At 42.2% G+C, this 57671-nt stretch carries 38 protein-coding genes (1 of these 38 only partly in view); 35 read left to right on the plus strand and 3 right to left on the minus strand.

Annotated elements, in window-relative coordinates; genetic code table 11:
• The 7 genes from DXA87_RS03565 to DXA87_RS03595 all read left to right on the plus strand — a co-directional run.
• Nucleotides 1-709, plus strand: partial view of an LPD1 domain-containing protein gene (locus DXA87_RS03565; protein WP_117503275.1) — the final stretch only. 944 nt of this gene lie to the left of the window's left edge; 709 of the gene's 1653 nt are visible here — the last part of the coding sequence; the start codon falls outside the window, past its left edge; it ends in the stop codon at nt 707-709.
• Nucleotides 706-1683: a hypothetical protein gene (locus tag DXA87_RS03570; protein ID WP_117503276.1), complete on the plus strand. Its 978-nt coding sequence runs from the start codon at nt 706-708 to the stop codon at nt 1681-1683. The genes DXA87_RS03565 and DXA87_RS03570 overlap by 4 nt, the downstream gene beginning before the upstream one ends.
• 100 nt (nt 1684-1783) lie before the next feature.
• Nucleotides 1784-2512, plus strand: coding sequence for a hypothetical protein (locus tag DXA87_RS03575; protein WP_117503277.1), 729 nt, complete (start codon nt 1784-1786; stop codon nt 2510-2512).
• Between the two features lie 150 nt (nt 2513-2662).
• Nucleotides 2663-2998, plus strand: a complete 336-nt coding sequence (locus DXA87_RS03580; RefSeq protein WP_117503278.1) for a helix-turn-helix transcriptional regulator — start codon at nt 2663-2665, stop codon at nt 2996-2998.
• A gap of 8 nt (nt 2999-3006) precedes the next feature.
• The gene (locus tag DXA87_RS03585) at nt 3007-3411 is read left to right on the plus strand and encodes a hypothetical protein (protein WP_147326511.1); all 405 of its coding nucleotides are present in this window, start codon (nt 3007-3009) and stop codon (nt 3409-3411) included.
• A gap of 205 nt (nt 3412-3616) precedes the next feature.
• Complete coding sequence (locus tag DXA87_RS03590; RefSeq protein WP_117503280.1) at nt 3617-3859, plus strand: hypothetical protein; 243 nt, start codon at nt 3617-3619, stop codon at nt 3857-3859.
• A gap of 27 nt (nt 3860-3886) precedes the next feature.
• Complete coding sequence (locus DXA87_RS03595) at nt 3887-5515, plus strand: DUF4942 domain-containing protein (protein WP_117503281.1); 1629 nt, start codon at nt 3887-3889, stop codon at nt 5513-5515.
• Nucleotides 5516-6926: 1411 nt separating this feature from the next.
• Here DXA87_RS03595 and DXA87_RS03600 read toward each other — a convergent pair.
• Both DXA87_RS03600 and DXA87_RS03605 read right to left on the minus strand, forming a co-directional pair.
• The gene (locus DXA87_RS03600; RefSeq protein WP_117503282.1) at nt 6927-7487 is read right to left on the minus strand and encodes a hypothetical protein; all 561 of its coding nucleotides are present in this window, start codon (nt 7485-7487) and stop codon (nt 6927-6929) included.
• A 19-nt stretch (nt 7488-7506) separates the two neighbouring features.
• Entirely contained in the window at nt 7507-8733 is a 1227-nt protein-coding gene (locus tag DXA87_RS03605; protein ID WP_015553977.1) for an N-acetylmuramoyl-L-alanine amidase family protein, read from the minus strand.
• A 490-nt stretch (nt 8734-9223) separates the two neighbouring features.
• On the opposite strand from DXA87_RS03605, the gene DXA87_RS03610 reads away from it, so the two are divergent.
• The 12 genes from DXA87_RS03610 to DXA87_RS03665 all read left to right on the plus strand — a co-directional run bounded on the left by DXA87_RS03610 (nt 9224) and on the right by DXA87_RS03665 (nt 24465).
• Nucleotides 9224-10849: an IS1182 family transposase gene (locus DXA87_RS03610; RefSeq protein WP_117503283.1), complete on the plus strand. Its 1626-nt coding sequence runs from the start codon at nt 9224-9226 to the stop codon at nt 10847-10849.
• Nucleotides 10850-11151: 302 nt separating this feature from the next.
• Nucleotides 11152-14838 carry a SpaA isopeptide-forming pilin-related protein gene (locus DXA87_RS03615; protein WP_117503284.1) on the plus strand — a complete coding sequence of 1229 codons (3687 nt, stop codon included), beginning with the start codon at nt 11152-11154 and terminating at the stop codon, nt 14836-14838.
• 973 nt (nt 14839-15811) lie between these two features.
• Complete coding sequence (locus DXA87_RS03620) at nt 15812-16573, plus strand: replication initiation protein (RefSeq protein WP_117503285.1); 762 nt, start codon at nt 15812-15814, stop codon at nt 16571-16573.
• A gap of 112 nt (nt 16574-16685) precedes the next feature.
• Nucleotides 16686-17003 carry a hypothetical protein gene (locus DXA87_RS03625; RefSeq protein ID WP_117503286.1) on the plus strand — a complete coding sequence of 106 codons (318 nt, stop codon included), beginning with the start codon at nt 16686-16688 and terminating at the stop codon, nt 17001-17003.
• A gap of 541 nt (nt 17004-17544) precedes the next feature.
• Nucleotides 17545-19488 carry a hypothetical protein gene (locus DXA87_RS03635; protein ID WP_117503288.1) on the plus strand — a complete coding sequence of 648 codons (1944 nt, stop codon included), beginning with the start codon at nt 17545-17547 and terminating at the stop codon, nt 19486-19488.
• Nucleotides 19489-19591: 103 nt separating this feature from the next.
• Nucleotides 19592-19960 (plus strand): helix-turn-helix domain-containing protein, encoded by a 369-nt coding sequence (locus DXA87_RS03640; RefSeq protein WP_117503289.1) that lies wholly within the window; start codon nt 19592-19594, stop codon nt 19958-19960.
• A 73-nt stretch (nt 19961-20033) separates the two neighbouring features.
• A complete protein-coding gene (locus tag DXA87_RS03645; RefSeq protein ID WP_117503290.1) occupies nt 20034-20687 on the plus strand; it encodes a zinc-finger-containing protein in 654 nt (217 codons plus the stop codon).
• A gap of 34 nt (nt 20688-20721) precedes the next feature.
• A complete protein-coding gene (locus DXA87_RS03650; protein ID WP_147326512.1) occupies nt 20722-21594 on the plus strand; it encodes a hypothetical protein in 873 nt (290 codons plus the stop codon).
• A gap of 24 nt (nt 21595-21618) precedes the next feature.
• Nucleotides 21619-21843 (plus strand): hypothetical protein, encoded by a 225-nt coding sequence (locus tag DXA87_RS03655; RefSeq protein ID WP_117503292.1) that lies wholly within the window; start codon nt 21619-21621, stop codon nt 21841-21843.
• A gap of 178 nt (nt 21844-22021) precedes the next feature.
• The gene (locus tag DXA87_RS17780; protein ID WP_147326513.1) at nt 22022-22219 is read left to right on the plus strand and encodes a hypothetical protein; all 198 of its coding nucleotides are present in this window, start codon (nt 22022-22024) and stop codon (nt 22217-22219) included.
• Between the two features lie 617 nt (nt 22220-22836).
• On the plus strand, nt 22837-24126 hold the full coding sequence (locus DXA87_RS03660) for a hypothetical protein (RefSeq protein WP_117503293.1): 1290 nt from the start codon (nt 22837-22839) through the stop codon (nt 24124-24126).
• 45 nt (nt 24127-24171) lie between these two features.
• Complete coding sequence (locus DXA87_RS03665; RefSeq protein WP_158553010.1) at nt 24172-24465, plus strand: HNH endonuclease signature motif containing protein; 294 nt, start codon at nt 24172-24174, stop codon at nt 24463-24465.
• A gap of 594 nt (nt 24466-25059) precedes the next feature.
• On the opposite strand, the gene DXA87_RS03670 is transcribed toward DXA87_RS03665, so the two are convergent.
• Complete coding sequence (locus DXA87_RS03670) at nt 25060-25341, minus strand: hypothetical protein (RefSeq protein WP_117503295.1); 282 nt, start codon at nt 25339-25341, stop codon at nt 25060-25062.
• Between the two features lie 199 nt (nt 25342-25540).
• Here DXA87_RS03670 and DXA87_RS03675 point away from each other — a divergent pair, with 199 nt between their 5' ends.
• The 16 genes from DXA87_RS03675 to DXA87_RS18685 all read left to right on the plus strand — a co-directional run bounded on the left by DXA87_RS03675 (nt 25541) and on the right by DXA87_RS18685 (nt 57364).
• The gene (locus DXA87_RS03675; protein WP_117503296.1) at nt 25541-26041 is read left to right on the plus strand and encodes a Uma2 family endonuclease; all 501 of its coding nucleotides are present in this window, start codon (nt 25541-25543) and stop codon (nt 26039-26041) included.
• A gap of 15 nt (nt 26042-26056) precedes the next feature.
• On the plus strand, nt 26057-26392 hold the full coding sequence (locus DXA87_RS03680) for a nucleotidyltransferase domain-containing protein (protein ID WP_117503297.1): 336 nt from the start codon (nt 26057-26059) through the stop codon (nt 26390-26392).
• Nucleotides 26385-26783: a HEPN domain-containing protein gene (locus DXA87_RS03685; RefSeq protein WP_117503298.1), complete on the plus strand. Its 399-nt coding sequence runs from the start codon at nt 26385-26387 to the stop codon at nt 26781-26783. Before DXA87_RS03680 ends, DXA87_RS03685 begins: the two co-directional genes overlap by 8 nt.
• A complete protein-coding gene (locus tag DXA87_RS03690) occupies nt 26780-27304 on the plus strand; it encodes a Uma2 family endonuclease (protein WP_117503299.1) in 525 nt (174 codons plus the stop codon). The genes DXA87_RS03685 and DXA87_RS03690 overlap by 4 nt, the downstream gene beginning before the upstream one ends.
• Nucleotides 27305-27665: 361 nt before the next feature.
• Nucleotides 27666-28790 (plus strand): hypothetical protein, encoded by a 1125-nt coding sequence (locus DXA87_RS03695; RefSeq protein ID WP_117503300.1) that lies wholly within the window; start codon nt 27666-27668, stop codon nt 28788-28790.
• A gap of 178 nt (nt 28791-28968) precedes the next feature.
• Nucleotides 28969-31965: an N-acetylmuramoyl-L-alanine amidase family protein gene (locus tag DXA87_RS03700; RefSeq protein WP_117503301.1), complete on the plus strand. Its 2997-nt coding sequence runs from the start codon at nt 28969-28971 to the stop codon at nt 31963-31965.
• A 36-nt stretch (nt 31966-32001) separates the two neighbouring features.
• Nucleotides 32002-36453 (plus strand): hypothetical protein, encoded by a 4452-nt coding sequence (locus DXA87_RS18605; protein ID WP_117503302.1) that lies wholly within the window; start codon nt 32002-32004, stop codon nt 36451-36453.
• Between the two features lie 282 nt (nt 36454-36735).
• On the plus strand, nt 36736-51423 hold the full coding sequence (locus DXA87_RS03710; protein WP_117503303.1) for a SpaA isopeptide-forming pilin-related protein: 14688 nt from the start codon (nt 36736-36738) through the stop codon (nt 51421-51423).
• A gap of 221 nt (nt 51424-51644) precedes the next feature.
• Nucleotides 51645-52235, plus strand: coding sequence for a helix-turn-helix domain-containing protein (locus tag DXA87_RS03715; protein WP_117503304.1), 591 nt, complete (start codon nt 51645-51647; stop codon nt 52233-52235).
• A 306-nt stretch (nt 52236-52541) separates the two neighbouring features.
• A complete protein-coding gene (locus DXA87_RS03720) occupies nt 52542-52865 on the plus strand; it encodes a hypothetical protein (protein WP_117503305.1) in 324 nt (107 codons plus the stop codon).
• 25 nt (nt 52866-52890) lie between these two features.
• Nucleotides 52891-53478: a helix-turn-helix transcriptional regulator gene (locus DXA87_RS03725; protein WP_117503306.1), complete on the plus strand. Its 588-nt coding sequence runs from the start codon at nt 52891-52893 to the stop codon at nt 53476-53478.
• 273 nt (nt 53479-53751) lie between these two features.
• Nucleotides 53752-54021 (plus strand): hypothetical protein, encoded by a 270-nt coding sequence (locus DXA87_RS03730; protein ID WP_117503307.1) that lies wholly within the window; start codon nt 53752-53754, stop codon nt 54019-54021.
• 43 nt (nt 54022-54064) lie between these two features.
• Complete coding sequence (locus DXA87_RS03735) at nt 54065-54634, plus strand: sigma factor (RefSeq protein WP_158553011.1); 570 nt, start codon at nt 54065-54067, stop codon at nt 54632-54634.
• 25 nt (nt 54635-54659) lie between these two features.
• Complete coding sequence (locus tag DXA87_RS03740) at nt 54660-55277, plus strand: DUF1256 domain-containing protein (RefSeq protein ID WP_117503309.1); 618 nt, start codon at nt 54660-54662, stop codon at nt 55275-55277.
• The gene (locus DXA87_RS03745) at nt 55274-56368 is read left to right on the plus strand and encodes a hypothetical protein (protein WP_117503310.1); all 1095 of its coding nucleotides are present in this window, start codon (nt 55274-55276) and stop codon (nt 56366-56368) included. The genes DXA87_RS03740 and DXA87_RS03745 overlap by 4 nt, the downstream gene beginning before the upstream one ends.
• A 24-nt stretch (nt 56369-56392) precedes the next feature.
• Nucleotides 56393-57364 carry a ribonuclease H gene (locus DXA87_RS18685; RefSeq protein WP_117503311.1) on the plus strand — a complete coding sequence of 324 codons (972 nt, stop codon included), beginning with the start codon at nt 56393-56395 and terminating at the stop codon, nt 57362-57364.
• The last annotated feature ends 307 nt before the right edge of the window (nt 57365-57671 follow it).

A 57671-nucleotide genomic window follows, 5' to 3' on the forward strand; every position in this document is an offset into this window, starting at 1 on the left:
CTTCGGGTTCCGTGGCGGAGAATTCGGAAACTGGTTAGGCGATAAGGAACGCCAGGAGAATTTAAACCAGGCGTATGATGCGCTTATGGACCTGGCTGATATTCTGGAAACGGATCCAAAGAATCTGACCTTTCACGGTACCTTGAGCATTGCTTTTGGTTCCAGAGGAAAGGGCGGAGCGGCAGCAGCAACGGCACATTATGAACCGTTGCGCAGAGTGATTAACTTGACCCGGATGAAAGGTGCCGGATGCCTGGCACACGAATGGGCGCATGCGCTTGACCACTCCCTGGCAGGAACCTTTTCCAAACCAGGCTCATCAGAACTTCTTGCGAGCGAATGCCGGATCAGTCCAGATGCCCCGGAATCCTGGAAAAAGCTTCTTTCCGCATTAAAGAGGAAAGAGGATGGAACCTTTACCGACTTTTATGTAGCATCGGATAAGTTTGATCAGATTCACAGAAAGAGCGGACATGGCTACTGGAGCAGTACCTGTGAGATGTTTGCGAGAGCGTTCGACTGCTATATCGCAGATAAGCTCAGAGAAAAAGGACTTCGGAGCGACTACCTGACGGCACATTCTGACTGTTTCGTCGAGGAGATGTCCGGAACAACTTACCATGCTTATCCAGTTGGCAATGAACGGGAACGTCTCAATCAGCTCTTTGATGCACTGATTGCCGATCTGAAAGGTATGGTGAATGCATGACGAAAGCAGAAATCCTTCGTGAGTTAGAAAACCACACAGGAACCATCCTTTCCTTCCCGGAGCGCGGACCATGGGGAAGCAGCCGCTATCGTGGTTCATGCTCTGGATGGATCCCGGCTTTCTTCATCAATAAATTTCATGTTTCTCACATGGCAGAAGTATTTGCTGGATCCGGGACAACCTACGATGTCTGCAAGGACATGAACGTAGTTTATACCGGCATCGATCTGAATCCCAACCCACCCAGGAATGGGATTCAGACGATGGATATCCTGGATGACTCCATGGACCTTCCAGACGGCTTCTATCATGCAGACATGGTATTTCTCCATCCCCCGTATCCTTCCATAAATGGAATCCATTATTCTGGAGCGATGTGGAAAGATACAATCGGATGCGCTAAAAGCGATATCCAGGAAATGGATTTTGAGACTGGAATGAACGCCATCAACTATGCCATGATGCGAGCATACAATGCGCTGCCAGCCGGCTCATATGAGGTCTGCCTGGTTGGAGAGATCCGTTCCAAAGGTCAGTACCGATCCATGTACCAGAATCTCGTCATTCCTGGCACCATGCAGCAGACCTACATCAAGATGCAGCATAACTGTATGTCCGGCACCAGAGTATATAGGAACCAGGCAGCATCTCCATATGCTCTGATTGAGCACGAGATGATCGCTGTGATCAAAAAGCCCAGCGGGTATGAGATTTCTTATGTCATTCCGAAAAAATACTCCCTGGATATTCGTGACAGCTTATATGCCACCTGGAAGGATATCATCATGAGCATTGCAAGATCCTCTGAAGGGATTCTTTCCGGAGATTTTTTCTATAGGGAATTGGAAGGAAGAAAAAAGACGCTGTCCAACCCGAACTGGAAAGCCAAAATCCGACAGACGTTGCAGCAGCTTGCTCAGGCAGGTCTGCTGAAGCATGTAGGGATCGGACAATGGCAATATATCACAAGATAAGAAAACAATGACAGGATGTAAAACGGCTTCAATATCATATCTGAAGCCGCAAAACATCCTGTTTTGTTATATACTGAACTGAAAGGAGCAGAAAAAAACGATGCGATACTTATATCACCTTACGGACACGAACACAGCAAAACGCATTTTACAGGAAGGGCTGAAGCCGTTAATCGGCGAACGCAGCCGAATCGTTGAGGAAGAAGAGGCTCGGATCTATCTTTCTGATAAAAAGAGTATTCCGTACTGGAAAATCCTTCTGGAAAAAAATGTACTGCTTCGCATTGATGCAGAAAAGCTGAATCCGGAAAAACTTGATCACTACCCCTACCAGGAATACGAAGAGTGGACATATTCGGAACCGATCCAACCGGAATGGATCCATGTGTCCAGGGCAAACACAGAAATATCACCCGAACAGTATAAGGAACTTTGCCTGTCCTTTCTCGACAGTATTTCCCAGGTATGTGTCCAGTTTGCCCGTTATGTTTCGTATTACGATGACCCTGAGCCGGATTGGAGAGAATATGCTGAGAACTGCAAAGAAAGCTGTATGAGCAGCTGCAAAGTGCTTCAGCATACACTTACAAAGCTCGATTTTTCCTGTCTGGATAATAAAAAACTTCAGGAACATCTAAAGGCAGCAGGAGATGGTGCCTATACCTTATGTGATTTCTATGAGTTTGAGTGGAACGATCATCCGATTCGCCTTTGGCAGCTTCTTGGGACGCATAAGGTAGCAAATAGCTCTACAAAATGGCTATACGCATGGCTTAGGCATACATTTCCAAGAAAGCTTCGTGTCAATACCGGAGGGTGGACAGGATAAATAAAAGTGTCTGGTGTCCATAGCGTAGGCATATAGCCTCAGCGACACGTTATTATTATGATATTATGAATTATAATATCACGATTTACAAATATTCGTATATGTGATAATATAAATTATAATATACAGATAAAGAAGGGATATGAAACAATGCAATTGGAACCGCTCGATACTCGGGAAATTGGAAAACGACTTCGTACATTGCGGACAAACGCACGAATGAAACAGGTAGAGCTGTCATTGCTGTTAGGAATCGCGCAATCCACTCTCAGCCTTTATGAGCGTGGGGGCATCATTCCGGGATTTGAGATTCTTATTGCATATATGAAATTATTCCATGTAAGCCTGGAGCATCTTCTTTGTCTGGACGCAGACGGATTTGATCTCTCTGTGATATCTGGATATGATGATCTCCGTTACGGGGCACATAAATTAAATGCCAATGAAAAAGAGCAGCTGATGACGCTGCTCTCCACGTATAAATGACGTACAGAATGAATTATATTACCTATGAAAAGGACATTGCGCAAAGCAAATCTTTTTATGAAACATTTAAGGCATGTATCCAGCCAAAACAGTGCTATGATAACATAAAGCGTATCATTTTTGACACAAAGGCACATCCTTATCAGATTGCATTTGGATACATGAGTTCTGGCACTGTTGACAATCTCTATTTCCGTCATGCTTTTTTCCTTTCACCAGAGGGAAAGGTTATTGATCCAACAATTCCGGAAAAAGAGAAAAATTACTATGTATTTGCGGCAATCAACTGTACCGATTACCTTAAATACCTCCTTCGGGAGAAACGCGCAGATTTAACAATGGTTCTTATGGATAAAGACCGGCAAATGCAAGCCTGGTTGATGTCCAACAAAAATATTATCTGCATTGGCTAATCATACAGTAGACAATTTCCGCAAAAGCTGATATACTATAGGCATCAGTTTTTTGCATCACATGTAAAAGGAAATTAGGTCCATTGCTCCTTCGGGAGCCGTGGACCTTTTTTTGTGCAAAAAACTGAAATATATGCAAAGGAGGGGAGTGGCACGAGAATCGTGCAAACACAACCAGAAAAAAATTTGATGAAAGGAGAGCCAAGTGGCGAAGAGAAAGAAATTTCATAAAGGCAAAATTTTTGCTTACGAAAACAGCGAAGGGGATAAGGGCATTATTTGCGCAATGTCCTATGAAGAAGCAGTAAAACTCTTCTATCAGAAATATCCGAAACGCAAAATTATGGATCCATTAGACCGAGATTCCGATTATTGGGAAAATGGATCCTATTTATTTGAAGTTGGCACCATGAAGAGCAACGAATTATATTGCTGCTTTCCATGGTAATAGAAAAACAAAAAAGGAGAATAAAAAATGTTTGAGAATACAAAAGACTTTTATCCGACACCGTATAATTTGATTGAGAAAATGCTCTCTACTGTTAATTTTTATATGATAAAGAGTATACTAGAACCTTCCGCTGGAAAGGGGGATATTGTAGATGCGATCAGAAAAAAGACGGCTCCTCAATCCCGTTGGGACCAGGAACCTCGTCTTGATATAGACTGCATTGAGATCAATTCCGATCTCAGGCATATTTTGACAGGAAAAGGCTACCGGGTTGTCCATGATGATTTTCTTACCTATGATACCATGAAAGAATATGACCTCATCATCATGAACCCGCCATTTTCGAATGGATGCAATCACCTAACCCGGGCACTTACGATGCAGGAAGCTTCCGGAGGTGCAATCATCTGTCTGTTAAACGCAGAAACCTTAAGAAATCCATGCACCAATGAACGGCTTGCTCTGGTGCGGAAATTGGAGGAATATCACGCAGACATTCAATACATGTCAGATACATTTTCCAATGCAGAGCGGAAAACGGATGTGGAGATTGCCCTTATTAAAGTGAATATCCCGGCTCCTGCCAAGAAATCCTTCATTTTCGATAAGCTGGTTCGCGCTCGGGACGAAGAGTGTGTCGTTCCAGAATACGAAGATACCCAGTTAGCAGAAAATGATCTCATCCGTACGATCGTGAGACAGTATAAGTTGGAAATGGCAGCAGGAATCCAGCTGATCAAAGAGTACCGTGCGATGGCTCCGCATATCATGAGGTCCTACGAAAAGGATCCGTCCACTGGAGAAGTTACCCAGAGCGGTGGCTGTGTCCTTTCTCTGACAGTCGGGAAAGAACCCGGCACAGTCAATAACTTTATCCGGGAGATTCGGGGAAAATACTGGGAAGCACTCTTCAATAACCCGAAGTTCATCGGAGTGCTGACGGAAAATCTCCGCAGAGAATATTGCAAGAGAATCAATGAACTCAAAGATTATGAGTTCTCTCTGCACAATATCTACGAATTAAAAATTGAGATGTGTAGAAGTATAAATCAGGGAGTCGAAGATACGATTATTAGCCTCTTCGATGAATTCAGCCATAAGTACAGTTATTATGACGAAACATCAAATAACATCCATTACTATAATGGTTGGAAAACAAACAAATCCTGGTTTATAAATAAAAAGGTGATCATTCCTCTTACAGGATATCATAACTTACAGTATAGTTTCGGCGGATTTGATCCTACCAGATACGATGTTATACGCAAACTTCAGGACATTGAAAAATGCCTGAATTATCTGGATGGTGGACTGACAGATGCTGTTGATCTGGAGGCAACTCTTAAAGCCGCAAAGGAGGAGCAGCAGACTAAAAATATCAAGCTGAAATATGGAAGTGTCACCTTCTACAAGAAAGGAACCTGTCATATTGTGTTTGAGAATGAGGAGCTGTTAAAGAAATTTAATATTTTTGGTTCACAGCACAAAGGCTGGCTTCCACCTTCTTACGGAAAAAAGCGATATTCCGATATGGATCCGGAAGAGCAGGCTGTTGTTGACTCTTTCGAGGGAGAAAAAGCCTATAATGAGGTTATAAATAATGCGCCTTATTATTTGTGTCAGTCCGAAGACTGGACGAGACTCTTAGCATAGCTATCCAAAAATTCTTTGCTTCTACGTGGAGGGGCTGTCGCCTAGCAAAAACATTGCTAATGCGACAGCCTCGTTGTACTTGGTCCATGAAATGGGTTGCAAGTTTTGCTAGAAATATGCCCTGTACAAAATGTCCGCTTAGATATCCGTCTCAAGCAGCACCGTCTAATTGCGCAACACGGCAGGCGGTTTGCCCCTCTGCGGAGGGACTGTGACCCTCCGATTACATAGAAATCCGAAAGGAAATCTCATGAAAGGAGGACTTAGCCATGAATATAGAAGAGGTAATCGCATTGTTGAGCTTATCTTCACATGCTTTGGACTCGGCTAGAAGATTGTCGCGATAATAATAAAACTCAAAAATAACCGTCCCATACCCTCGCAAAGTGTGAGCGGCTATTTTTTGTAGCTAAACATATAAACACGGGTAAACCGTCTACCGATGGTTATAGTATAGCATCGTGTAAGAAAACGTTCAAGAGAATGTTGGATTGTATTAGAGAACTACGATATGTCTCTCAAAAAATGATCTCAGTCCCACAGGTCCCGAAAATATCTGGCAAAGAGCTTTATTCCCTCTTTCATGCACCGATCCCGGTATACCGTCAATTCATTCTCCGCTACCAACCACTGATCCGATATTTCCTTATATTCAGGCACATCGGACATGGTGTACATGCGGCAGGAGCCTTTCTTTTTTCCTGCTCTTTCGTATGTTCGCTCATCTTTTTTACAGATATAAGAGCTGTGATCTGTCTCTTTGTTTACAGTTACGGTTCTATCTATATTTAACGGCTCGACAGATAAGCCCGAAGGCTACCATATCGATTAACGCGTGCCCTCGACGCGGCTGATTTTACAGCTTGTTTCCAGTTTTTCCTGTCTTGACTCAGGGTTCTCCGATTTTCACAGTCTCGGATCAACTGTCTGATACTTTTTACATTTGCTGTTCACAAATGGTTACTAGGCAAAATCTGTAATCCTTACTACCTCCGCAAAAGGCATCATCGGTATTGCTCCGGATTACCCTGGCGTATCGCTCCAGGTATAGCAATGGTAAAAGTTACCAACGTCCGCAAAATCCGCAGACCGCTCAGGGCTTAATGGTCTCTTTAGTCTCGCCCTGTCGAGATAACTACATCTTAGCCCGTATATCCAGATATGTCAACAGATAATACGGATTTTATAAAGATATCGGTTTACCCGTTCATAGTTCGCTCTACGCTCACTATACCCGTGTAAACCGATATTTTGCACACGTATTTTTTCATCTGATTCTTTGCAATAACGCTTTTTACATGATGTTTAAAATTCCGAACGCAGGAGAAAAGGAAGAGCCCGTCACTTATGATAGGCTCTTACTTCTTGCACTAAATTAACTTATATATAATACATACATTACATGATTTTTCTATTGCAATACAATATTGCTTAACACATCCTCAATATATTTATCATATCCTTTTTCTATATTAACTACGAACAATTTATCCTCTATTACCATTGCATAACAATCAAACCAATCATATTTTGATCCCGGACAATAATATGTCAGAACCCCTCCTATATCCTCTTCCGAAAATATACCCGGATTGCTATCTACTATGGAAGCCAATTGTTCATCTCCATTGTTTGACTTATATGTCGCCAACTTTACTTTGAATGTTTCCCCATTTGTTTCGCATTCATATGTTATTGCAGTGTAGCTTTCTGCCACAGAAACCTTTTTATCTACCGCACTAAATGCGGCTGCATTTGAATAGGTTGCAATAATACTACTATTAGAATCCATCATAAATACAGAGACATTGCTCCGTGTTAAAAAATCTTCTATAGAATCATATTCTGTGTTTGCCTCGGATTCAGCAATATTATCATTATTATTAATTGGAGCCGCTTCAGCTGTTTTTCCCTTACAACCAGATAGACCTAAACACATTATTGCTATTAGTATTATGATATTTTTTCTCATATCAAATCCTCCACTGTATCTATAGACCCTGATGACTGCTTCTTACAAAAATGCCATTTCGACAATCCAAACACCAAATATTTTCTGTATATAATGGGAAATTATCATATCCACCATTCATAGTACATAATTTTTCGCTGTCGTGAGGTGAATCTAAGCACCCAAACATATGGGACATTTCATGCTGAATTACACGTATGGTATGTGAAATATCATCTTTATCAGCACCACAATATGTATATTGCTTATTAGTTGTCAATCCATAATTATAGTGATGTTCTTTTCCATTATAACAGCAAAAACGTGGGGTTCCTGACAGGCCCACTACTAAATAGCTACTGTTAGCAGGATATTTTTCTTTAAGAAGATTGGTTAGTTTTATAGAATTTTTATGGTGATATTCTGTATCTGTAGTATCTTTACATTTACTATTTTCCACACAGGTACAATCAGATGTTGTTCCTTGTTTGCACTTATCTATTGGCAACCCAGATGACTCATATTCATCAACATTAAATAATAGATTCCATGTTTTTTCGAATGGTATTCCTACCAGTTCAAATATCTCATCAACCGTTATTTCATCGTTAAATTCAGCTCTAAATGTTGAATCCGTGTAAACATTTATGCCTAATGTAATAGCTTCATTTGCAATGAGACGTCCCGTTGTTTCATCCATATGGAATAACTCTCCACCAATGTTGATCCATCCCGTTGCCATAGAGCCTTGAGGATTATCCCCGGTTTGTTCTAAATATAAATAATAACTATAACCATCAATATTCAACCATCCCATTGCCATAGCACCTGCAGTATGCTCAAACCGTGCAGTCGAATAAAAATAATACCAATAGTTATTTATTTCATACCATCCAGTAACCATTGCACCGATCGGAAAAGTAGAATTACCTGTTGTTTCTAAATAAAACCACTCTCCATTTATATTTTGCCAGCCTCGTAACATATATCCATCTTTGTTAAAATAATACCATTTATTATTTATATATTCCCACTTATTGATAGCATAACTTCCATCAGGATATTCCCACCACCAACCAGTACTATCTTGTTTCCAAGATCCCTTTGCATTTTGAGCTCTTTGTCGCGTATCTGGATAAGAATCTGTTATAATTTTTTCAACAGCATATATTTCTCCTGGCGGATAAACTTCTTCTGCACAAACTATAAAACTATTTATAAGCAGTATGAATAACGTTATTATTGGAAAAAAACTTACCTTTTTCATATGATTCCTCTCGTATTATATATTATATAGTTGATTTTTTATAGGCTACGTCATGCTGTTATTTAATTTGTAAATTTTTACACTTTTTGAGACCATTTATTTTTTACTTTTCCATTTTAATCACCCCTATACTCAATTATATACACGCTTTATTTTGTTTAAATTATAACATCATCTTTTGAAATTATCAATATTTTTCGCTTATATATTTAAAATATCTAATTTAAAGTGTGTTTTTGTAATATATTATATATTATTTTTGTTATATATTAATATTTTGATCGTTATTTGTCTGATTTATTTGATTTATTTGCAACAATATATAAATACAAAAAATGAGAACTCCAAGGTTCTAATATAACCAAGGAGTTCTCATTTTTACTATTTCGCCACTTTTATCCATTTCTATTCAAAGGTATATGATCACATCATATTCCCAACACAAAACGCCGAGCTTCGAAAAGCCCGGCGTTCGTGGTATAATCAGTTTATGCGACTAAACAAAATAATACAGAGAGATTATACCTCTTTTTCTCTGTATTATCAAATCAAACTTCCGCTGGATTTAGAGATTTCTATTCCATCTGATGATCCGGTTCGTCTGGTAAGTGCCTTTGTGGAGGAAATGGACCTTTCTGAACTGTATAAAACTTACAGCAGGATCAGAAAAAATCAGGCAACGCCGCGTCAGATGCTGAAACTCGTCATCTATGCAGTAATGAATCGAATCTACTCAAGCAGGGATATCCAAAAGGCATGCAAACGGGATATCAACTTTATGTACCTCCTGGAAGGAATGCCGGCTCCTGACCATGCAACGATCGCGCGTTTTATCTCCCTGCATTTTTCGGCTTGTGCAAAGGTACTGCTTGCCCAAATGTCAGATCTGCTTTATCTTCTTGGTGAGATCTCAGGAAAGACCATTTTTATTGATGGCACCAAGATCGAGTCTGCAGCCAATAAATATACCTTTGTATGGAAACGGGCTATTACGAAAAATCAGGCCCGGTTATACACAAAACTATCTTCTTTTGTGGCTGAATGTGAAGAACTCTATGGAATCAGGACCGTATACCAAGACCGGATATCCATCCACACATTAAAACGGTTAAAGAAGCAGTTGTGCCGCATAAAAGTGCAGGAGGGAATTGTGTTTGTACATGGAATCGGGCGTAGAAAAACACAATTACAGAAATCTCTGGAACAGCTGGATCAATATCTGGAGAAACTAAAGGAATATACAAAAAAGCTGTATACGCTTGGGGATAGAAACAGCTATTCCAAAACAGACCCGGATGCGACCTTCATGAGAATGAAAGAAGATGCGATGCTGAATGGACAGTTAAAACCTGCTTATAACATTCAGCATGGAGTGGATTCCGAATACATCACATGGATCGATATCAGCCCGCACCCTACCGATACACGTACCCTGATCCCGTTTTTGAAAGACATGGAGAATCACCTAGGATTTAAGTATTCAGAAGTCGTTGCAGATGCCGGGTACGAAAGTGAAGAAAACTATCTTTTCATTGAGGAAAACGGACAGACCGCCTATATAAAGCCGCAGAACTATGAGATTTCGAAGACCCGAAAATACAAAAAAGACATCAGTAGAAGGGAAAACATGGAGTACCATGCAGACAGGGACAGCTACATCTGCCTCAACGGAAGGGAACTAACTGTCACAAATGAACGCAGAAGTAAAACAACTAGCGGATATGTCAGTGTAAAAACTTATTACAGAAGCCCAGACTGCACTGGTTGTCCTTATAAAACGGAATGTATCAAGGGAAACAACTGCAAAACACCTATGGAAAAGCGCAATAAAGTGCTGATGGTTTCAAAAACAATGAGCCAGAAACGCGCAGAAGATCTGGAACGGATCACAAGTGAGTATGGAACGATACTCCGTATGAATCGCAGTATTCAGGCAGAAGGTTCTTTTGCTGACGTAAAAGAGGACATGAATTTTCGAAGATATCTGTATCGTGGAAAGGCAAATGCACTGGCAGAGAGCATCCTTCTGGCGATGGGACGAAATATCAATAAGCTTCATTGCAAGATTCAGACCGGAAGAACGGGAAGTTATCTTTTTCCATTAAAAAGGGCATAGATTTTGATAGTTGAAAACAAAACAGCCTGAAATAAGGCATGCCGAAAGGGATGCCTGGGAATGAACTGCGTTTATAAAGAATGGCATCGAAAACGTGACCGATTTCGATGCCATTTGGGCATAAAGCAGGGCTGCCGCCCAGCAAAAAATATTTGCTAATGCGACAGCCCCTTTTTGTATTTTAAAAATGCCAATATTTGCATATTTTTTATTCGATTATTGACATTTTTCATTTTAAATCCCATCCCCCTATGATATAATAGGCTATGAAAAAAATCATTTCAAAAGAGGAGGTATGAACCATGGCGAAAAAGCGATATGGACGAATCATATTATCGTGGCTGTTTGCGATAATCATGATGATATCAAATATTCTACCCGCATTTGCCACGGGAAGCGCAGATTCACAATCGTTAAAAATTAAAGTAACGGTTGTAAATGCCAGCGATGAAAACCAGTATTTGGAGGGAAATGGAATCACTTTAAAATCCCTTTTCTCAAGTTACGAGGAAACCAAATACACAGACGAAAAAGGATCCGTTGAATTTACAGGACTTGCCCCTGGAAAATACCAGGTCATCGACAGTGATCCCTTACCGGGATGGAAAAAGCTCACCACCCCATACACATACGATCTTTCTTCGGATTGGAGTTTCACGATTCAAAAAGAATCTCTTGCCGAGAAAGTAGCTCTCACACTGGAAAGCGTAGACAATGACGATAAATCCGTTCCTGTCGGAAACATTGCTTTTGAGCTGCATAATCCAGATGGAACTGTCAGCAACGTCAAAACTGATGCCTCTGGAAAATGCCTGGTCGGAAATGTTGTCCAGGGACAGTATTATACCGTGCAGTCTTCCACTGTGGAAGGATATAAGCTCGATAAGGAACCATTTGACTTCGATGTTTTAATTCCAGATGATAAGGAGTATACCTCTTATGCTATCACTGTTAAAATTCCGATTCTTAAGGATAAGGGCGATAGCGGGGAGACTAAAAAGGGAACTGCCAATATTTCTTTAAAAACGAAAACCGACAACAACCCTATTTCCGGTGCAGAATTTACCCTCTACGATTCCACGGATGATTCCGCGATCACCACTGGAACAACCGATTCCAATGGTATGATCAAAATCACGGATCTTGAAGTCGGAAAATACTACTTCAAGATCACAAAAGTCCCGGAGAAATACTTAATTGATACGAACGAAAAATTCGAATTTGAAATCACCAAAACAAACATTGAGTTCAATCTGAATCTGACGGTTGATGTCAAAGACGAAGTGACAGATGGTACAGTAGTCGTTACTGTATCTGATCAGACAAGTGGAGACAGCATCAGCAACGTAACCATCAAGCTTATTTCTGGATCAACCGAAATAACAGGAACGACAGATGCCTCCGGTATTGTTCGATTTGCTGGACTTGCTTTTGGAACATACAAAGTATCCGAAGTTTCCGTTCCGGATCCATATATTCTTTCTGACGATGTTCATACGGTTACTGTAAGCAAGGAAAAGTCAACTTGCAACTTCAACATCAGAAAGATCAAATCCACGGATGTAAAAGGAACCGTAAACGTATTTCTCCAAGATGTCGATACAAAAGAAGCCATTGCAAACGCCAAATTAGCGCTTTACAAAAAGACTGGCGAATTCGTTATGATCACCACCACTGACGCTGCCGGTAAAGTTACAATTACAGATTTAGCACAGGGTGATTATTATTTTACAGAAGATCAGATGCCGGAAAACTACAGTGTTTCCGATAAAAAATATGAATTCAGCCTGAAGGACCGTGTCCTTACGGTAAATCTTACGCTCCAGAAAGCAAAGGATTCCGTTCAGTATAACAGTGGCTATCTCAAAGTCACAGTGACGGATCAGGATGATACATCAAAACCAGTGGTAGGAGCTACCTTATCACTGCTTAAAGAAGATCTTTCGATCTTTGGAACCTACAAAACAAACAGCAGCGGACAGTTCGAAGTTAAGAACATTCCGCTCGGAACCTATTACGTTTCCGAGTCAACCATGCCGTATGGATACAACATTTCCAAGAATAAAACCACAGTCACCTTTACAAAGGGGCAGCCAAAAGTTTCCCTCACATTCCGCAAGATCTACTCCAATGGAAGCGGCGGCAGTGGTTCCGGATCCGGAAGTGGTGGAAGTGGATCTGGCTCAGGAGAAGAAACAAAAACCGGAGCAATCAATGTAACAATTGTTGATAAAGATAAGCAGACTCCGATCAGCGGAGCAACTATCAGCTTCTACAAAAAAGATGGTAAACATATTGCCACAAAAATTTCTGATGAAAACGGAGTGGTCAAGGCAGAAAATCTTGCTCTGGAAGAGTATTACTTCACGGAAGATTCCATGCCGGCAGGTTACAGTGCTTCCCAGACCAAGCATTCTGTCAACCTCACAAAATTCAATGTGTATAATATCAAATTAGAAAAAGCATATACCGGTTCCAGCTCTGGAGAAGATAAAGATGTTCGCGGCAGCATCAAAGTAAAAGTTGTAGATGCCACAAGCGGCACAGCCATTCCAAATATGACGCTTGTTCTTACTTCTGCAACAGGTGACTTCCAGGCTGAATTCGTTACTGATAACAGCGGATGCGTTACATTCAACGACCTTACCATGCGTAAGTATTTTCTCACAGAAAAAGCGGTACCAACAGGATACACTCTCAACCCGGAAAAACGAGAAATTGATCTTTCCGTTTCTCAGTTTGAAGTGACATTAAAGAAAGCTACATCGGGATCGTCCGGATCAGAAGCTAAGACTGGAACAATCAATGTCACTATTGTTGATCAGGAGAAGAACACCCCCATCCAGTCAGCTGTTATGTCTCTCTACAAAGCAGACGGATCCTTTGTTGGCGATTATACAGTGGATGCGAATGGTAAAATATCCATCAACAATCTGGAACTGACAGAATATTATTTAAAAGAGAAGAGTATGCCTGATGGCTATACCGTATCTGATAAGCATTATCAGATGCCATTAACGAAGGATATTGCGACATACACTTTTACCTTATCAAAGCTCAAAAAGAGCAGCGGCAGCCAGACAACAACCACGACTACCACAGGAACCTTCAATCTGAATCTTGTAAATCAGAGCGGAACAGGACTTGCAAATGCGACCATCGCGATTTATAAACAGGATGGTACTTTGGTAAAAACATATGTCACTGACACAAACGGAAAAGTAAGCGCATCTTTAGCATATGGATCTTACTATATGCTTGAGAAGATCATGCCAACCGGCTATCCGCTTTCTTCTCAAAAATATGAGTTTACTCTGAGTGACAGCTGCGTAACAATGACCTTTGATATTAAGAAATACAAGACTTCGTCCAGTAGCGGATCCAGCAGTTCAGGTGGAAGCTCCGGAGGCGGATCTCACAGTAGCAGTCCCTCCAGCGTAAAGACTACAACCGGAGGACCGAATGGATCGTCTTCCTCTGTAATTCCAATCTCTGATGGAACATGGAAACAAGATTCCAACGGTCGTTGGTGGTACCAGTATGATATCAAGACGGCAGTGAAGGAGAATATTACTTATCCGAAAAACAAGTGGGTTTACATCTGCAGTAATGGTGGAACCAACTGGTACTATTTCGGAAATGATGGATTTATGAAGACTGGTTGGATCATTGTTGGCAATAACTGGTACTATCTGAATCGTAATGGTGCTCTTATCACAAACACCTGGTTCTTCGATGGAAGCAACTGGTATCATATCGATGCTTCTGGAAAGATGGAGACTGGATGGATATTATCAAATAACCGGTGGTATTATCTGAACACAGTCAGCAATGGTACAAAAGGTGCTATGTTGACAGGATGGCAGTATATCAATGGAAAATGGTACTATTTGAATCCGGTCAGCGATGGTACAAAAGGAGCGTTATATGTGAATACGGTTACTCCTGATGGATATCGTGTAAATGGAAATGGTGAATGGGTAGCATGATTTTATCAGAGGAGAAAGTGAAATCTTTCTCCTCTTGCTTTCCTTTCCTGTCCTGTCTATTCGCCATTTCCCACCGTTTTTATAACTAAGGGTATAAATTACTATGGTATGGTGCAAAAATCCGCTAAAATGGCAACCAGGCAGTTCTAGTTATCAACAATGCCTGGCGTTTTGTACATACTCAATCATATAAGCGATGGGATAATTGAAAATTTTTGTTTCCTATTTTATAAAAAACCACGTTTAGATGTATCTTGAAAGGTATAAAGAAATATATAGATAGAATACTTTTATACTTCGTATTTATTACTTAGGAGGCTGGAAATGCCTATAAATAAAGGGTTTTTCCGGAGCAAAAACCACGTTTAGATGGTTTTTCGACCACGTTTGGATGTATTTTCGACCACGTTTAGATGGTTTTTCGACCACGTTTAGATGTATTTGTGGAAAAAGAGTAAACGGATAAAAAACCACGTTTAGATGTATTTTGATTTTTGAGATCAATCAAAAAAGTAAACTTTTCACACAGGAAAAATGTAAAAAGTGACAATAAAAAATAACAATCGACAAAAACCACGTTTAGATGTATTTGTGGTGAAAACCATGCAGATGAAAAACCACGTTTGGATGTATTTTGGAGGATATTTGCGCAACAGAAACGACCACGTTTAGATGCATTTTTGAAAGGGTATGCGTGGATGAAAAACCACGTTTAGAGGTATCATGATTTTTAAGATTCTTGAAAATGTAAACTATTCACATAGAAAAATGAAAAAAAGTGACAATAAAAAATAACAGTTGCCAAAAACCACGTTTAGATGTATTTGCAGGAAAATACTGCGGAAATGGAAAAACCACGTTTAGATGTATGCCAGGTAAGTGCGATACAATAGAAAAAAACCACGTAATTGACAAATAGTGGTTTTTAATATATAGTTATATAGCAGACTACCTTATACAGAGTGAGGATTGTATGGCGAAAAGAAACAGGAGCATAGATCAAATAGATGGTCAGATGTGTTTTGATCTCAGCACAGATCGACTACAGTATGTTGTACAGGCAAACAGACTGATCGAGGGCAAACAGAACCTGAAATTAAATTCAGCAAAAATATTGAGACTGCTTATCATGCAGATTAAGCCAGACGATGATGATTTTAAAACATATCGAATAAAAATCGCGGACCTTGCAAGGTTACTAAGAGTAACGTCACAAACCCTGTATCGAGATATTGATATTTTAACAAACGATATTTTAACAAATTATGTGACGATTCGAGATTCAAGTAAGACTGGATTTGTGAAAATTCCCTGGGTGACAGCATGCGCCTACCATTCATCAAAGGGACTTTCGGTTATGCTGAACCCACTGCTGAAACCTTATCTTCTGGGATTGAAAGACCACTATACGCAATATCAGCTGGACTGCATTTTAAGGATGCGTTCTACATATGCATTACGAATCTTCGAGTTATTAGAGAAAGAGAACATGTTAAAATTTCTTCCGAAAGAGGGAATAACCGTTGATCTGACAATTCAAGAGATCAGAGAGGCTTGTGATTGCGAGGAAAAGTATCAAAAAATTAGTCAATTCCGTCTCAGAGTGTTGGATGTCGCAGTAAAAGAAATACAGCGGACAACCACTTACGAGGTAAGCTATAGTCCGATAAAAAACGGTCGGAACATTGATGCTGTTCGATTTCAAATTCTCCCCAAATTTCGTCCTAAAGACTGATGCAAAACAGAGCAACCAAAAGTGTTGCTCTGTTTTTTTATGGAATATAAGTATTTACATATATTATACAAAATGATATAATAATAAAAAATCAAAGCAAAGGAGAAGAATCATGAGTAACCGACTGGTAAAAACGAAAACAACAATGGTGCCAAATCAGGGAATGGAAGATAAGGAAACACTCATTCAGGAAATACTGGAGAAAGTCGATCAGGGCAGAACAACAGCGATGTTTCTGGCATTTGGTGCAACTTTAAAGGAGAAGCTGGGAGTAAGTGAGGAAATGCTATTTGAGATTTTCGAAGGAGTGGACCAGCTCATGGGGACCTATAACACGATGTCATCCATAAAAGAATTCCGCAAATTTGTAGCAGACACATACCAGTTTGATGTCGCTTATGATGCAAATGATGTTCTGAAACCGGAATAAGAGAAGAAGGAAAATCCCATGCGTGTGAATAAGTCTTTTTGTGTCCATTCTTTGTGGGTGGCATCGATTATATTCTTTATATTGCGAATCATGTATGTGATTGGGATTCAGTTGTCGGAAGCAATGTTTCTGTTATTCTTCAAAATTTTGCTGATGTGGAGCGCAGTTGTTTTGGTAATCGAATTGCAGCCACAAAGATCCAATAGGCTGGAACAGTTCCAGTTTTGTGATAGTGCGAGTGAGTCGGATCCCATTCCTGAAACAATGTATATTCGTTCCAGGCATACATTTGACAGGGAAGAGCGATATATCGTTGACTTAAGCGGAAATATCTATTATCAGATTAAGACTCAACGATCCATCCGCAACATGAATCAGATACGAGTACTTGATGTATATCGCGGTTGCGAGGAAAAGATCGGGACCGTTTTAATTTTTGCCGTATTCCTGGCTGGAGCCGCAATTGTATGTATTATTCAAGGGATCCGCAAAATAAGATGAGGTGTTTTTACTAAATCGAAAAAAATATTGGAGGAAATATATGGAAGAAAATAGAACATGGGAAGCAGATAACTACTGGATCGAATTATTGAAAAAATACAACCGATCAAAGCTCGAAGAATTAAGGAAGGAAAAAGCAGGAAAAAATGGAGCGATTGTACTGGATCCTACGGATACAAGCACTCCCGCCAGACTTTATGAAAATATTTCTTCAACGGAAATCCTGGAACAGCAATTAACCCTAGAGCGTCAGATCACATCAATGGCAGATATGCTGGTACTTTTGGATCGTGAGAATCCTGATTTTATAGGTGAAATAATTTCTTGCGAAAAAGGAGAGAAAATAAGGAAGGAGCAGGAGAATCATTCCCTTTCCGATGTACACGAAAGAATACTCCTCTCAATCCCAAAAACATTCCGCTATATCAATCTGCAGACAGCCTTGATCTTGGCAATGGAAGATACGGAAACACAGGGAAAAGTGGATAAGGAAGCGCGTAAGCGGTATTCCTGGTATTTTTCAAATCCGAATAAAATTGTAAAACGCTATATATCAAGCATCAATCGAGAACTTGGAAAAGATGGTCATTTTCGTCCGGCTATTTATGGAGAGAACTGGAAGGACAATTCAGCGCTTAAGGATACAATCATAGTGCAATATATCATGGGTTGGCACAGGAAAATGGTAGAGGGATCCAAAGACTATGGTTTTCTTATTCAGATGAAATGGATTCAGTTCAGAAACATCCTTGTGGATAGAGAGACTGTAAATAGTCTGGATAAATTGGCAATTCAGCTTGGCTATGATGAAACTAAAAAGCTTGTCGCAAGTAAGGTATTTGCTAAATATGCAACCCGCTGTATGGAAACAGCTGCAACATGGCTGGATGATCAAGTTGAAAAATGGGAAGTTTTTTCTTTTCGGGATGAGGAAAAGGTAGATTACCGTGCATTTGAATATGTCCAGTCGATCTTCGATGACATTTTATTCATGGCACAAAATCCAAATGATAATAGCACCCTGTATGATAAGACAAATTTTGTCCCATTGGAGTGCAGCCCTCTGGGGATTGCATTTGATCTCATAAATGGTATCAAGTGGTATCCAAAATTCGGTCACGAGGAAGAGAAGAAAAAACTTTTTTATGAAGCAGCACTCAATTGTTCAGCAGCATGCGCAGCAATCGAGTTTGAAGGAGCGGATATTGATGATTTATCTGCCACCAACCTCATCCGACTGTCGAAACTGACCGACCCACAATGGTTTATCATAAATCTCTTTTATTCCTACGTTATAAACCAGATCGCGTGGGAGTACCGGGAAAAGGACCTGGATGCGAATTATTTATTGAATAAGGAATATGAAAGCTTATTAGCCAGAGCAAGAGAAGAGTCCATGGAAACGATTCAGAACTTGAAAGAACAAGTGGAAGATCAAAGACAGAAAATTGAGCAGCTTCAAAGCACGATTCGCTGGAAAAATGACAGAGAAAAAGAAACGGATCAGCTTGTGGCGGGCAAAACGGATAATCTCAATGACCAGATTCGTATTTTGGAAAAGAAACTCAGCAAAATGCAGGATGTGCTCCTGGAAAAGGATGCACTCATCGAAGAGCAAAAAGCACAGTTGACTGATTATGAGGAAATACTGAAATATAAGGAGGATGAGGGACAGGCGGAAAATGAGGAATGTAGCCTGGATGAATTGAAAAAGCAGGTGATTTTATTCGTTGGAGGACATGAGGATCTGCTTACCGAATTGAGGAAAGAGTTGCCACTGTGTAAATTTCTGTCAAAAAGTACAGAACCCATGCCGGACATGAGTAAAATCGACCGGGTGGTTGTCTTTTATAAATTTGCAAACCATACTACATTTAATAAAATCATGGCAAGCGTAAGAAAAATCCAGATTCCGGTTCAGTATATTGATCGGAAAAATTATAGCCAGGTGTTAGAGCAGCTGAGAAGAAATACGATAAGCTAAGTGTTTTCTCGTAATATATGTATTTACATATATTACACAAATGATATAATAAAAATTGAAAGAGAGGTGCAGAACGCAGAGGGTTTATCATCTGCAAAAGAGCATGGTAAAATTTGATAAATTATGGAAAAAACTAGATGAAATGGGATTACAGAAACGAGATTTGTACCACGCCACGACACAAATCGCAGTGGCGAAAATGGCGAAAAATGAGCATGTAAGTTTGGGGACCATCGAAAATCTCTGCAAATTTCTGGAATGTACACCAAATGACATCATGGAAATCGATATGAGCGATATGACGTTTTCTTCAAAGAAAAAGGGATCCAGATTTAAAGACAAGGAAATCATTCCAGTCCGGATCATGAAAGAAAAAGGGTTACTGATCAAAGTGGATGGCGGAGGAAAGCCGGTAGAGAATAGTTCGGGGGAACTGAAAAAGCTCAAGAGCACATATCGGAAAATGAAATAGACGAAGCAGGTTTCGACAAGCAAGGAAGGAGCCGATCCTCAGAGGGCTGGGATGTACAATATAAAGTCCATATATGATATGGCAAAAAGAGAAGTGGAGGAAAAAGCGCAGCGTGAAAACAGGGCGTGAACAGGTACGAAAAAATAAAAGAAAAACATCCGTCAAGCCTGGGAAAAAACAGGCAGTGTATGATCTTCCTCAGAAATGCCCCTATTGTGGAGGAAAAATGCTGATCCATTATCCGGGACAGAAAAATGGGAAAACGGAGAAGGGAGATCATGCAAAGCAACAAATCAAGCCGGTTATGGTCTGTGAAAACAATACCTGCACCTGTTACTTAAATCTGAAGACTGATTGGAAAGGAAAGCTGTTGCCCGTTGGAATCCCGGCAGATGAAAATCTGCGGATTTTGCGAACAGAAGCCCATCACTATCTGAACTATTTTATGCAGGCTGCAGGTATGGATTATAAAGCAGCATATCAAACGGTTTCAGATATTACAGGACTTCCAGTCTCAATGTGCCATATATCCATGATGGATGAGGTACAGTGCCGGAGACTTACTGCTGAAATACTAAAGTATATTGTCCGTATGGGACAGATAAACCCACAAAAGCTGAGGAAAACGGGAAATCTGACCGCCTTTTACTCATATAAAGGGTATACTTTTTCAAATGCAGAGGCTCAAAATATGGTGAAGGAAATCAATGAGATTGCAAACGGATGACAGGCAGAAGAATACGAAGGGAGTGAGAGAAGGAATGAGCGAGCATAATACCGAAGAGCCGGAAATGATAGTTATCGACATAGAAGAAATCAAAAATAAGCTTCTGGAGGCTGGTCGGAGTCTGATTGAGGATGATGAGAATGAGAATTCATTCGTTGATGTTGAACGATTCCTGGATCCTTATGATGATGATATCGATAGCAGAACGGAGATACAGCGCGCAGAGGATGAGAGAAAGGACTTTGACAGCCGTTTCCCTAGATGCGAAGAACTGGTAAAGGTGTACAATAATAGAGTAGAAAGCCTGGAAAAGAAACAAAAACTTCAAGATCAAAAGCTTGTAAAATGGCTGGTTCCACTCACCGTTCTGATTATCTTTGGCTTTCAAATATACCTTGAAAAATATGGAACGGGGAACATGGAGAAAGATCTGGTCATTTCTTTTTTCTGGATTCCAGTAGTGGCAATTTTGGCACTTGTATTTGTGTTCTTGGGATCTGATAGTGAAAAAAAAGAACAAACGGATTATAAATGGCTGATGGAGAAGATATTTCCGATCATTTATGAAAAATATATTCGAAAGAAGCTTCCGAGCATAGAGTTCCAAAAAAATATTGCAAGCCTATTTCCGAACGGGAAAAAAGCGGATTATGGATTCGGGATTGAAAACCGTGTGATCGAACTGTATGAAATGGAGATTACAGCAATAGACCGGCTTTCTTCAAAAAAAGGAAAAGAATATTTGTCCTTTAAAGGAGTCTGCATTTACAATAAACTGAACGGAAAATATCAATTGATTTCCGGGATGTCGATCCTGCCTCCGTTTGCGAAGGGACAAATATTGGAAAGCTCTGATTTCTGGACATACTACATTATTACAGAGAATGCAAAAAGAAGGGTTTTGTAAAGCAAAAGCGGAGGACAAAAGAGAATGAGGCAGTTAGAAAAATTCAAAGAAACGCTTGCGGCATTGGATGATCCGATGGAAGCTGCATTATATATTGATAAGATGCGGGAAGCTGCCGGCTATTTTTGCAAAGAGCGTTATCCGGATGAGGTGATTCTGGAAAGTGACGGACAGTTTCAGGATATTTCGACATACGGAGTCAAACGATATCTCGAATCAGAGATCGATAAGTGGGAGGGAGTAGAATGAACTGGATTGCAGTTGTAGTTATTGCACTTATCATAATCAAAATCATACAAAATCAGCAATACAAAAATGGAAAATGATGTCTTAAGAAAACTGGAGTTTCAGAATCGCAATATGATTCCTTATATCGATGAGGATATCACTGTGAAGAGTCGCCAAAGTTTAGAAAGAGAGGAAATTTGTGAACAATAATACCGAGCGAGAATTCAAAGAAGGAACAAACAAAGAACGAAAAGACATGCGTTACTATCAAGAAAAATATTTTCGATTTGGAGTATATGTTTATGACTTATTTTTGGGATTGTGTGTATTAGCTCTTGTTGCAATTGCTACAATCTTAGTAATATTCTGGGGATTTTTTTTGGATTGTGTGTATTAGCTCTTGTTGTAATTGCTACAATCTTAGTAATATTCTGGGGAATTGCCGGTATGAGCAACTAACAGAATGCTTTCGCTATACTTCAGACAAAAAGTGTGCTGGCAGACAAATTAACGCAGTCTGAAGTCAATAACCCATGACTAAAGTCACGAGTATTAGAGCGCCAATTTTATAAAACAATTTTTCGAGCATAGAGTTCCAAAAAAATATTGCAAGCCTATTTCCGAACGGGAAAAAAGCGGATTATGGATTCGGGATTGAAAACCGTGTGATCGAACTGTATGAAATGGAGATTACAGCAATAGACCGGCTTTCTTCAAAAAAGGAAAAGAATATTTGTCTTTTAAAGGAGTCTGCATCTATAATAAACTGAACAGAAAATATCAATTGATTTCCGGGATGCCGATCCTGCCTCCGTTTGTGAAGGGACAAATATTGGAAAGCTCTGATTTCTGGACATACTACATTATTACAGAGAATGCAAAAAAAAGAGTTTTGTAAAGCCAAAGTGGGAGACAAAAGAGAATGAGGCAGTTAGAAAAATTCAAAGAAACGCTTGCGGCACTGGATGATCCAATGGAAGCTGCATTGTATATTGATAAGAGAGAGGGAGTAGAATGAACTGGATTGCAGTTGTGATTATTGCACTCATTATAATCAAAATCATACGAAATCAACAGTACAAAAAAATGGAAAAGGATGTCTTAAGAGAACTGGGATTCCAGAATCGCAATATGATTCCTTATATCGATGAGGATATCACGGTGAAGAGCCGTCAAAGTTTAGAGAAATATAATAGCATAAAATATTTCAAAGAGAATAAGGGTATGCTCGAAAAGGCAGAAAAAGTGATTCAGAGAAAAACCCAGGTAGCTGATACTTTCCGTCAATTTTTAAAGGGAAATGCATATGAATCACGTTCTCAGTATAAGCGCTTAAAAAAATACATCAATGAGATTTTAAAGAATGCGGATGCGTTTCGGATCCAAGTGACGTACATAACATCAGCGAATAATGTTCGTGGTTCAAAGGAAATTATCATACGGCAATACGATATTGACAAATTCCGAAACAATCCAGAATTACTCATGACAAAGACGGAATATAATAAGCATGTCAAGGAGCAACAGAAAGAAGCATTAGCCAATAAGCAGCATGACTATTATGAAATCGTAAACAGTATCATTGATTACGCGAACAAAAATAAGGACTCTTTGCTTATTGAGGGTAGCCAGGCAAAGGTGGATGATCTGATCAGCCAGTTGTTCGACCGCACGGTTAATAGCATCAAGAAAATCAAAACGACTGATAGCGATGAGTGGGATCTCATTAGAGTATTTACGCAGCGAATTAAACATGAGATAGAAGTGATTGTGGATAGAAATCAGCGAATCCTTGATTACTACGAGTCATCGGATTTTATGAAAATAAAGAAAACCTGTGAATCGCTCATGAATTCTCAAAAAGAATTTAACGACTACATCAAGGAAAAAGTGGAATCGATCTCCCGGCTCTTCGGTACCAGGGTAGTTCGCAACGAAACAGTCAGCGATGATGAGGTTCACTATATTCGTCCATATCGAAAATCAATCACCCCATTTACCGCAGAGGTTTCTGCAACCGTGTTTGCAAGTGCAGAGAATAATCCGTTGGATTATGTGGTAAAATACTTCTACCCAAATAAGAAGGATTATCCGGAGCAGATCAAAAAATTATATCAGCTTGTAGAAGAACTTGAAACTTTGCGAGATGCCAAACAGATCATTGAGAATTATAAGGCAGAGTATCAACAGTACCTCGATAATGTTCCTTCATATGTTATGGAAAATGATGAAGAAGGATTTTATTCCCGTCTCGGATTTGCAATTATTGATGAACATGTTCTTAACGTAGAATATAAATTTTAATATACCTCAAACGGCGGAATGGCGCAGAGATCATTCACGATACCGATGACAGAAGAAAATATCGCAGAGCTTATTAAAATACTGGAGAATAAACTTACTGCAAGCGCTTTTGCTAAAGAACAGAGAGTTCTGATGACAAAGAAATTACGGGAGCGCATAAAAGAACGTGATAACTTTACCTGCCGTACCTGCGGCAATTCTACTTATAAGGAGCCTAATCTGTTGCTTGAGATTGATCACATTATCCCTGTATCCAAAGGTGGAAAAACTGAAGAAAGTAACCTTCAGACCTTATGCTGGAAATGCAATCGAGCAAAGAGCGATAAAATCGTAGTATAACAATCAGAAAAAGGACGCTTGATTTCTCAAGCGTCCCAGTGTATAATCTACTTAGAAAGTGAATCGGATGTGAGTCCGATTTGCCCTCAGTAAAATGATTATCTAAAGAGTAAGCATCCTAAACTTTGGGCGGTTGGGGATGCTTATTTCTTTTTATCAAAGTGATTGTCTATGTAAGACAGAGCCGCAAAAATTACTAACAACAAAGTAAGAACTTCCATTGTGTTCATAGGGCATCACCCTCCTTCGTAAGACTAGAGGGCGTCTGATAATCGGAAAGTCACATCCTGCTTTCGTTTCGATGATACATACCCAGTATACCATAAATGGAACACTCGTTCAAATGATAATGAAATTTGGATGAAATTTGTGAAAAATTATCGCAAAGTATTGCAAAAAGGACGCTTGATTTCTCAAACGTCCCAGTGTATAATCTAATCAGAAAGTGAATCGGATGTGAGTCCGATTTGCCCTCGGTAAAGTTAAGCTAAAAGAGATAGCATCCTAAACTTTGGACGGTATGGGGATGCTATTTTCTTTTATCAAAATGATTGTCTAAGTAAGACAGAGCCGCAAAATCATAACATCAAATCATCAAAATAAGAAATAAAATGCTGAAAATGGAATTCCAATGAATATAAGATAGTCAATATATGTCCAAATAATATCATTTACATAGGACTTCAATTCAAATTTTTTATTGTGAGACATACATAAACAAATTATTGGAGTAATAAGTATTGCCATAATGGTAATTACAATAAACCACCTCAATTGTAACATCTTATAAGTAGAAGAAGAATTGATATAATTATTAACGTGTTCTAAAAAACTAGAATCTATATAAATTTGATTGCCTTGTTTTGTGATTTCCATAATAACCTCCCTATATAGTCAAGTCTTTTTTCCTTGAAAATCAAGGTTTCGTTTCGATTGATACATATCCAGTATACCACAAACAGAACACTTGTTCAACGAAAACAAGATTCGCAAAGGGATTTCCTTGTATTCTTGTTCCACTTCCAGTATAATATAGATAGAGATTCAGCAGCAGGACTAAGGGAGGCGCAGTATCATGAGTGCATTGCCGATAGAAGATATGAGTAGCGCATACATCGAGCATTCGATGGTGATAAATAACTTTGTGGTAGAAATCGGAAGCCAGATCAAAGACAGCCTATGCCGTGTATTTGGCAATGGTGTTCAGTACCAGTGGAACGAAAATAATAATAAAGTTGTGATTCCAGATGCATCCATTAACTGCAATATCAGAGATCGAAAAAACGTATCATTCACCGGAATCCCTCGCTTTGTGATGGAAGTCGTTTCTGATGCAACAGAAAAATATGACCGTGGAGAGAAAATGGACATCTACTGTAAAGTGGGTGTATCGGAATACTGGATCGTAGACTGGCGGAAGAAATCAGTTGAGATTTATATGTTTGACTTCAAGGAAGATGGAACACCATATCCATATCTGTTCAAAACGGTGACAGAGCAGAATAAGGACGAACTCAGCTTTGTCATGTTTCCGAATTTTGAAGCCAGCTATGACCGCTTATTTGATTTTGCATGATGGAGAGGTGATAGGATGCCAATGGTAGTGCATGATATTATTATTTCTTTTGCTAATGGAGTAAAAAAGATTCTTGGTGATGATTTGAAAAAGATAATTCTATATGGATCTTATGCTCGTGGAGATTATTCGGAAAACTCAGACATTGACATTATGGTCTTGACGACCTTGACAGACAGCGAAATCGAACGGGTGGAGTCGAAAATCTATGATCTTGCTTTTGACTTTCTGATGGATTACGGTGTGGACATCAGCGTAGTTATAAAGAATGAAAATCAGTTTAACTATTGGCTTGGAGCATTGCCGTTTTATGATAATGTCCAGAGGGAAGGAATGGTTTTGAATGGATAATCGACAGGAAGAATTAAGTCAATATAGAATACAGGAAGCAAAAGAGAGCTTAAAAGTTGCTGAACATTGTTTGAGAGAAGGGTGGTATAAAGACTCTATTAACCGTTCATATTATGCCGCGTTTTATGCGATAAAGGCAGTATTGGCATTAGGAACGATAGATTTTAAACGCCATAAAGATGTTGTCGCATATTTCAACAAAGAGTATGTGGCAAGGAATGTATTTCCGAGAGAACTTGGTCGCAGATTAGGCATGTTAAAACAATTAAGAGAAAAAAGTGACTACGATGATTTCTATATTGCATCCAAAGAACAAGCGGATGAGCAATACCATACAGCGGAATATGTAATTGCTAATGTTGATAAGTATCTTTCCGCTGAAGGAAAATAACCGTGATAAAGAAAACTTACACGATTCAAGATATTTATGCGTTTCCAGACGGTCAGAGAGCGGAGTTGATTGATGGAAACATCTATATGATGGCACCGCCGACCACAAGACATCAGTTACTTGCATTTTCACTTGCCCGTAAGATTGCAGACTACATTGATAAGAATAAGGGGAAATGCCAGGTCTTACTTGCACCGTTCGCAGTCTTTCTAAACGAAGAAAAGAACTATGTCGAGCCGGATATTTCTGTAATCTGTGACCCAGACAAGATAGATGATGATGGATGTCACGGCGCACCAGACTGGATTATTGAAATTGTTTCGCCGGAATCTCGCCGCATGGACTACATGATTAAGCTGTTTAAATATCGTTCTGCAGGTGTGAGAGAGTATTGGATTGTAGATCCAGAAAAGAACCGTATAATCGTATACAACTTCATCAATGATACGATGATGGAATATTCATTTGGTGAACCGGTAAAAGCCGGAATATACGATGATCTAGTAATTGCAGTGGAATAAATTTATGTATAATTTTGTTATTATATGAGGGGGCTTATGCCAACAATCAAATCCAGTGCTGATTTAACATGGCTCGCCAATTCATCCCGCAACCTCTATAGGCGGCGGGATGAATTGGCTTTTGCTCTAGCTCAACAGATTAGATAAGTTCTGTGCTGGGAGAAGAACAGAAATAAATATATATATGTAAATAGTGATATTATAAATAATAATATTTTTACCTCGCATCTATGGACAAAAATTTCCGGCTATGTTATAATTTGCTTACCAACAATAAATTATGTTTATGTGACTTCCATTTTTTCGGAAAATGATAAGTTAGGATTTGCGACCTTAAATTATCATTTGAGGAGAAAATAGTATGAAGAATAAAAAACATAAGTTTATGCGTGTAGTGTCCCTTGCGCTCGCTGCAAGTCTTTCCTTCTCTACGATGACTGCATTTGCAGACTGGAAGCAGGAGGGAAACACCTGGAAGTATCAGAATAGTGATGGCAAATATGCGACTTCGACATGGCAGTGGATCAATGGCAAAAGTTACTGTTTTGATTCCAATGGAAATATGTATGCCAATACCACAACTCCGGACGGGTATACAGTAAACGCGGATGGCGCATGGACTGTAAACGGTGTTGTACAGATCAAGAATGAAACATCGAAGAAAGCTTATTCTGATAATGATCAGTATCCGCTGGCACATTTGAAAGACTGGTTTGTATTAAATAGTAGGGGTAGACTGGTCTCAAAGTGGTCTATGGAATATATGTACGAGCAGCATCCAGAACTGAGCGGAAAATGGAATGACAAATATGACTATAATGGATATGCTGATTATATAAGGGGTAAAGCAGCAGAATATCGAGATGTATTTATTGCTGATAAAGGTGAGATTACAGGAGAGCCGTTTTACGCTGTGGCAAGATTAGCAGGAGTTACAATGCCAGGATATGAGGCAGCAGAAAGCTCCGCTGAAACATTAGCGATTGAAAAGGAAATTAGAGACTTTTTAAATAGCTTTGACTGGAAAAATGCGTCTGATTATGAAAAAGCTGTACATGTCGCAAGGCGGGTAAATAAGGCTGAATATGATAACACAACAAGTTCGTGTAATCTTGCATATGGATGTCTGGTTGAAGGAAAAGCATTATGTGATGGATTTGTAAATGCTGCTAATTTATTAGCATGGTGTATCGATTTACCGTCAACACCCATTGTGTCAATGTCTGCAAACCATACATATATGGCGTATTGTATCAATGGCGTGTGGGTTAGTCATGAAGCGACGTCACACGATGAAAGCTTTAAAATTATTGATCCGAAGAGTACCGTTCAGCATATTGGTCGGTTTGTACAGTATGGATCTTTGGCAGATTATTGCGATCGCACCGGATACACGGTCCCGAGCAACGATGTGATTTTATCAAAACTTGCAGGACACGCAAGAGTCATCGATAACTTGGGACGGATCACAGTAGATTTTAATTAGTAAAAAATGCAGTTGTTCAAATGAGCAGCTGCATTTTTTTGTCCCAAAATGCCAATAATCGCATAAAAACTATGCAAATATTGACATTTTCTAACGCGTGAAGTAGAATAAAAAAAGGCGAAGGATCGTCAAAAATAGTCGGTTTTTAGCCGAAAAAAAGGGAAGGAGAAGGGATAGTATGAAGCTGAAAAAAGGGGCTGCCAGAGCACTGGTTACAGCCTTGACTCTCAGCGTCATCAGTCCGCAATCCGCAGTCGCTGCGACCTGGTATAAAGATCCGGCGACAGGCTATTGGTATCACCAGAACGATGCTGGAAACAACACGACAGGCTGGCTTCATGATACGGATGGCAAATGGTACTACTTATCACAGACCGGGAAGATGCTTTCCAACGAATGGCATCAGGATCCGGACGGCAAATGGTATTTCTTTAATGCTTCTGGCGTACTGGTTGCCAATACCTGGCACCAGGATCCGGACGGCAGATGGTATTACCTGGGTTCGTCCGGTGCCATGCTCACAAATGCATGGCATAAGAATCCAGATGGCAGATGGTACTATCTCACAGGGAATGGTGCGATGCTTGCAAATGCATGGCATCAGGATCCGGATGGAAGATGGTTCTATGTAGATGGAACAGGAAGTATGCTTACCGGCGCAGGAACAATCACTCCGGACGGGTATACGCTAAAGGAAGATGGAAGCTGGGATACTTCAATCCCGAAAAAATCATCAATATCGACAACCCGTTCAAGCCGCAGTAGTAGCGGTGGAGGTGGTGGCGGAGGAGGAAGCTCTTCTGGAGGCGGTTCAAGCTCCGGAGGATCTGGTAGCTCTTCTGGGGGATCCGGCACAACAACGAATCCTTCGACTCCGGACCAGAAACCGGATAGTAAGCCAACTACACCAGATGATAAGAAAGACAACAGCGGAAACAGCGGAACAACAGAAAAACCGGATATGCCGGATCAGCCGTCAGATGCAAAGACCTATCTTACCTATAAGATCCAGTACGTGGATGTAGATAAGAAAATTGTTCTTTCCGAGACAACGGGAAATGCATTGGCAGGAGATACGGTTGAGATCGAACATGTTGTAATCGAAGGATATACCCTCTGCGAAAACCAGCCAGACAAGATGACGGTGAATACAGAGAACCAGATGATTACAATCTATTACTCAGCCATTCCGGTTGCTTCGCCTAGCGATGCAAAGGAAGTAAGCTGGGAGATCCGGTTTGTTGATGCTGAGACACATGCAAAAGAGCTGGCACCACGCAGAAACGGAAAAATCGTGGAGGGTGGAACCCTGAATGTCAATTTCATGGAACGTATCGTTGATGGAAAAGATATTTGGGAGTCGGTAGAAAAACCAGTTCTGACAATCGATGTATATGGTCCTGGACCAAAGATCTATTACATTGAGTATGAAAAGACTGGGGAGTTAGAAGAACCGGAAGATCCGGAGAAAGAAGCAAAGGATAAACTCGATTCCTGGTATCAGAAAGCCAAAGAATACGAGGCTGCCTTTACAGGTGAGAAGGAGGAAAATATTCCGAATTTCCGCTTCGATGTGGCTGACCAGGGAGAGAATGATACAAGACTTGTTTCTGCGATCGCGAGCATTGATGATACGGAAGAGCACACGATTTACTTGATCGGTAAAAATTTCAAACCGAATGGTACTGCAATCCCGAATCATTATGACGGGGTCCTTTACAGTAATCTTGAAGAAGATACCGTCACCTATAATGGAGATACCTATTATCTTGCAAGATTTTCCATTACACGCAGTTATGTCACAGAAAACTGTGAGCATAGATGGGTACTTGATAAGGATCATCCGGGCGGATGTCTATCCAGAGGCAGACAGGAGTGGATCTGCGACAAGTGCGGAGAAACCATGGAGACTTATACTGCTGCCCTTGGACACATTGATGAGGATGGAGATTCCGTCTGCGATCGATGCGGAGTAAGAGCATTCGACCAGAAAGTAGGAGACACATTAAAGACCACCATCACGCTGAATGATGGAACAACAAAGGAATTAACCTACACCTGCATTGACGAGGATTACCAGGGCGGAATGCTTTACATTTCCAATGAGTCCTTAAGCGTATCCGAGTTTGGCGGATATGGATCGTTTAATTATAACGATTCCAATGTGCAGGATTACTTCCAGTTTGGATTTGCAAATGCAAGTGCATTTAGTACGGATGTTCTTCTTCCGATTGAAAGGACAGACGGAATGACACAGGACTTTGCAATGCTCTTAACCGAGGATGAAGCAATGCAGTATGCAAGCGTCATCCCCAAAACAGGAGCTTATCTGGTAAGAGTTCCAGGAGAAAGCAAAGTCATGGGAGTAGCAAGTGATGGCAGCATCAATGAAGTAACAAATCCAGATGCAGATGTGTATGGAGTGCGTCCGGCAATCATTCTTGCAAAACCAGATACGAATGTACCGAGCAGTGTTCATTGGAACATCGGAGACATGCAAGCCCGCGAGATCGATGGCGTGACCTATATGTTCAAGTGCATCGACCAGAACTATGTAGACAGAACCCAGAACCACAGGAAAGCAGCACTGTTCCTTTGTGACAGCATTATCGCCTCCAACACTGGTTCCCATTATGATTATGAGAAACAGCCGGATGGTTCTTATGATTATGTTTACAAACCTGGTCCGATCACAAACTTTGGTGACAACAACGATTATAAATATTCCAAGATCCATAAGTGGCTGAGCGAAAACACAAACACGTATAACATGGAGCCGATCAGCATTGGTGTTGATTATGCGTACATGGGTGCAACCGAAAAACTTCGGTATGAGGATCTGGATGATAACTCAGTGAAAGCCTCCTATATCGGAAGCCAGAAACTGACAAGCTACATATTCTCCTTATCCGTGGATGAAGCCTTAAAGTATAAGCAATATCTTTGGGACTTTGGTGATGATCAGTATGGAGCAAACACAAAAGCATACTGGTTACGGACTCCGATGGGAGTAGCGGGAGCATATAAGGAAACCAATCAGGTATATGTAGTAGATATCGTGAATGGAAATATCCATCCACAAACCATTAAGCCTGTAACGGCATCAGACGATGATGAAGTCTTGGAAACCAGTACCGTTGGTGTGAGACCTGCGTACTGTATGCCGCAAATGTAATATATAAACAGGAATGAATCTTTAGGGAGGTATAAGATGAGAAAAGCACCGCTCAGTCGAAACCGGCTGAAAAAGATGAAGCGTCATCTCGTATCTGCTCTGGCTGTAGCTATGGTAGCGCAGAACCTTCTGGTATCTACGGCAGCGATCGCAGAGACACCGGAAACAAATGCGAAAGTAGAAAGCAGCACAGGAAATGCAGAAAATGCTGAAGGAGAGAACACCCAGAATGTCGAAAAGACAGAAGAGGGGAAGGAAACTCCGATCGCAGAAGCTGCCAAAGAAGCAGATACAGAGAAAAAGGCTGTTGTGATTAAAGAAAAGGCAACGGCAAGCAATCCGGCTCCAGCAGAGACAGAAAACAAAGACACGAAGCCAGGCACAAATGCTGCCGTGACTGAAGATATCTTTGATTCCATGCCGGAAATCGGAACCGATGAATTCACGACATGGTTCTTTGCACACAAGGACAATGCAGATCTTTGGAACTGGGTTATGAAGTTTGTTGAGGCAGATGATGAAAACCCGGATGAAGAAGCTGCAGCATTCCTTTCCTGGTTCTCCGAGCATGAGGAAGCAGTCCTTAAGGCATATGAGGAAACAGATCCATATGGAGTTGCATTATTAAGCAATTCTACCGGAGACCTCTGGACGAACTGGAATGGAAATACTACATGGAGCGGAGACGGTACCGAGTCTGCACCGTATGAGATTTCCAGCCTTGCAGACCTTATGGGGCTTTCCGAAATGGTCGCTGCGGGAAACAGCTTTGATGGAAAATATTTCCGTCTGACGCAGTCCATTGATCTCGGAAACATCAATATCAACAACGGCAACTGGAACCCGATCGGATGGTACCAGAACAAATCCGATTTATCCAGCGCAGTAAAGAACAAGTTCAAAGGTAACTTTGATGGCGAGGGAAATACAATCTCCGGATTAAAGGTCAATGAATCATCCAACCACTTAAGCAACATTGGACTTTTCGGCGCTGTCGAGGGTGGATCCATCAAAAACCTCAACATTGAGGCTGGAGATGGAATCAATGGTACGGATGCAGTTGGTGTTCTTGCCGGAAGCGTTGAGGGCGATACCTATATCTATAACGTAACGGTAGATGGCGCAACCTTATCCGGTTCTGGTGATGTCGGCGGATTAGTCGGAAAAATTGTTGGAAAATCCAGCAGCTATAAAGGAACCGTCACGATCGAGAACTGTAAAGCAGATGGTGTTCGGATTCAGTCCACAAGAAAGAACGCATACGCAGGCGGTATCGCCGGAAATGCACAGAACGTCAACTTTGTCGATGTGGAAGTCCATACTTACGATGGTAATGCAGACAGAATCCAGGGACAGGGCTACGTTGGCGGTGTTGCCGGAAGACTGAACAAAGGAAGCATCTACAACTCCTATGTGGATGGAACCATCGGAGGAAACGGATCTGTTGCAATCGGTGGTATCGTTGGTGAGTATGATGGCGGAAACATCATCCTTGCAAGATTCAATGGCGAGATTGCAAGATCCAACAACGGCACCCTTGCACATGAAGGAACCTTCATCGGAACCAGACCAAACAGCACAAGCTTAAGCTACGGAATCGGAAAGAATAATACGATTTCCTATCTGTTTGCGAAGGACGCTTCTGCTGCCAAGAAGGTATGCGGTTCCAACATTGATTCTGATAATGCATTCACAACGGACGCACATATCGGATACTTCACAAACAATGAGCGCAATTATCATCTTGTAGCCGGATCTGTTGATAAAGAGATCACAGACAAATATTTCTACGAGGAACTGGAAGATGCAGTCAAGAATATCGTAACCGTAAAAGTCGGTAACGAATTCGCTTCCGGAAAATATGCAGATGGATGTGACTTCTCCATCGATCACTTTGCTCCGAATGGACAGGGCGCACCGATCAGAGGATATCTGGTATCGATTCCTAGAATTGACACCATGAATGCAAACGGAACCTATGATACAGACGTGGCTACGCTGACTGCAATCGGACAGACCACAAACTCTTATTATCGTACCATCGATAAAGACAATCCTTCGGCAGTCGCAGCGGGCGATACCATCACTGTAGCGACAGCACCGAAGAATAAAGATGGCAATCGTTATCAGATGGTAGCGGACGAGAATGAAGCAGGAAAGGTAAAACCGCCGACCTATACGGACGAAGATGGTGATCCTGTAAAGATGGCATATGTCAACGGTGGAGCCTATACCTTTGATATGCCGGAATGCGATACGGAATTGAATGTCGAGTACATCAAAGTTACGACAGCCCTTGCCATGACTCCAACCGAGACCACGCTCAAGGTGAAGCAGACAAGAAGCGGCGATCGTAAGAACCCGCAGATCGTGACAGAAGTTCTCGATGAGAACAATCGCCAGATCGCAAAGTATATCGGGGACCAGGTAGCGGTATCTCCGACTCCGATCACAATCCATGCCGAGCATAACGGCGAGGGCAGTGCCAATGATAAGACTGTGAAGTGGTCTGTTGATAACAATGATCTCTTAACGCTTACCAATGTGGACACCACAACCTACACGGATAAGGACGCATACATCATGCCGAATCTGTCTTCCAACTTCATCCAGTCCACGCTCAACCGTCTCGTACAGGCGCAGGTTGACAGTGGATATGCAGAAGCAATCGACAACACGGTTTACAGCGATGTTGCAGTCGTAACCGCAACGACCAATCCGAACACCAGTGTCAATAACATTCCGGTCGTTGGAAATACCCGTGTGAACGTGGAGTTCCAGATCGATGATCAGACCACCAGAAGAGTTGAAGGATTAAGCTTAAACTACAGCGATGTTGTTTATACCGTTACCAGAACACTCACTGGAGACAGAACCAATCCGACTGAGACTTACACCTGCACTCAGCCGACCGTTCTTGCAGCGACTTTAAATCCGGTACAGCCGTTCTGGAAGAACGTAAGCTGGAAAGACGAGGGAAGCGGCTCCATCATCACCTTAACACCGAATGGAACCAACAATGAAAACTGTTCCATCGGAATTCGTTATGATGAAAACGGCACAGCGAATCCGGCGTGGATCCAGAATGTCATCAATGCAGACAATCAGAAACATGCAGATGATCCGTATGCATTAAGAAACGGAAAAGCAACGAATACCGAAGTTGTCACTGCAACTTCCGAGGACCAGACTCACGGCGTTGTGAATGCGAAGTGCAATGTCACCATCAACTTTGTAACAGTTGATCAGACTGTTGTTCAGCCGGAATCCGTAAGGATGTCCAAGGAGAGCGTGAACTACAACCTTTCCATCACAAAGAAGGGTGATATCAACTCCGAGAATGCATCCTACGATGGCTTTACAGCAACAGATCTTGACTGCACCGTCCTTCCGGATCTTGCAAACGATGACGATCATAAGCCATACGATCGTTCCGTTACATGGTCCGTATCCGATCCGGACGTTCTTACCATCGATCAGACTGGAAAGATCACTCCGAATCCGAACGCAGAATGGATTAAGGCAGCACAAAAGGTAGCTCCATACAGTGCAACAAAGACCGTATCTGTTTATGCGACTACAAAAGATGGCGGCAAGGTCGGTGAGACAAAGGTAACCTTAAATTACACAACGAAGTGTGTAAATCTCGATAAGGACACCTATACATACAACCTCACCTTAAAGAAGACCGGACGCACCAGTTCTCCGACTCTTACCTGGGAAGGACAGGATGCGGTGAAGTTAAATGCATCCACCTATCCGGACAAGCAGAACATCTCCTTTGCAACCAGCAATAAGGACATCATTACAGTCGCAGAAGACGGCACGATCGCACCGGTTCTTGATGCAACCAAGACCTGGATGCAGCCGGCAATGAAGAATCCGTATACCGCAACAGCGACAGTCAATGTCAGCGTGACAGACGGCAAAAGCACGGATGTTTGTGTTGTTACCGTAAACCTTAAAGTTATCGACAACACCTACTCAGGAAGCAGCAGTAGCAGCGGTGGAGGCGGCGGTGGCGGCGGCGGAAGCAGCCACTCCTACACAAAGAAAGTTACAAGTGTAGTCAGCGGTGCTCCGGCTGGATCCGTAACGGGAACGTGGACCAAAGCTGAAAACGGAAAGTGGTTATTTGCAAGCGTGTCCAAGCAGTATATCAATGAATGGGCTTACATCTACAATCCGTATGCAGCAAACGGTCAGCCGAATGTTTCCTGGTTCCGCTTCGATGGCAAGGGATATATGGTAACTGGATGGTTCAATGATAACGGAACGTGGTACTACCTGAACCCGTCAAGCGATGGAACTCAGGGCAGAATGCTGACTGGATGGGTTTTGGTCAACCATAAATATTACTACTTATCACAGACCTCATCCACAAAACAGCCGGTAGGATCTCTTCTTACGAGCACCACAACACCGGATGGGTATACCGTAAATGCAAACGGTGAGTGGACCGTAAACGGAGTTGTACAGTACCGTTAGGAATCAAATAAGAGTGGAAATGATTTTTCTACGAATCTTTTCCAGGGAGGGGCAGGTTCAACGCCTGCCTCTCTTATTAAAGGCTATCCGCAAAAACGTGGAATTCCCAAAAGGAAATGGAGCACAAGCGGAAGCATCCTAACGGAAGCGACAAATCCTACATAATAGGAAAGAACTCATTCCAAAAAAGGGAGAACATGTATGAACATGAATGATAGAAACATGGATCCATCGTTAAACGGAAATAGCCATCACATATTTGATTAACATAGGAGGTAACCGATGAAAAAGCATAACAAAGGGGCTTTGAAGCGGGCAACGGCGATTTTTCTGGCGACCATCACGATGGGATCCTCCATTATCCCGTACCTTCCATCAAACCTCTTGACAGCATATGCGTTTAAAATCCACTTTGAAAATTCCGGTGTTCCGGGTCATCCGTATTTAAGAGGTACGGTCGATGGCGAGGCAAAAGAAACAAATCTTCTCTGCTTGAATGAAGGTGCCTCGTGTCATTCCGATTATAACTACGAAAAGACAGATGTCAATGTCAGCTATTCAGAAGGAGATCTCTGGCAGAAGCGGCTCTTCTGGGCGTATATCGGTGCATTTGGATCATATGACGGGGATCCACAAATAAACAACTTTGCATATGGCATTTGTGATAAAGACGATGCCAAGCAAGTTGCTTGGAAAAACTCCTGTCCGGCGAAAGTTGATGAATTCGCCAATGACAAGTTCATGTCCTTAGAGAATGTTCCAGATGGATGTAAAGACCAGCAGTCGCTGTTTGACACTACAAGCAAACATGCAACACCGGAAACAGCACTCTCCATCAATGACTTATGGAAAGGTCCCGGGGACCTTGATATGCAGAAGCTCTACGACATGATGGGGCTGAAAGACTATGAGACTCTGAAAAAGTACTGTACTATCACGCCGGTCAACGTGCCGGACGGATACATATGCAATGTCACGTTTGATGATGCAAGAAGAGTCTTTGAGTATGATATCTTAAAGAGCAATGGTGCCACCCCGCAGGGAAAAGATGTTCCTACAATCACATTGGAAGTTAAGTATGATCCAAGTGTATTCACAATCTATGATGTCAGTGGTACGATTGAGTACTTTGAGTGCAAGGAATGGGGATCCCAGCAGCTCACCCGAGTTAAGGGACACCTGGAAGTCAAGCACCCGGTATTCTATATTACGACCGGTAAGGGCGGAACATCAACACCGCCAACGCCACCACCAGATGATCACATCAAAATCGATGTTCCAACACCGAAGATTTATGAGCATAAGGAAACCTTTGAATCCAACTACGAAGTTGATTTAACAAAGTACGATTATGAGACTGGAAAAGAATTAAAGGATTCCACCTGGCAGGTTCTTGAAGCGTTCCCGGATCAGACTCAGCTTAGTGATTCTGAAGAGGACGGCGGACTTCTTGAAAAGAAAATGAGAGAAGCACCAACAACCTGGAACGAATGGCTGATCTTTGAGACAGACTTAAAGACCGATACCAATGGATATCTGAAACATCATGATACGAGATACTATGATTTCGATCAGATGTATTGTAATGGTCATCCGAAGCCACAGAAACCAGATCTCCCAGAGGTAGACACCAGTACCCCAGAAGGAGAGAAAAAACAGAAAGAACTGGAAGAGGAACTGGAAAGCAAATGGGAAGCGGCACAGCAGGAATGGCAGGACATGGTGGATGAATGCGCACAAAAAGAAGCAAACAGCCATGGTGCATTCCACCACTGGGTCAATGATTCAGACGGCGATGGTGCTGAAGAACCTGATGAGGCAAAATCCTTCCAGGAATCCGGATGTGAAGAGTCCAGAGATACCACATATGATAATTTCATCAATTTAAGATATTCCTACACATTCCGCGAGGAAGATCCGAGAGATGGATATATCATTCATGGGGAAAATGGTCACCCGGATGATGTTCCGGTAGAGATCATCACGACTGCTGCCTCTGAAGCCAACAAAGATGCCGTATGGACCAAAGCCAACAACTATGATATCACAGTTACCGGCTTTGCCCGTAATATGATGCGGACCAATACGGATAACAACGATTCCGATGATACAGATACCTATGCAGCGGCAGAGACACATAAGCTTTATATCAATGAGCCAGTAGATCTGACCATCGGACAGAAAGCAGTCAACCAGCTGATGTATTTCTTCGGACTGCCGGAGAAATATGCTTCCGAACAGCAGGTTGTGTTAAATTTCACAGTTTCTGATGATGAAAAGGAGAAAGCGACTCCGTCTAATACAAAAACAAAGGCGAAGGACGAAAGCACGGAAATCATAGAAACTTCGGAAGAAAACAGTGCAGTAAACGATGCCGAAGAGACAACTGCTGTTGAGAACTCTGCAGAAAGCATAGAAGAAACAACGGCAGAAACAGTCGAAGAGACCGAAGCTGTTGCAGCAACGGATGAAGAGAACGATACACAGGAAGAAATCATTGTTTCCGATCCGGAAACCCAGGATGAAGAGGTTTCTGCGGAGCCGGAAGCTGTTTCTGATCCTGAGATCACCGTATCTTCCAGACGCGTGCCGACAGTCGGAACTCCGCAGGATGAGGAGGAAACGGTGGAAGAATCCGAAACGGATGATGAAGAAGTCCTTGCGGATGAAACTGCTGTTTATTCCTATGAACCGCTTGCCATTGAAGCGTTTAAGACGGATGGCGTTGCGGTGCTTGCAGCGGATGATGACGATGATGACAGCTCCTCGGGTGGAATCGATTTTGATAATCCAAGTGTCGATTCCCAGCCTGGAGTTGATGAAGGACCACATGACCGGATCGCACACAGTTTTAAGGTATACGATCATCGTGTTCCGGGACAGATCCATTTTAATAAGAAGGATATGGATCTGAAAGCAGGTGAAAATGCAGACTATGATTCCTACGGTGATACCCAGGGTGATTCCACACTGGAAGGTGCCGTATATGGACTGTTTGCAGCAACTGATATCTACGGACCGGATACCCAGAGAGCCGAAGATGGAAGTGTGATCAAGGGAACTGGCGTGATCTTTGATGCCAATGATCTGGTGGCGATCGCAACCACGGATAAGAATGGCGACGGATCTTTCCTTACCATCACGGAAAAACCGCATACCATCTACGACTACAAAGCCGGGACCACAAAGTACACAGGAAAAGATTATCCGAAGAACCTCTATGATATGGACGGATACCGCAAGGTATACCAGGAAGAGGAGACTGGACGCATCTACCAGAACAATGTGGCAGCAAACGGTGACTACTGGATCGGACAGCCTCTGATCTTAGGAAACTACTATATTAAAGAGTTATCCAGATCGGAAGGTTATGAGCTTTCCATTACCGGCAAAGACATGACGGTATCGAATGTCAACGATACAACCAGAGCCGAGTATGGAGAGAGTGCTGATTCCAAATCGAATCCGGTAGGAAGTGCATGGGTTGTTGAGAAATTAAAGAATGTCGTTACCAACCCGGAGGCAAATGCCACCTATGGAAACAGACAGAACTTATTCTCTATGAAAGTTGCATCCCTCAATGCCACAAACGGATACAATGTTGTATTTAGCGGCATTCCGGAGAAAGCAGATTTCTATGCAGACAATGTTACGAAGACAACAACCAAAGTCCAGGTACCGGTCGGCTACGAATTTGTGAATGCAACCGAGGAACCGTTATACCTGACTGCTTCTTCTCTTACTGTTAAGAAGGATGCAGACGGAAATCCGATTCCGAACCCGAACGCGCAGAAGACACTTCCGGTTTCTGCGAGGGAATATGGCTACAAAGCAAAATTAGTCGGTGGTAACATTGACACACCGGCGCAGGCAACCATGCCGGATCGATACAATGCTGCTGTTGGGGACTTGGAAGCCAATGACAAGGAGCAGTTCCGTTATATTAAATATGAAGCGGAATCGCTCTTAAGAGCATATGGACTGACAACACCGACCACCACATCCTTTACACCATCAACGATCGATGAGCCGGTATACGATGAAGCTTCTGCCGACAAGTTTGGATCTCCGGAAGTTACCTTTACGGTTTCCAATGTCAGCACCTGCAAAGACATCATCGACAAAGTAGTAGACTACTATCTGACTTCGAAGATCTTCTCATACGGAAGCGTTCAGGGAATCACCATGAATGGCAACACTGCAACCGTAACGATCGCAGTCAATGTCACACCAATGAACACAGCCGTTTACCAGGAAGATGGAAGCGGAAATATCATCGCCGGATATCTGTTCAGAAAGAACAGTGCGACAAATCGTTACACGGTTCGTAAATATGCGGCAGATGCAATTACGATCTCCGATAAGTCCAGCACCGGATCCTGTACGATCGAATTCCTTCCGGATTTCGAACTGAATGATGCCGGAGAGCCGGTCGATAAGATGACATACCGGTCCATGGAAGATCAGTATCTCTGCTACCAGCCGGGAGATGTTCTCTATGATTACTGTTATGCAGACGGAACCGGACATGAAAAACTTCATAGAAAAGTCTTACAGACCAAATATGAGGAAAGAGAAGTTACCAACGAAAACACAAAGACCAAGACTCTTCCGGTCGTTAAATCCATGGAAGAAGTCGCAGATCCAGTTGGAAGCACTTACGTTTACTACGATGCAGATGCAAAGCAGTATATTCTCCACGTAGGAGCAAAAGACACAGATCTGACCGGTCAGAAGAGTGCATACTTTACGGTTGCTCTCGATGACGGTTCCACGACACTTACTGCGGATGACATTGCAAAGATCGGAAAGAGCAATGTATGGAACTATAAGGCTGGCGATTCAATTCGAAATTCTGCTTACCTTATGAGGATTGCCGGAGTTGGAGCAAGCGTATTTGCCTGTGAGGACTTTGATAAGGATGAGACATTCATTCGCAACGCCAGACTGATCTATAACGGATATTATGATCTCTGTGAGGATGCCAATACAAACGAGGCTCCGACCTCTGTCGAAGAGCGTATCATTTCCCAGCAGATCAAAGTTACGAAGACCATCGAAAAGACTTCCTATAATAATACAGATTCTTATTCCGAAGTTCATGAAGACTGGTTTACGAAGACTTTTGGCAGCCTGTTGGGAAAAGACAAGGCAGCACAGAAGCTCGATAACTTCCGTTACAAGACCTACTTAAAATCCAACCTGGAAAGACTGTTCCGTGATAACGATGGCAACGTGATCTGGCTGGATCGATCCGGAAACGAGATCGATGTCCTTGATCGCAACCAGAAGTTCCCGGCATTAGTCAACAAGATCTACACGAAAGTGCAACATGTGACCACTCCGTTATACAAAGACTCCGAGGATGCAATCGTCAGCAACGATGCGCTTTATAGTTATACGAACGGACTGATCAATGAGGACCAGAACACCGGATATACCTCCATCCTTGAAACAGTCGAGAGAACGGCGGAGAATGGAAACGGCGTAAGAACCGTCCAGGCATATAACTACGATAAGTTCTTTGATGCGATTGCCGTAGCAAACAACGATAAGTGGGATGATGCCAACCCGACCTACACCTCCTGGCAGCCGATCGGAAACGAGGCAAACCGCACAGATGATACCATTCAGAATGCAAAAGCTTCTGACAAGGTAAGACAGTTCGCAATCGACTGGTACCTTGATGATGAGATTGCAAAATTAGTCAAAGACGTGCCGACAAACGGACAGGAAAAAGAGGATAAGGACGGCAAAGTTGCTTATTCTGATGAAATGTACGATGAGGCATTAAGAAATGCGATCACAAAAGCGGAGAACTACCTCAAACCGTTCTTCTCCTATGATCTGGATGAGATCTATGCGATTGCATGGGATAGCGCAGAAAATGGTGGCAGTGATAACAATCAGACAACCTTATCTGCGGACACTTTAAACGGTGATGCAAATCTTGCCAGCGAGGGTTACTACTTCGGAACATCCAAGTACCTGCCATATGGTACCTATGTTGTTGTGGAACAGCAGCCGAAGTACGACAACCTGGAAGACTTTAAGAATAAGCATTACCAGATCGACAAACCGAGAGAAGTTGAGCTTCCGGCAGTGTACGCAAGCTATGACGGATCTCAGGAATCCCCGGAGGAATACAATTCCTACTATAATTACGATGCGAATATTTCCCAGAGTGAGATGGAACGCAAATATAAGATCCGTTTCAACGAGGAAACACTCCATCGGATCAAAGGCAGAAATGCAGAGGGAGATTTCGAGGTTTACAAATATGGCATGGATATCGATCGGATCAACAACGGAACCAAGACTCCGCAGGCTGGAGATTACTTCGCACTGACCCAGGACGTATTCAAACCGTATAAGAATTACTACAATGCACAGGATGACCGGACCACTGGAGATGTTCCGTATTACCTCACAGAGGGATTAAGCGGAAAAGAAAAGGTTTCCAAGTATTACCGGTACAGCTCTGTTGCAGAGAATGCGGGTACCGCGAACGATGTTGCTTATCCGGGCGGAACCAAGACAGAAGACAATGTTCCGGGAATCCAGTACAAGGATAACGTAAAGACCATGCAAGGCGTAAAGACCGCTTATGATGGAAAATACGCATCCATGCTTGTTCCGTGGACGGTTGTAGCATCTGACAACCAGACTTCTGAAATCACAGATGTAGCCGTAAGCGCGACCGGAGAGAGTTCCTACAAAGGATTCTCTTATACAAAGTTCAGAAACCGCTTCTTTACGACCAAGCTCAGAATCGAAAAACTGGATTCTGAAACACACGAGAACATTCTCCATGATGGCGCAATCTTCAACATTTACGCCGCAGAGAGAGATGATTCCGCAAACGGTGACGGATCCGTGAAGTTCTATGATGAGCCGACTCTCATCACCGGAACTGAAGAATTCCTTGAGTCCATGGGTGCGACTGACATCAAGCCGATGGCAAGAAGAAGTTCCTTCACCGACCGGCTGACCGGAAAACAGTATGGCGCAGGAAACCTTTACACAGGCGTTGTCCCGGCAGGAACCCCGATCTGCTCAGAGGATGAGAAGATTGTTCTGGGTGATTCCTACGGAACACGTACCGTAGCATTTAAGGCATACTCCACCGTTCTTGACGGACAGATGAAGAGTGATGCTGACAATGCAACCCTCACCTGGCAGAACCAGACGGTTGGTTACATTGAGACTCCGCAGCCATTAGGTGCTGGCGTTTATGTAATCTGTGAGTCAAAGGCTCCGAGCGGATACACGAGAACCAAGCCAATCGCTATCGAGGTTTATTCCGACAAAGTTACCTATTACAAACAGGCAAACAAGAACAACAAAGTCCTTGCTGCCATGTATGAGTACCCGTCTGACAACCAGACAGCAAATGGCACAAAACCGCAGGATCTGATCAACGTAGCAAGAGTTGATGTTGAGAATGCACCGATCAAACTGACCGTTGAGAAGCTTAAGGAGTCCAGTGTGGATTCTGCAAACACAACAACGGACAAGACCGTCACATACCGTGTAAGCGGACGAATCGATGGAAAGCTTTCCGAAATCGGAAACAATCCGGATTATGAGTACGCATACAGTGATGCAGGAGAATATTTAGGATATGCCTGGAAGAAAGGCACTCTGGAATATCTCACAGAGCGTCAGAAAGCCGGAGAGAATGTGAAGATCGCATACGAGGGCAATGTCTTTGCCGGATATGGATACGTCACAAAGACTCTGGGAACGGCGGACGATGCCAACAAGTATGTTGCCGGTGCAACTATGACTCTCTTTGATGCCTTAGAGATCACTGAATCCGGAGATACACAGGATCATAAATACAATGGACTTGTGATCGAAAGAGACGGAAACAACAACATCAGCAGAATGCATGTTGAAAAAGGCTATGCGGGAAGAAAAGTTGAATTTATCGAGGAGACGGATGACGAAGGAAAGAAATATTCCATCGAATACCAGGCTGGAGTAGATAAGGACGGACAGCCGCTCACGGCAACCGGAAGCATCTGGACCTCCGAGTATATCGATCGTCCGGATACCGATATCCTTTACTACGACCTTGATAAGCTTGACATCTTTACAACACAGAAAGCGGACGGACTTACGACCGTCTATGGCTATGACAGAGACCATAACAAGGTAGTTGTAAATCAGGTTGAATCCGACAAGAACAACTTCCCGAAGACGGATAGTGAGTATTCCATCTATGCGTTCAAGGGCGGAATTCCGTATCTGGAATTTGTCGGTGGAGACTTCAATCAGATCAAATACTCCAGCACGGATAAAGTGATCGAAGTGGGCGATGGCACACTTGTTTATCATCTGGACCGTGATGGAAACAGGGATTCTCTTGTGGACCCGTACACCGGAATGGCGTATGTCAAAGAGAATGTGGTAGATGCAAATGGAAAGACATCCGAAAAGACATTAGTATGGGCGGTCAATGTTCATCGTGACGAGTACGGCAATGTTATTTCCACGGATAAGATCACAACTTCCAGACTTGCAACCATCGGAGAAAACAAAGATGGCTACAATGAGGGAGCACTGATCGATGTCACCAATAATTCCGGACATGACATCCCGGACAACGAAAAACCGTCCTACACCCATACTGAGTCTGGCTACATCACCGGATCCTGGCAGTCAGAACATGGCGAAGAGAGCCATAAGGAAACGACTGTCAACACCAATGATGATGGACAGAACATGAATGAGGATGTTCTGGTTGATGATAACAACGGTCAGTTCAATAAAGAACTGAACCCGACTTATGATGAACACGGACTTGTAGGATACTACCAGAGAAGCGGAGAGACCTATGACAAGGGAACCGAGCTGTATGACAGAAACGGAGACTTTGTAAGATACCAGGATTCCGACAATCTGGAAGAGTACAACAATGCGGCGTACCGCATCAATGAACACGATGAGCTTTATGACGGGGATGAGACCAAGGAGAGTCAGAATCAGTCCAAACTCTATCACAGACAGGGTGAAGGATATATTCTGGAAAACACCTGGACCACATCCGACAAGACCCCGAATGATCCGTTCGATGATACAATGACAGATGGACAGGCGGATGTCTTAAAGCGTGTACCGGCAGGTACCTATATCATGGAAGAGTTAAAAGCTCCATCCGGATATATCAAAGGTATGCCGACTGGTATTACTGTAAACGAGACTGCTGCCATGCAGAACACCAAGATGGTTGATAAGACCACGAAGATCGAAATTTCCAAGATTGATGGTACGGAAAAGAATACCTACAACCTGAAGAACATGGAGACCGGACTGATCGAGGGAACCGTTGAGGAAGGTAAGAATTCTTATGGATATGGACAGGTATCTGATGCCGTTATTGCACTCTACCGTGCAAAGAAAGTTTATACGGCAGACTTCCTCACCTATCCGAAGGGATATTACTTAGAGAGAGCATCGCAGACAGAAGGTCCGATCACCTACTATGCTTCCGACAGCATGGTAAGCAACATTAAAAAACTCACAGCCCAGTGGACAACCGGAACGACTCCGATCTATGCGGAAGGTATTCCGGAAGGATTCTACCTGTTAGAGGAGCTTAGTGCTCCGGACGGCTTCACGATCAGCGATCCGTTAGAGGTCTACATCAGCAACAGCGCTGAAGTCCAGGATGTGACGATGTACGATGATCATACGAAAGTAGAGATCGCAAAGCATGAGATCACAAACAATGGAAAAGAGATCTTACCAGGTGCAGGATTCACACTCTATAAGGGCAACACAGACGGAACCTACAACGAAAATGATGTCGTTGATTCCTGGACATCCGATGATGCCACAGACTATACGGAGACTGTAAATTATGCAGATTATCCGAATGCCAACGGTGCGACCGGAATAACCGGATTCATGACAGAATTTGAGGAGATGTTCAACACATACGGCACAAAAGCCGGAACCAACATCACCTGGTCCGTTGAAAGAAAAGCAGAAAGAAGTTCTTCTTCTGACAATGTATGGGTAATGGAAGACCGTACACAGATCCCGGTCGTTGACGGTGTGATCAAGTTCCCGGCTGGAATGAGCCAGGAAGACATGGATGGATTCCAGGCAGCATACAATGCCAACACGAAGAACGCAAATGTGATTAAGTGGCTTGATACAAAGAGTGCAGCGTATGTATCTCATACTCAGATCGATCAGGCAACCGTAGACGGAAGTGCGTCAACCACAAACTTCCCGACAGCAGCAACCATGATCTATCAGACAAATGACGGACAGCAGATCAGGATCGCGGCATACGAGAGATCAGCAGACCGGTCCGGAAGATCTTATACGTTCGATTACAAGTTCGACTATAAGAAACTGGATGCCATCAATGCTTATGCATGCTCTTACCTCACAGCAACTGGACACAGAAGATTTGATTACCTGCCGGTTGGCTCCACATATGTCCTGGTAGAGACTACGGTTCCGGAAGGATACGCGAAAGCAGATGACAGAGTCATCACCGTAGAGAAGATGAAGGATGTTCAGTATTACTCCATCTTAAATGAGACAACTGCATTAAGAATCTCCAAAGCGAGAACCAATGCGGACGGCTCTGAGACATGGGAACTTGCAGGTGCCAAATTGGGACTTTACAAACCGAATGCCGATGGTTCATTCGAGCAGATCTCCGAGAATCTGATCGCATCCTGGACAACCGGAGAGGACGGAACCTATACAGAGTATGACTTTGTAAATGGTCTCATCCCGAACGGCTATAAGATGGGTGACTTAAAGCCACACACGATCCGTGGATTGGAAAACGGAACGTACTATCTTGCCGAGATCGATGCACCGGATTATTACAAGACATTTGCTCCGATGAAGATTGACTATGTTGGACAGAATGAGATCCAGATTGTCCGTGTTCTCGATGAGGAAGTAAAAGGAAGACTGGAAATCAAGAAAGTTGACAAGAACGATGACAAGCCTCTTAGCGGCGTGTCCTTTAAGGTAACTGGTTACCGTTACGGTACTGGTGAGATCGTATATGATGCAACAGTAAGCGACACGAATGGAAAGATCCTTGTTACGGACCTTCCGGTCGGAGAAGCGGACGAGAATGGCATCATGACACCTTATGTATATAAGGTAAAGGAGATCACACCGCCGGATGGCTATCAGACCAATGGTGTAACTCAGACCTTCCAGTTTGCACCGGATAAGAATGGCGTATCTTATAGCTATGATGACTTTGCATTCGAGACCTTGACAGTCACGGATGAAGTGACCAGAGTTTACATCACCAAGAGAGATTTCACAAATCTTAAGGATGATGGAATTGATGGCGCATTCGTAAATGGTGCAGTCCTTGCAGTCTATGAGTTAAACGGCAGAAATGCGGATGACAGCTATATCTATGACGAAGCAAATCCGATTGCCAAATGGACAACTGCTGCCGATGAAGGACGCCACATGATCGAGGGACTGATCGCCGGAAGAACGTATCTCTTAAAAGAGTTACAGGCTCCGGAAGGATATAACCTCATGAAACCGGTTGTATTTACTCTTGCTCCAAGTGGAAGAAGCATTATTGCAATTTCGAATGATCTGAATACGGTCAACGTAAACAGCATCACACCGGACAATGCATACTTAGATACCGATAACCTGGATGTGGATTCGATTGATTCCGTAACTGTGATCGGACGGTATGTGACAAAGGTTGAGACCGTTGTAACAGACGGCGCTGGAACTGAGATCGCTCAGTGGATCAACGATGGCAATGAGCACATCCTTCACAGGGAAGATGGTCTTTCTGATGATGCAATCTATACGTTCACGGAATATACCACATACTCTGATGGAAGCCGGATTGTAACAGACAAGACTACAAAGAGAGTCAACTTCAATGAAGCTGGAGAAGTGGTACTCAAGACCAGAACCGTAGGACATACAGAACTTGCTGTTTCCTATGCGGACGGAACCCCGATCGAAAGCTTCACTCCGAACAAATTTATTGCGGATAAGACCATTAAGAACAACGTAAACCCGGAGAATCCGAAGATCACGGTAAAGAGCAACGGTTCCACAAATGGAGACGTGCTCGATCCGACCCAGGCTGTTATGAATACTGTAAGCTATGTGAATACTGCGAATATCACCACAGATATCACAGTAGAAGCAAGTGTTGATGATACCGTAACAATCATGGGCGCAGAAAACGGCGAGATCACCGGAAACACCATCAAATGGGTTATCAAAGACGTTGCACCGTTACATAGCGGATATGTAACATTCACGACCATGATCGATCAGAAACGCGCTTTATCTACCAGTGTTACCGGAACCCTTTCCTACAATGGAAAATCTGTAACATCGACAAAGACGGTTCCGATCATGCAGCCGAACGAACTCACGATCTTCAATGAGCTGACAGGATCCGGAAAGGACCTTTACAGCGATGAGAAGACAGACTTCCGCGTAAAGCTTTATAATTCCACAGGCGAGGAGTTACAGGGCATCTACGAGTACACCGGAAGCCAGACTGGAGAGATCCGAAGCGGCGAGATCATTACCCTTGCAGGCAATGAGTTCGTAACGATCAATCCAGGAAACATTTATAAGAATGTTCGGTACAAAGTAGAACGGATTGAAGACGGCAGCCAGAAAGTATTCACAGAGCGGAATACGGAAGGATATGCGCCGGAAGAGACTGGAGCATTTGCAGTATTTACGAGAAATGTGAAAGATACTTCCGAGAGAGAAATCTTCACCAAGGGCGGAAGTTACCTGCTCACGGAGACAACATTCTTTACGGATGATGCTTCCATGGAGACCAATAAGCTTTTATTTACCCTGGATGAGAAGACATCTATCTCCACAGTGGGAGGATATGATAAACAGACAGAGGTACATTTAAGCAAGACCGACATTACGACCGGAAAAGAATTACCGGGCGCACACATTGTTGTAAAGGACAAAAACGGAAAGACGATCGATGAGTGGGATTCCACGGACAAGCCGCATGTGATCACAGGCGTTCTGAATCCGGGAGAAAGCTACACGATGACAGAGACCGGAGCACCGGATGGCTTCGCATATTCCGAAGACATCACCTTTACAGTCAATGAGGATGGCACAGTAGATAAGGTCGTAATGCAGGATAAGAAGACCCATGTTTCTGTCAGCAAGACGGATATCACAACCGGAAATGAACTTCCGGGTGCACATCTTATCATCAAAGATAAGAATGGCAATACAGTAGCCGAGTGGACATCCACCGACAAGCCGTATGAGTTAGTTGGAATCTTAAAGGCTGGCGAGTCCTACACACTTATTGAGGAAGCAGCTCCGGACGGATATGCGTATGCAGAGGAGATCAACTTTACAGTCAGCAAGGACGGTTCCATCGACCGTGTCATCATGGAAGATAAGCCGACCCACATATCCATCAGCAAGACGGATATCACAACGGATCAGGAGCTTCCGGGAGCACACATCACGATCAAGGACAAAAATGGTAAAGTGGTTGATGAGTGGACATCCACGAATGAATCCCATGAGATCGTTGGCAAGCTCATTGCCGGCGAGACCTATACCATGACTGAGGTCGGAGCACCGGACGGCTTTGCATACTCTGTAGATGTTGAGTTTACAGTAAGCAGAGACGGTTCCATTGATAAGGTTGTGATGGAAGATAAGCCGACACATGTAAACATCAGCAAGACCGACATTACAACCGGAGACGAGCTTCCGGGAGCACACATCACGATCAAGGATAAGAATGGAAATGTGGTTGATGAGTGGACATCCACCGATAAGCCACACGAGATCGTTGGCAAACTTGTTGCTGGCGAATCTTATACCATGACTGAGGTTGGAGCACCTGGAGGATACGGATACGCAGAAGACATCACCTTTACAGTCAGCAAGGATGGCTCCATTGATACCGTAGTGATGGAAGACAAGCCTACGCATGTCACCATTTCCAAGGTAGATCTGACCACCAGTGCGGAACTGCCGGGAGCACAGCTTACCATTAAGGATAAGGATGGAAATGTGGTGGAAGAGTGGACATCCACCGATAAGCCGCATGAGATCGTTGGCAAACTGATTGCCGGCGAGACCTACACCCTGACCGAGATTACTGCGCCGAACGGATATCGTGTTGCGGAAAGCATCACCTTCACGGTAAATCGTGATGGTAGCGTAACAAGTGTTGTGATGAAGGATCAGCGAATTCCAACAGGCTCCAGTCATAGATCCTATACACATAAGGAAACCACCGAGAAGAAACAGCCGGAGACAAGAACCGTTGTTCTTACGAAACGGAATACAGATGGTGGACTGGTATCCGGTGCGGAATATGGAATTTATCTGGATGACGGAACTCTTGTTACAACGGGAGTTACAGGAGATAACGGAAGAATTGAGCTTCAGATTGAGCCTGGTAACTACTATGTACAGGAGATCAGCTCCCCGTCCGGATATTCCCTAAACCACACAAAATATCCACTTACTGTGGCAGCAGATGGAACGACAGAAGGTAAAGTGGATATGGTCGATGACTTTGCGATCGTTGCGATCAGTAAGTTGGACGTAGCGACTCTTGAGCCATTGGAAGGTGCGGTATTCACCATGTTTACGATGGACGGAACACCTGTTGCGACTGCAACATCCGGTCCGGAAGGATACGCAGAGTTTAGAAAAGTTCTGCATGGAGATTACTACATCATGGAGACAGACGCTCCGGAAGGATACTTATTATCCCCGGAAAAACGATATGTATCCATTGATAAGTTCTACACCAATGCGGCTCCGATCATCTGGTACGACAGTCCGGATGAATACGAAATCAAGACTCCGCCGACCGGAGACAATTCTCCGATCATTCCGGTCGCAGTTTTACTTGTCTTAAGTATTGCAGGTTACTGCTTTTACACGAAGAAAAGTAAGAAAAAAGAAGAGAACTAATTGACATTTGGGTGCGGCACAGCTTTTTACAGTCTGTGCCGTACTCCATTTGAAAAAATCCTTTAAAACGATCGAAAGATATAGATTTTCGGCAATAATGGTGACAACGTACAAAAAGGAGAAATCCTAAAAACAGACATAAAAGATCTTAGGAAAAGGACTTGACGATATGCGGGGACTGAATGGACTAAGGGCGAAATTAACAGAGTAGGGGAAGCAATATGGGAAAGAAATATATTCGTTATTTATATGATAAGAATATGTATCCGGAGTTCAGCCAGCGACTAAAAGAAGCCAGGAAAAATAAAAAACTATCTCAGCAGAATGTAGCAGATCAGATTGGATGCTCCAGAACTTTATATCAGCAGATGGAAAACGGAGGCGCATCTGCGATACAGCATGCGCATGAGCTGGGAAATGTTTTCGGAAAAGAAATTTTTGATGTATTTCCATATGATATCTATCGCTACTCCAATGAGTTTATCCTGGTATGTATGGCAGTCTTCAACAAAGATTATAAAGAGATCGCAAATACGTTAGGCTGCAAAGAAGCTGTACTAAAAAAGAGCCTTCTCAGCGAGAAGACAATATTTTATCTGCATTTGAAAGATCAGATCGACATAATCTTCCCAAACATGGGAATCATTGACTCATTCAGCAGAAAAGGAAGAAACAGTGTTGTCGTAAAAATTAAAGGTTCCTGTTTCGTTTACATGAACGTAATGGGGAGTATGACTGATAGCGATAAAGTATCTGAAATAATGGAAGAGAAGATGCAGCTTCGGTTGCAGGACGGGCAAGAAAGAAAATAAGGACCTGAATATACGGGCGCGGATCGAATTTGATGATCCGCGCTCATTTTTTAACAATAGAACTATGATCTATTTGTCGAAATAGGAAATTTATATAGTTAATTTCATATGTAATTTTCAAGTGATAATTTCAATAGAAAATAGATATAATATTTATCAATACATATCCATATTTCTTTTTTGCCAGGGTGCAAAAGTGATTATTCATCTAGTAATTGATACCACCTTAATATACTCATGGTATGATATGGACATTGTACAAATTCGAAACAGATCATGTATTTATGAAAGAAAAATGAAGAAGGTGTGATTATTATCGAGGATAGCAAAAACTACTCACAAATATACCAAGATATGTTTGCTTTATTGGGGGATAAAGATGCAGTGATGAAAATTCACGAGCACTATGGTGGAATGATGGTCAACTTCCCAAGAAAATTATATAGCCAATCATATACAGAAAAATATATTTGTGAGAACTATGGAGTACAGCCTATCAATATGATTTCAAGCCACTTAGGAATCGGCACTCGGCGTGTAATGCAAATCGCGAAGGAGCTGGGGTTGACAAAACCGAGGAGAAAATCAACAGAAAGCCAGGAAAACAAAGCATTATATAAAAAAATATAGAATTTAAGAAAGTAATGGATTAACTATGAAAAATACGTTTTGTGATGCAAGCATGTATCCGGAGTTTGCGAAAAAGGTAAAGGAATGCAGAAAAAAGTTAAAATTGACCCAGGGGGAAATTGCGAATAAAATCGGATGTTCAAGACAGATGTACAACCGACTCGAACAAGGCTATCCTCCAATAATGCAATATGCAGATAAACTGGCTGAAATTCTGGGTGAAGAGATTTTCAGCGTTTTTTCTTTTGATGTGCGGAAATATTCAAAGGAACGTATCTTAATATATGCAGTAATCTTTGGAGTAAGCTATGAAGAAATAGCAAAAGTCATTGACTCAACTGCACAGTATACACAAGCATATCTCGAAAAAAACACATCTGGGTACCTTCTACAATATAGGAGTGGCTGGGATCGATTATTCCCGCATATGGAGATGATCCAAAGTGCGAGAAGAATTGGAAAAAACAGCATTGAAGTTGTCGTGGATGGAACAAGGTATGTGTTGGTAAACCAGATAAAGACTGCTTCACGGGAAAGGGATTCCATTTGGAATCTGATAGGGAAAATAAAGCAACCAGAGGATTTGGAAAAATCAGAAGAATTATATTCCTGATAATGAGAGCGTAACAAAAATGAGATGCATCCAAGTAAGAAATCAGCAAAAGAAAGGGCGATAATCGTCCTTTCTTTTATTTTTCAAACTGTTAAAACGTAATAAAATCAAAATAAAACGTAATAAATATAAAAAATTCCGTGATAGGGTTGAAAAAAATATAGGAATATGTTATATTTTTACTATACAAAAATGGTCAATCTATACATCCTGCGTGGGATGTGACAGCAAACTGTCCTACTTTGTATAGGACATAACGAAAGGAAGAGGATAATGAGTGATTATACCAATCCTTCAGGGACTACAAATACATCAAAAAATGATGAGGCGATAGGGAGAAGCATTTCGGAGTTATTGGATCTTCAGCTTGCGCTTGGAAGTATTATAAAAAATATAGTTGATCGCTTAGTAGTGAAAGAAACCATTGAAGCATCAGATATTGAGCATTACAGCCATTTGATGAAAAGGAAAATCGATAATACACTTCGCAGTGTGCCGCAGGCAAACTGTGAGATGAAAGAAAGTACAGACGAGAAAAAATAAGCCGGCTGCAGAGCAGAATGACGAAATTAAGGGAGGTGGCAGAGTGGACAAAGAACAGATCTTTTTTGACAACAAAGCGTTGGCACTTAACATTGCACATGGTTACTTCGAGGACAAGTATGCGGCAGTGGAAAGAGAAGACTATGAACAGATGGCACTTATGTATTTATGGGAAGCCTCTATGGAATATAAGGAATCAGAGCAGACAAAATTTTCCACGTTTGCCACAACTTATATAAAAAACTCATTTGCGGATTACTTCCGGCACATAAAGCGCCAAAAAAGAGCTGCGCTGTATCAGCGTGAAACGGATCGGAACCAGGAGAATGACAATCTGGAGGAATCCTTAAAGAATCTGGAAGCTGAAAACACAGGTGAAGACAGCCTATCTTACCAGCTTTTAAGGCTGGACTTAGAAAGAGACCTTTTGCGTGAACGGAGAAAACTTCGAAAAAGCGAGAAGAGCACTGCTGCCGGATTGGAAATTCTGTATGCAATTTTAAAGGGAGTCTCTGGAGCGGAAATCATGGAGACAATGGAAATTCCGGAATCCTCTTATTATCGATGTGTGAAAAAAGCACGGAAGCATTTGTGGCAGGTGGCGATGGCATAAAAGAAGAATCTTGCAGGAGAAGTTTATGATAGAAGAAAAATTATTAACGGAGAGCTTTTTCAGCCAGAGGACATCTAAAATAAAAAGATTCGTAGAAGTTCATCGGTTTGCGAGATTTTTAAATAAGATCGTCCCCAAAGAAAAGAAAATCGTATTGGTTGGGATTGGGGATCCTGAAGTACATGCTGACTATGTAGGTCCCAATAGTATTGCACTCATTCAATATTTTATGGATTCGGTTCCCATGTATGGAAATATCTTGTTTCCCGTAAAGGGCGGAAATACGAATGAATACGCAAAAAAACTGCGTGAAAAATATCCGGATTCAGTTATCATTGGAATTGATGCAACGATAGGAAAAGCTGAGACTGGAACAATCATAATCTCAAACCGCCCGGTAAATCCTGGAAGCGGCATGAACCTGCATTATGATCCAATGGGGGACGTGTCCATTTTGGGGATCATTGGAGAAAGCCAGGGACTTGTCCTGGCAAAGAAGAATGATGAAGCGATTGATCGCATGACGGAATTTATTGCGGAAGCCATTATATGCTGGGTGACAAATTACCGTCACCAGGCACTGACCGATGGAAATTTTTTTGAAAAAGCGCCATTTGCTCCAACTGCGAGGAAAGATAAATGATAGAAATCATGCCAGTCCATTATGATATAGCTGGAGATCTGAGACATTATTTTAATTCCAATATGAAGGAGATCCTGCTCCACATCGAAGAGTCCATGAGATTCTGCGAAGAGAAAAAAATCTCTGTGGGGCATGGAAAACTCTATTGGTTTTTGAAGGATGATCAGATCTTTTTTTATTGCAACAATATGTTGATTTATCACAACCAAATCATGAATGCAGAGATGCAGTCCCATCCCTTTACCGAAGCATTTATGAAAGGAGGAAAAACACTACTCAATGAAAACGAGCTGGAACAGACTATGATCAAAGATGCATTGGCAGCATATTATCTGATCGACAAGGAAGAACATGAAAACAGAAAAAGTTCCGCGATGCATAAGAAACAGCCGTTCCCAGGTACGGATATTACCAGAGAAAAATACCAGTGCGGTTCCAGTCTGTTCCGGATTACCGCGCAAAGAAGAAAAATTCAAATCCTAAGAAATTATACGCAAAAAACAGCATTTATATTTCCGTCAGAACGGTATCGGATGCCGGCTCATGGGAAGGTGCAGATTTTTGGAGAAGAAAATACATATCCGGTCCCGGATCCTTCAAAATTTAACGCGGCTGTTTCGGATGCTAAGTATGAATATGGAAGAGGACTTCAAAATATCAGAGCACTCATAAAAGCATTGGAGTCAAGCGAATATGAGAAGATGCACAGGATTACACTTTACGCAGGATGGAAATGCCAATACAATGCAGGTGATTCTCTGGCAGCCAGCTTATGGATCGTGATCGATGAAAACGCACTTGTGGATGCGGAAAATTGGAAAATTGAGAAATTACAGCAATATATGAATCTATTGGAACAAGGGAGATACGAGGAAACGCTTTTTCGTGGAAACATCCTTCAATGGATCGAAGAAGAAAAAATGAAAAAGCTGCCGTATACCGATTCTCACTGGACCGGATCCGTAAATAGATGCCTTTATATCGGGACTGCATGTACAGACGAACAGGCAGAAGCATTCCTTGCATCGAGAACAAAAAGCCGAATACCGGAGAGAAAAAGGCTTCTGAGACCATTTCGTGACCGCTTGTGAGACGCTGGAGGGGGGGAGAGTGACATGACGCAGAAAAGCACAAAAGATGTGATACAGATCTATACAGACGGTTCCTGTCTGAAAAATCCATACGGACCTGGTGGATATGCTGCGATTATTCGGTATCAATCAAATGGAAAACAGTATGAAATGCGCCTTTCCGGGGGAGCCGCAGGAACGACCAATAATCGTATGGAGCTTATGGCGGTTATTGAGGCGGTAAAGCATTGCCCTGATATCGAAAAACCGATGTTTGTATATACGGATTCACAGTATATCGTGGATGCATTTGGAAAAGGATGGATCAAAAACTGGGTCAGACTCAACTGGGATCGAGGAAAAGAGGGCGGACCGGTCAAAAATGCAGACTTGTGGAAAGAATTATTGACCGTGATTGGAAAGCGGAAGATTGATTTTGCATGGGTAAAAGGACATGCGGGAAATCCTCTTAATGAACAGTGCGATAAAATGGCAGTCGAAGCGGCAAAGACATTAAAGGGAACGTATAAGAAAGGAACAGTCAAGCAGGAAAACAAAGCAGATAAGACACAGAAAGAGCAACCCAGCCTTTCTTTTGTTGTGAGTAAAGTAAATGCTGCAGACTTGGACCTTCATAAGATTCTGGAGGAAAATAAAAAATATTTGCTTATCCCGTCAGCAGCATATTTCCCTCAAACGCGATCGGGGAAATATACGGTTCTCATGGACTATTGCGGGACCAGAAAGGTGATTTCTGGAGACTGCGAGGAACATGACCCCAACGGCGTATTTTTGAGAGGAATTTTTGAAGCCTGCTGCCTGTTGCGGTTAAAAAAGAAGAAGATCGTAATCCTTTGCGGAAACGCAGTGGGCTTTTCCAGACCGCAAAAAAGCGTTCACAAAGATATTTTTCAGCAGATTGATCGGAGCACAAAAATGTTGGGAAACCAAATCCAGGTCATAGAAATCAACGGTGGAATGAAAAAAATCAAACAAATCATCAAAACCTATAGCTGAGAGATCCATCGTGAGAAAACAGATTGGAAAATTTATTTTCACAGAACAAGGTCAGACACCGAGGAAAGAGGTGATATCACCTGGGGGACTGATCTTGTTTTACGAGGAGTTTCCTTATTGCCCTTATTGCGGCTGTATCGTGAAATTCCCGGAAACTTGACAAATAGTCAGATGCTAACTATAATAATAGACATAATATTGTTTGATTGTCATAGCGATAAGAAAGCTAGGGATTGTGAACATCCGTAGAGAAAATCGATAACAAGATTTTTTCAGTGGATTTTTACACACGGAACATTGACTTCAA

The sequence above is a fragment of the Desulfotomaculum sp. OF05-3 genome, assembly GCF_003435535.1.
GTDB lineage: Bacteria > Bacillota > Clostridia > Lachnospirales > Lachnospiraceae > Pilosibacter > Pilosibacter fragilis.

What these genes read in the sequence shown, in the direction of transcription:
- DXA87_RS03660 (WP_117503293.1), top strand. Translation starts at nt 22,837, where the DNA reads ATGAACTGGATTGCAGTTGTGATTATTGCACTCATTATAATCAAAATC.
- DXA87_RS03600 (WP_117503282.1), bottom strand. Translation starts at nt 7,487, where the DNA reads ATGAGAAAAAATATCATAATACTAATAGCAATAATGTGTTTAGGTCTA.
- DXA87_RS03715 (WP_117503304.1), top strand. Translation starts at nt 51,645, where the DNA reads ATGGGAAAGAAATATATTCGTTATTTATATGATAAGAATATGTATCCG.
- DXA87_RS03635 (WP_117503288.1), top strand. Translation starts at nt 17,545, where the DNA reads ATGGAAGAAAATAGAACATGGGAAGCAGATAACTACTGGATCGAATTA.
- DXA87_RS03640 (WP_117503289.1), top strand. Translation starts at nt 19,592, where the DNA reads ATGGTAAAATTTGATAAATTATGGAAAAAACTAGATGAAATGGGATTA.
- DXA87_RS03745 (WP_117503310.1), top strand. Translation starts at nt 55,274, where the DNA reads ATGATAGAAATCATGCCAGTCCATTATGATATAGCTGGAGATCTGAGA.
- DXA87_RS03605 (WP_015553977.1), bottom strand. Translation starts at nt 8,733, where the DNA reads ATGAAAAAGGTAAGTTTTTTTCCAATAATAACGTTATTCATACTGCTT.
- DXA87_RS03645 (WP_117503290.1), top strand. Translation starts at nt 20,034, where the DNA reads ATGATATGGCAAAAAGAGAAGTGGAGGAAAAAGCGCAGCGTGAAAACA.
- DXA87_RS03585 (WP_147326511.1), top strand. Translation starts at nt 3,007, where the DNA reads ATGAATTATATTACCTATGAAAAGGACATTGCGCAAAGCAAATCTTTT.
- DXA87_RS03670 (WP_117503295.1), bottom strand. Translation starts at nt 25,341, where the DNA reads ATGGAAATCACAAAACAAGGCAATCAAATTTATATAGATTCTAGTTTT.
- DXA87_RS03680 (WP_117503297.1), top strand. Translation starts at nt 26,057, where the DNA reads ATGCCAATGGTAGTGCATGATATTATTATTTCTTTTGCTAATGGAGTA.
- DXA87_RS03575 (WP_117503277.1), top strand. Translation starts at nt 1,784, where the DNA reads ATGCGATACTTATATCACCTTACGGACACGAACACAGCAAAACGCATT.
- DXA87_RS03610 (WP_117503283.1), top strand. Translation starts at nt 9,224, where the DNA reads ATGCGACTAAACAAAATAATACAGAGAGATTATACCTCTTTTTCTCTG.
- DXA87_RS03655 (WP_117503292.1), top strand. Translation starts at nt 21,619, where the DNA reads ATGAGGCAGTTAGAAAAATTCAAAGAAACGCTTGCGGCATTGGATGAT.
- DXA87_RS03580 (WP_117503278.1), top strand. Translation starts at nt 2,663, where the DNA reads ATGCAATTGGAACCGCTCGATACTCGGGAAATTGGAAAACGACTTCGT.
- DXA87_RS03730 (WP_117503307.1), top strand. Translation starts at nt 53,752, where the DNA reads ATGAGTGATTATACCAATCCTTCAGGGACTACAAATACATCAAAAAAT.
- DXA87_RS03740 (WP_117503309.1), top strand. Translation starts at nt 54,660, where the DNA reads ATGATAGAAGAAAAATTATTAACGGAGAGCTTTTTCAGCCAGAGGACA.
- DXA87_RS03615 (WP_117503284.1), top strand. Translation starts at nt 11,152, where the DNA reads ATGGCGAAAAAGCGATATGGACGAATCATATTATCGTGGCTGTTTGCG.
- DXA87_RS18685 (WP_117503311.1), top strand. Translation starts at nt 56,393, where the DNA reads ATGACGCAGAAAAGCACAAAAGATGTGATACAGATCTATACAGACGGT.
- DXA87_RS03570 (WP_117503276.1), top strand. Translation starts at nt 706, where the DNA reads ATGACGAAAGCAGAAATCCTTCGTGAGTTAGAAAACCACACAGGAACC.
- DXA87_RS03700 (WP_117503301.1), top strand. Translation starts at nt 28,969, where the DNA reads ATGAAGCTGAAAAAAGGGGCTGCCAGAGCACTGGTTACAGCCTTGACT.
- DXA87_RS03595 (WP_117503281.1), top strand. Translation starts at nt 3,887, where the DNA reads ATGTTTGAGAATACAAAAGACTTTTATCCGACACCGTATAATTTGATT.
- DXA87_RS03685 (WP_117503298.1), top strand. Translation starts at nt 26,385, where the DNA reads ATGGATAATCGACAGGAAGAATTAAGTCAATATAGAATACAGGAAGCA.
- DXA87_RS03650 (WP_147326512.1), top strand. Translation starts at nt 20,722, where the DNA reads ATGAGCGAGCATAATACCGAAGAGCCGGAAATGATAGTTATCGACATA.
- DXA87_RS18605 (WP_117503302.1), top strand. Translation starts at nt 32,002, where the DNA reads ATGAGAAAAGCACCGCTCAGTCGAAACCGGCTGAAAAAGATGAAGCGT.
- DXA87_RS03675 (WP_117503296.1), top strand. Translation starts at nt 25,541, where the DNA reads ATGAGTGCATTGCCGATAGAAGATATGAGTAGCGCATACATCGAGCAT.
- DXA87_RS03725 (WP_117503306.1), top strand. Translation starts at nt 52,891, where the DNA reads ATGAAAAATACGTTTTGTGATGCAAGCATGTATCCGGAGTTTGCGAAA.
- DXA87_RS03710 (WP_117503303.1), top strand. Translation starts at nt 36,736, where the DNA reads ATGAAAAAGCATAACAAAGGGGCTTTGAAGCGGGCAACGGCGATTTTT.
- DXA87_RS03625 (WP_117503286.1), top strand. Translation starts at nt 16,686, where the DNA reads ATGAGTAACCGACTGGTAAAAACGAAAACAACAATGGTGCCAAATCAG.
- DXA87_RS03665 (WP_158553010.1), top strand. Translation starts at nt 24,172, where the DNA reads ATGACAGAAGAAAATATCGCAGAGCTTATTAAAATACTGGAGAATAAA.
- DXA87_RS03695 (WP_117503300.1), top strand. Translation starts at nt 27,666, where the DNA reads ATGAAGAATAAAAAACATAAGTTTATGCGTGTAGTGTCCCTTGCGCTC.
- DXA87_RS03620 (WP_117503285.1), top strand. Translation starts at nt 15,812, where the DNA reads ATGGCGAAAAGAAACAGGAGCATAGATCAAATAGATGGTCAGATGTGT.